At 60.3% G+C, this 57,671-nt stretch carries 46 protein-coding genes, 1 other RNA gene and 1 CRISPR repeat array; of the genes, 30 read left to right on the top strand and 17 right to left on the bottom strand.

What is annotated here, in order from left to right; genetic code table 11:
* Positions 1-23: 23 nt before the first annotated feature.
* Both phoU and AC559A_RS10255 read right to left on the bottom strand, forming a co-directional pair.
* A complete protein-coding gene (gene phoU, locus AC559A_RS10260) occupies positions 24-683 on the bottom strand; it encodes a phosphate signaling complex protein PhoU (RefSeq protein ID WP_028571966.1) in 660 nt (219 codons plus the stop codon).
* Positions 684-703: 20 nt separating this feature from the next.
* On the bottom strand, positions 704-1,390 hold the full coding sequence (locus AC559A_RS10255; RefSeq protein ID WP_028571965.1) for a response regulator: 687 nt from the start codon (positions 1,388-1,390) through the stop codon (positions 704-706).
* A 527-nt stretch (positions 1,391-1,917) separates the two neighbouring features.
* Between AC559A_RS10255 and AC559A_RS10250 the strand changes: the two genes are divergently transcribed.
* The 5 genes from AC559A_RS10250 (at position 1,918) to metG (ending at position 10,479) form a co-directional block, all read left to right on the top strand.
* Positions 1,918-2,904 carry a Solitary outer membrane autotransporter beta-barrel domain gene (locus tag AC559A_RS10250; protein ID WP_498817849.1) on the top strand — a complete coding sequence of 329 codons (987 nt, stop codon included), beginning with the start codon at positions 1,918-1,920 and terminating at the stop codon, positions 2,902-2,904.
* 140 nt (positions 2,905-3,044) lie between these two features.
* Positions 3,045-4,115: a recombinase RecA gene (gene recA, locus AC559A_RS10245; RefSeq protein ID WP_498817848.1), complete on the top strand. Its 1,071-nt coding sequence runs from the start codon at positions 3,045-3,047 to the stop codon at positions 4,113-4,115.
* 191 nt (positions 4,116-4,306) lie between these two features.
* Entirely contained in the window at positions 4,307-6,946 is a 2,640-nt protein-coding gene (gene alaS / locus AC559A_RS10240) for an alanine--tRNA ligase (RefSeq protein ID WP_498817847.1), read from the top strand.
* A 12-nt stretch (positions 6,947-6,958) separates the two neighbouring features.
* Positions 6,959-8,395, top strand: a complete 1,437-nt coding sequence (locus AC559A_RS10235) for a PSP1 domain-containing protein (RefSeq protein ID WP_498817846.1) — start codon at positions 6,959-6,961, stop codon at positions 8,393-8,395.
* A 110-nt stretch (positions 8,396-8,505) separates the two neighbouring features.
* Entirely contained in the window at positions 8,506-10,479 is a 1,974-nt protein-coding gene (gene metG, locus AC559A_RS10230; protein WP_498817845.1) for a methionine--tRNA ligase, read from the top strand.
* Between the two features lie 23 nt (positions 10,480-10,502).
* Here the strand turns inward: metG and AC559A_RS10225 are convergent, their stop codons facing one another.
* Positions 10,503-11,351 (bottom strand): ribonuclease H-like domain-containing protein, encoded by an 849-nt coding sequence (locus AC559A_RS10225; RefSeq protein ID WP_498817844.1) that lies wholly within the window; start codon positions 11,349-11,351, stop codon positions 10,503-10,505.
* A gap of 116 nt (positions 11,352-11,467) precedes the next feature.
* The gene (gene htpX, locus AC559A_RS10220; RefSeq protein ID WP_028571959.1) at positions 11,468-12,358 is read right to left on the bottom strand and encodes a protease HtpX; all 891 of its coding nucleotides are present in this window, start codon (positions 12,356-12,358) and stop codon (positions 11,468-11,470) included.
* Positions 12,359-12,539: 181 nt separating this feature from the next.
* Here htpX and AC559A_RS10215 point away from each other — a divergent pair, with 181 nt between their 5' ends.
* Complete coding sequence (locus AC559A_RS10215) at positions 12,540-13,892, top strand: putative DNA modification/repair radical SAM protein (RefSeq protein ID WP_498817843.1); 1,353 nt, start codon at positions 12,540-12,542, stop codon at positions 13,890-13,892.
* Positions 13,893-13,914: 22 nt separating this feature from the next.
* Here AC559A_RS10215 and AC559A_RS10210 read toward each other — a convergent pair whose 3' ends face one another.
* Positions 13,915-14,127: a hypothetical protein gene (locus AC559A_RS10210; RefSeq protein ID WP_156932904.1), complete on the bottom strand. Its 213-nt coding sequence runs from the start codon at positions 14,125-14,127 to the stop codon at positions 13,915-13,917.
* Between the two features lie 47 nt (positions 14,128-14,174).
* Here AC559A_RS10210 and AC559A_RS10205 point away from each other — a divergent pair, with 47 nt between their 5' ends.
* From AC559A_RS10205 to cas2, 13 genes are all read left to right on the top strand, one after another.
* Positions 14,175-14,927 (top strand): TIGR03915 family putative DNA repair protein, encoded by a 753-nt coding sequence (locus tag AC559A_RS10205; protein WP_498817842.1) that lies wholly within the window; start codon positions 14,175-14,177, stop codon positions 14,925-14,927.
* Between the two features lie 174 nt (positions 14,928-15,101).
* On the top strand, positions 15,102-19,736 hold the full coding sequence (locus tag AC559A_RS10200) for a glutamate synthase-related protein (RefSeq protein WP_498817841.1): 4,635 nt from the start codon (positions 15,102-15,104) through the stop codon (positions 19,734-19,736).
* A gap of 171 nt (positions 19,737-19,907) precedes the next feature.
* A complete protein-coding gene (locus AC559A_RS10195; protein WP_028571957.1) occupies positions 19,908-20,210 on the top strand; it encodes a Dabb family protein in 303 nt (100 codons plus the stop codon).
* Positions 20,211-20,219: 9 nt separating this feature from the next.
* Positions 20,220-20,810 carry a cysteine hydrolase family protein gene (locus AC559A_RS10190; RefSeq protein ID WP_498817840.1) on the top strand — a complete coding sequence of 197 codons (591 nt, stop codon included), beginning with the start codon at positions 20,220-20,222 and terminating at the stop codon, positions 20,808-20,810.
* A gap of 2 nt (positions 20,811-20,812) precedes the next feature.
* Positions 20,813-21,574 carry a TIGR04219 family outer membrane beta-barrel protein gene (locus AC559A_RS10185; protein ID WP_498817907.1) on the top strand — a complete coding sequence of 254 codons (762 nt, stop codon included), beginning with the start codon at positions 20,813-20,815 and terminating at the stop codon, positions 21,572-21,574.
* A gap of 413 nt (positions 21,575-21,987) precedes the next feature.
* On the top strand, positions 21,988-24,231 hold the full coding sequence (locus AC559A_RS10180) for a CRISPR-associated endonuclease Cas3'' (protein ID WP_498817906.1): 2,244 nt from the start codon (positions 21,988-21,990) through the stop codon (positions 24,229-24,231).
* Positions 24,232-24,422: 191 nt separating this feature from the next.
* Entirely contained in the window at positions 24,423-25,088 is a 666-nt protein-coding gene (cas5c, locus tag AC559A_RS10175) for a type I-C CRISPR-associated protein Cas5c (protein WP_498817839.1), read from the top strand.
* On the top strand, positions 25,085-26,836 hold the full coding sequence (gene cas8c / locus AC559A_RS10170; RefSeq protein WP_498817838.1) for a type I-C CRISPR-associated protein Cas8c/Csd1: 1,752 nt from the start codon (positions 25,085-25,087) through the stop codon (positions 26,834-26,836). Before cas5c ends, cas8c begins: the two co-directional genes overlap by 4 nt.
* Positions 26,833-27,693: a type I-C CRISPR-associated protein Cas7/Csd2 gene (gene cas7c / locus AC559A_RS10165; RefSeq protein WP_028571951.1), complete on the top strand. Its 861-nt coding sequence runs from the start codon at positions 26,833-26,835 to the stop codon at positions 27,691-27,693. Before cas8c ends, cas7c begins: the two co-directional genes overlap by 4 nt.
* Positions 27,694-28,560 carry a HEAT repeat domain-containing protein gene (locus tag AC559A_RS10160; protein WP_498817837.1) on the top strand — a complete coding sequence of 289 codons (867 nt, stop codon included), beginning with the start codon at positions 27,694-27,696 and terminating at the stop codon, positions 28,558-28,560.
* A gap of 52 nt (positions 28,561-28,612) precedes the next feature.
* A complete protein-coding gene (gene cas4, locus AC559A_RS10155; RefSeq protein ID WP_498817836.1) occupies positions 28,613-29,248 on the top strand; it encodes a CRISPR-associated protein Cas4 in 636 nt (211 codons plus the stop codon).
* Positions 29,245-30,276: a type I-C CRISPR-associated endonuclease Cas1c gene (gene cas1c, locus AC559A_RS10150; RefSeq protein ID WP_498817835.1), complete on the top strand. Its 1,032-nt coding sequence runs from the start codon at positions 29,245-29,247 to the stop codon at positions 30,274-30,276. Before cas4 ends, cas1c begins: the two co-directional genes overlap by 4 nt.
* Before the next feature lie 9 nt (positions 30,277-30,285).
* Positions 30,286-30,576, top strand: a complete 291-nt coding sequence (gene cas2 / locus AC559A_RS10145) for a CRISPR-associated endonuclease Cas2 (protein ID WP_028571947.1) — start codon at positions 30,286-30,288, stop codon at positions 30,574-30,576.
* Positions 30,577-30,756: 180 nt separating this feature from the next.
* Positions 30,757-31,327: a CRISPR direct-repeat array (repeat unit 33 nt; unit sequence GTCGCCCCCCGCGCGGGGGGCGTGGATTGAAAC).
* 22 nt (positions 31,328-31,349) lie between these two features.
* Here the strand turns inward: cas2 and treY are convergent.
* The 4 genes from treY to AC559A_RS10125 form a co-directional block, all read right to left on the bottom strand.
* Entirely contained in the window at positions 31,350-34,265 is a 2,916-nt protein-coding gene (gene treY, locus AC559A_RS10140; RefSeq protein ID WP_498817834.1) for a malto-oligosyltrehalose synthase, read from the bottom strand.
* 50 nt (positions 34,266-34,315) lie between these two features.
* Complete coding sequence (gene glgX, locus AC559A_RS10135; RefSeq protein ID WP_051434476.1) at positions 34,316-36,496, bottom strand: glycogen debranching protein GlgX; 2,181 nt, start codon at positions 36,494-36,496, stop codon at positions 34,316-34,318.
* Between the two features lie 300 nt (positions 36,497-36,796).
* A complete protein-coding gene (locus tag AC559A_RS10130) occupies positions 36,797-37,600 on the bottom strand; it encodes a gamma-glutamyl-gamma-aminobutyrate hydrolase family protein (RefSeq protein ID WP_498817833.1) in 804 nt (267 codons plus the stop codon).
* Positions 37,597-38,595, bottom strand: coding sequence for an amidoligase family protein (locus AC559A_RS10125; protein ID WP_051434475.1), 999 nt, complete (start codon positions 38,593-38,595; stop codon positions 37,597-37,599). Before AC559A_RS10125 ends, AC559A_RS10130 begins: the two co-directional genes overlap by 4 nt.
* Before the next feature lie 200 nt (positions 38,596-38,795).
* On the opposite strand from AC559A_RS10125, the gene AC559A_RS10120 reads away from it, so the two are divergent.
* Entirely contained in the window at positions 38,796-39,824 is a 1,029-nt protein-coding gene (locus AC559A_RS10120) for a DUF21 domain-containing protein (protein ID WP_498817832.1), read from the top strand.
* A gap of 121 nt (positions 39,825-39,945) precedes the next feature.
* Here the strand turns inward: AC559A_RS10120 and hflC are convergent, their stop codons facing one another.
* Together hflC and hflK are read right to left on the bottom strand one after the other, a co-directional pair.
* Entirely contained in the window at positions 39,946-40,809 is an 864-nt protein-coding gene (gene hflC / locus AC559A_RS10115) for a protease modulator HflC (protein ID WP_028571941.1), read from the bottom strand.
* Positions 40,806-41,951 (bottom strand): FtsH protease activity modulator HflK, encoded by a 1,146-nt coding sequence (gene hflK / locus AC559A_RS10110; protein ID WP_051434474.1) that lies wholly within the window; start codon positions 41,949-41,951, stop codon positions 40,806-40,808. The genes hflC and hflK overlap by 4 nt, the downstream gene beginning before the upstream one ends.
* Positions 41,952-42,128: 177 nt before the next feature.
* Between hflK and AC559A_RS10105 the strand changes: the two genes are divergently transcribed.
* From AC559A_RS10105 to rnhA, 3 genes are all read left to right on the top strand, one after another.
* A complete protein-coding gene (locus AC559A_RS10105) occupies positions 42,129-43,496 on the top strand; it encodes a phosphomannomutase/phosphoglucomutase (RefSeq protein WP_035261504.1) in 1,368 nt (455 codons plus the stop codon).
* A gap of 66 nt (positions 43,497-43,562) precedes the next feature.
* Positions 43,563-44,141: a TPM domain-containing protein gene (locus AC559A_RS10100; RefSeq protein ID WP_498817831.1), complete on the top strand. Its 579-nt coding sequence runs from the start codon at positions 43,563-43,565 to the stop codon at positions 44,139-44,141.
* Positions 44,138-44,611 carry a ribonuclease HI gene (gene rnhA, locus AC559A_RS10095; RefSeq protein WP_028571939.1) on the top strand — a complete coding sequence of 158 codons (474 nt, stop codon included), beginning with the start codon at positions 44,138-44,140 and terminating at the stop codon, positions 44,609-44,611. The genes AC559A_RS10100 and rnhA overlap by 4 nt, the downstream gene beginning before the upstream one ends.
* A 72-nt stretch (positions 44,612-44,683) precedes the next feature.
* Here the strand turns inward: rnhA and AC559A_RS10090 are convergent, their stop codons facing one another.
* Positions 44,684-45,748 (bottom strand): phosphotransacetylase family protein, encoded by a 1,065-nt coding sequence (locus tag AC559A_RS10090; RefSeq protein WP_028571938.1) that lies wholly within the window; start codon positions 45,746-45,748, stop codon positions 44,684-44,686.
* Positions 45,749-46,180: 432 nt separating this feature from the next.
* On the opposite strand from AC559A_RS10090, the gene rnc reads away from it, so the two are divergent.
* Positions 46,181-46,882: a ribonuclease III gene (rnc, locus tag AC559A_RS10085; RefSeq protein WP_498817830.1), complete on the top strand. Its 702-nt coding sequence runs from the start codon at positions 46,181-46,183 to the stop codon at positions 46,880-46,882.
* Positions 46,883-46,991: 109 nt separating this feature from the next.
* Here the strand turns inward: rnc and AC559A_RS10080 are convergent, their stop codons facing one another.
* On the bottom strand, positions 46,992-47,939 hold the full coding sequence (locus tag AC559A_RS10080) for a flagellin N-terminal helical domain-containing protein (protein WP_498817829.1): 948 nt from the start codon (positions 47,937-47,939) through the stop codon (positions 46,992-46,994).
* A gap of 535 nt (positions 47,940-48,474) precedes the next feature.
* On the opposite strand from AC559A_RS10080, the gene AC559A_RS10075 reads away from it, so the two are divergent.
* From AC559A_RS10075 to AC559A_RS10065, 3 genes are all read left to right on the top strand, one after another.
* Positions 48,475-48,789 (top strand): flagellar protein FlaG, encoded by a 315-nt coding sequence (locus AC559A_RS10075; RefSeq protein ID WP_169732606.1) that lies wholly within the window; start codon positions 48,475-48,477, stop codon positions 48,787-48,789.
* 120 nt (positions 48,790-48,909) lie between these two features.
* Positions 48,910-49,770, top strand: coding sequence for a PHP domain-containing protein (locus tag AC559A_RS10070; protein WP_028571934.1), 861 nt, complete (start codon positions 48,910-48,912; stop codon positions 49,768-49,770).
* A gap of 115 nt (positions 49,771-49,885) precedes the next feature.
* Positions 49,886-51,178, top strand: a complete 1,293-nt coding sequence (locus AC559A_RS10065) for a peptidase U32 family protein (protein WP_498817828.1) — start codon at positions 49,886-49,888, stop codon at positions 51,176-51,178.
* Positions 51,179-51,231: 53 nt separating this feature from the next.
* Here the strand turns inward: AC559A_RS10065 and AC559A_RS10060 are convergent, their stop codons facing one another.
* The 3 genes from AC559A_RS10060 to AC559A_RS10050 form a co-directional block, all read right to left on the bottom strand.
* Positions 51,232-51,909: a Crp/Fnr family transcriptional regulator gene (locus AC559A_RS10060; protein ID WP_498817827.1), complete on the bottom strand. Its 678-nt coding sequence runs from the start codon at positions 51,907-51,909 to the stop codon at positions 51,232-51,234.
* A gap of 20 nt (positions 51,910-51,929) precedes the next feature.
* A complete protein-coding gene (locus tag AC559A_RS10055; protein WP_028571931.1) occupies positions 51,930-52,826 on the bottom strand; it encodes a DUF2156 domain-containing protein in 897 nt (298 codons plus the stop codon).
* A gap of 108 nt (positions 52,827-52,934) precedes the next feature.
* Positions 52,935-55,193, bottom strand: a complete 2,259-nt coding sequence (locus tag AC559A_RS10050) for an SLC26A/SulP transporter family protein (protein WP_498817826.1) — start codon at positions 55,191-55,193, stop codon at positions 52,935-52,937.
* A gap of 202 nt (positions 55,194-55,395) precedes the next feature.
* On the opposite strand from AC559A_RS10050, the gene ssrA reads away from it, so the two are divergent.
* Positions 55,396-55,755: a transfer-messenger RNA gene (gene ssrA, locus AC559A_RS10045) on the top strand.
* 292 nt (positions 55,756-56,047) lie between these two features.
* On the opposite strand, the gene AC559A_RS10040 is transcribed toward ssrA, so the two are convergent.
* The gene (locus AC559A_RS10040; RefSeq protein WP_498817825.1) at positions 56,048-56,479 is read right to left on the bottom strand and encodes an Lcl C-terminal domain-containing protein; all 432 of its coding nucleotides are present in this window, start codon (positions 56,477-56,479) and stop codon (positions 56,048-56,050) included.
* Positions 56,480-56,686: 207 nt separating this feature from the next.
* On the opposite strand from AC559A_RS10040, the gene AC559A_RS10035 reads away from it, so the two are divergent.
* Complete coding sequence (locus AC559A_RS10035) at positions 56,687-57,217, top strand: putative toxin-antitoxin system toxin component, PIN family (protein ID WP_498817824.1); 531 nt, start codon at positions 56,687-56,689, stop codon at positions 57,215-57,217.
* Entirely contained in the window at positions 57,214-57,447 is a 234-nt protein-coding gene (locus AC559A_RS10030; protein WP_211239042.1) for a ribbon-helix-helix protein, CopG family, read from the top strand. Before AC559A_RS10035 ends, AC559A_RS10030 begins: the two co-directional genes overlap by 4 nt.
* The last annotated feature ends 224 nt before the right edge of the window (positions 57,448-57,671 follow it).

Here is a 57,671-nt window from a genome sequence, read left to right as displayed (position 1 = left end):
GGATAGCTGGGGCTCGTCGCGGTTCAGCGCTGGCAGCTGGCCTTGATGTTGACGCCTTGGGTGATGAAGATGACGGATTCGGCGATGTTCGTGGACAGGTCGGCGATGCGTTTCAAGGAACGGGCGATGAAGATGGAGTGGACGCAGCGTTCGATGGTAGGGGCTTCGTGGACCATGTAGTCGATCAGGGCCTTGATGGCTTTGACGCTGTCGGTGGAGGCCTTTTCGTCCATCCGGCAGATTTCCACGGCCAGATCGGGATTGTCGTTCAGATAGGCGGAAATGGCTCCGGAAAGCATCTCCATGGCCGTACGGCCGAGGTTTTCCATGGCTGGAAAATAGGGCAGGGGAGGGCGACTGCTCAAAAAGAGCGAGCGTCTGGCGATGTTGTAGGATTCGTCTCCAACCCGTTCCAGGTCGAGCCCGATGTTCAAGGTCCCGACGATGTATCGCAGGTCTTTGGCCATGGGGTGGTCCAGGGCCAGCAGCCTCAGGGCGCTCTGATCCACTTCCAATTCCAGCAGGTTGATCTGCTCGTCCCCGGCCATGATTTCCTTGGCCAAGCCGGTGTCGCGTTCGAAATATCCGCGCTGGGCCTTTTCCAGGGCCTTTTCGCAAAGGGCCGCCATGTTCGTGGCCGAGGTCTTGAGTTCATCAAGACGTTTGAGGAAAAAACTGGTCATGAATGTCTCCGAAATACGGTTTATCGCTGAAAACGGTAGCCAACCCCGCGAATGGTTTCCACCCACTCGGCGTAGGGACCGAGTTTTTGCCGCAGTCGGCGGATGTGGGTGTCCACGGTTCTGGAATAGCCGCTGAACTGGTAGCCCCAGACATTGTTCAGGAGCTGATCGCGGTTGAGCACCTTGCCTTCGTTGTGGATCAGCTCCGCGAGCAGTTTGAACTCCGTGGCGGTGAGATCCGTGTCCGTGCCGTCCACGTAAACGCGGTGCCCGTCTTCCTCGATGCGCAACCCTTCGCGCTCCCAAAGCCCCCCGTTCGGCGCGGCGTCGTGCCTTCCTCGCCGTAGCACGGCCTTGACCCGCAGGACGAGCTCCCTCGGGCTGAACGGCTTGGTGACGTAATCGTCGGCCCCCAGTTCCAACCCCACGACTTTGTCCACTTCCTCGCCCTTGGCCGTGAGCATGATCACGGCCACCCCGCTGGTGGAGCGGTCCCGCTTCAGTTCCCTGCAGACCTCGAAGCCGTCCAGGCCGGGCAGCATCAGGTCGAGCAAGACCAGGTCCGGCTGGTGGTGGCGGGCCATTTGCAGAGCCTCCGTGCCGCTGGCCGTCGAGAAAATGTCATATCCCGCGGACCGAAGGTGGTATTCCAACAGGTTGAGGATATCCGCTTCATCTTCGACAATGAGGATTTTTTCCTGGCTCATGTGCATGGTCCTTGACTTCGGGCGACAGTGAATTGAGGGATTCTAGCGGACCTCGGTGACGAGAGTGTTGAGGTTTTGTTACAATTGGGTGAAGCATGCAGCCATGCCGGACCTTTTTTTATTTTTGACGGGTTCGGAGAAAGGAGTCAACTCGCGCCCCACCTATTCGTGATTTGGTCACGAAGGGCGAAAGCATGAGAAATTGTTGCGAAATGCTCCGCCGGGAGGTAGTGTTGCATCAGCAAGTCGTCTTGGTTTTTACTTGAAATCCGCTGCTCCGAATCTGAAAAAGGGCCCGCTCGGGCTCATATGGTATAACGATGGTAACTACTCAGCACAGAGTAATTCTGTTGCCGGGGTCGGAATCGGAATCGGGATCGGGATCGAAAACGCTGGGATGTGTTCTAAATTCTTCCTGTTTCGATTCCGACTCCGATACCGACCCCGATACCGATTGCCGGAGCAAGAGCGGACTCTAAATGTACTGAGTAGTTACTAACGATGAACATAACTGGAGGGGAGGCTTCATGAAACACCTTTTTTCCCTCACCGCCCTGGTGGTGTTGCTCCTGATGGTCCCCAGGGTTGGCATGGCTGAAGAGCTTCCTCCGGATCTGGAAGCGTATATCCGCGGCTTTAGTCAGGATTACTTTAAGATCACCAGCTCGATATTCGTCTCTTTCACTTCGCAAACCGGCGTCACCCAGGGCGGGTTCGTCTTTGTCGACGAAGCCGGAGACGACTTCAAGATGGATGTGGTCAAGGCGCCGCTGCGATACTACTTTTCGCCGCCGGAAAGCCGGACTCGACCTTTCCTGAAATTCTCCTACGGCTACGCGCGAACGTCCACCTCCTATCCATCGTCGTCCTTATATCCTGAAGACCGGGACATCAGGGATCGTGATCGCAGCCGAACCCACAGCATCAGTCTGACTCCGGGCGTGAAATGGGAATACATGCCGGGTTTCTTCATCGAACCCACCATCGGTTTCGCGTACAGTCACATCGAATACAAGTACGACTACAATACCCGCTTCATGCGGGAACTGGTAACGCATTATCCCTCTCTGGACCGCGACCTTTTCAACACGACCGTTGATCTGTACTCCGTCAGCCCCGGTCTTCGCCACGAAATCGAATACCCTCTGGGGCCGGGGATTTTGGGGTTTGATCTGCAGTACGCCTACTCGTACTCCAAGCCCTGGCGGTCAAAGAGCAGGTTTGCCGACTTTACCGTCCACAGCGGCTTTCTGGGAACCACTCTCGATTATGAGCTTCCCACCGGCCTGACCCTTTGGGACAAGGATTTGGCGGTCAAACCGTTTCTGGCTCGGACGGATTTATTCGCGGACTTCAGGGAAGGGATGGAGATGAACCATTTTTACGAATTCGGCCTGGGGTTTATCCTCGACGTGGGCGGTTTCGGCAATCTGTTTTCCCGCATATCCCTGAGCGGATCGTATATCAACGGAGAGGGCCTGCGCGGTTGGAAGTTCGGCCTTAATTTTATTTGACCCACCGAGCTTGCTGGTCCTGAGAAGCTGGGTGGGGGGGCGAATGCGCCGCGGCGCGCTTGGTTGCTCATGGGGTGGACTTTTGCTATTCTTATCGACTTTTAGTTTGTTCAATCTTACGGCACGTCAAGGAGATGATCATGGCCCGCAAACCCGCTGTTGAGCCGCAGGACGCCCGCCGGGAGGCGTTGCAGACCGCGCTGACGACGATAGAACGCAAATACGGCCAGGGCTCGGTAATGCGTCTGTCCGACGACGCCCATCAGGCCATTGAGGCCATTCCCTCCGGCTCCATCGGCCTGGATTTGGCTCTGGGCATCGGCGGGATTCCCCGTGGCCGGGTGACTGAAATTTACGGACCCGAATCCTCGGGCAAGACCACCCTGGCTCTGCACATGATCGCCGAGGCCCAGAAGCTGGGCGGGGTGTGCGCGTTCATCGACGCGGAGCACGCCCTGGACGTAACCTATGCCCGGCGGTTGGGGGTCAAGACCGACGAACTGCTGATATCCCAGCCGGACTACGGCGAACAGGCCCTGGACATCGCGGACATGCTGGTCCGCTCCGGCGGAGTGGATTTGATCGTCATCGACTCCGTGGCGGCGTTGATTCCTCAGTCCGAGCTGGAAGGCAACATGGGCGAGACCCAGGTCGGCTCCCAGGCCCGGCTGATGTCCCATGCCCTGCGCAAGCTCACCGCGACCATCCACAAGTCCAAGACCTCGGTTCTGTTCATCAACCAGATCCGGATGAAGATCGGGGTGGTGGGCTACGGCAGCCCGGAAACCACTCCCGGCGGCAACGCCTTGAAGTTTTACGCCTCGATCCGCCTGGACATCCGCCGCATCCAGACCATCAAGGACAAGGACGAGTCCGTGGGCATCAAGGCCCGGGTCAAGGTGGTCAAGAACAAGGTGGCTCCGCCGTTTCGGGAGGCCGTGTTCGACATCATGTACGGCACGGGCATTTCCCGGGAAGGGGAGATCCTGGAGTTGGGCGTGGAGCACAAGATCGTGGACAAGAGCGGGTCCTGGTTCTCCTTCGGCTCGGAGCGTCTGGGGCAGGGCTACGAGAACGTCCGGGCCTTCCTGCAGGAAAATCAGGATTTGCGCCAATCCATTGAAGACCAGCTTTTGCGTCATCTGGGCATGACCGAGGGGACCGACACGCCGGATATTCCGGCAGAGCAGGACGCCCCGGAAGCCGCTTAACAGTCCGTTGAAAAATTCCCAATTGCTGCGTCACTGCAAAAAGTTCAAACTCTCACGTATCAATAACTACGCTTCGACCTTGAACTTTTCTTGTTCCTTGCACTTGGGATTTTTGAACGGACTGCCGAATAAGGACTTTTTCAAGCTAAGAATCTCATATCACGGCATCACCATCTCAGGAGCACCCAAACGTGATCACCGCTGAATCCATCCGTCAACGTTTTTTGGACTTTTTCGCCCGCAACGGTCACGAGGTCGTGGCCAGTTCCTCCTTGGTGCCTCGGGAAGACCCTTCGCTGCTGTTCACCAACGCGGGCATGGTCCAGTTCAAGAAGGCCTTTCTGGGTCAGGAGAAGCGCGATTCCAATCGGGCGGTCAGTTCCCAGAAATGCCTGCGCGTGGGCGGCAAGCACAACGATCTGGAAAACGTCGGGCGCACGGCCCGGCACCATACGTTTTTCGAAATGCTCGGCAATTTTTCCTTCGGCGACTACTTCAAGGCCGAAGCCGTGGATTTTGCCTGGCGGTTTTTGACCGAGGACCTGGGGCTGCCCAAGGAGCGGCTGTACGTCACGGTGTTTCGGGAGGATGACGAGGCCGAGGAGATCTGGAAACGGGTGGCCAAGGTCCCCGGGGAGCGGATTTTCCGGTTGGATGAAAAGGACAATTTCTGGTCCATGGGCGACACCGGCCCCTGCGGGCCGTGTTCCGAAATCCTCATCGACCAGGGCGAGTCCATGTCCTGCGGACCGGACTGCGGCATCGGGCGGTGCGACTGCGACCGGTATTTGGAGATCTGGAACCTGGTCTTCATGCAGTTTGAGCGCGATGCCTCCGGGACCATGCACCCCCTGCCCAAGCCGAGTATCGACACCGGCATGGGCCTGGAGCGGATCAGCGCGGTCTGCCAGGGCGTGTTCTCCAATTTCGATTCCGACCTGTTCACCCCGCTGATCGCCCAGATTTCCGAGCTGTCCGGGCAGGCCTACGGCGCGACGGACGACGGGGACACGGCCATGCGCGTGATCGCGGACCATGGCCGGTCCGTGGCCTTTCTGGTTGCCGACGGGATCGTGCCTTCCAACGAGGGGCGCGGCTACGTCCTGCGCCGCCTGATCCGTCGGGCCTTTCGCTTCGGGCGGCTGTTGGGTCTGGAGGGACCGTTTCTGCATAAGGTCTGCGACCACGTCTGCGTCATGATGGGCGAGACCTTTCCCGAACTTCCGGAGAACCGGACCTTCATGGGTCGGGTGGTGAAGCAGGAAGAAGAACGGTTCGGACAAACCCTGGACAAGGGCCTGAAGCTGCTGGCCGAAGAGCTGGATGCCCTGACGGCCCGGGGCGAGCGCCGGGTTTTGGGCGAGACCATCTTCAAGCTCTACGACACGTTCGGTTTTCCCCTGGACATTGTCCACGACGTGGCCGGGAAGCAGGGCTACGAGGTGGATGAGGCGGGCTTCCGGGAGTGCATGGCCGAACAGAAGCAACGGGCCAAAAAGGCCTGGAAGGGCAGCGGGGATGCCGATCCCTCCGTGCTGTTCGGCCATTTGCTGGAAGCCGGACTGGCAACCCGGTTCGTGGGCTACGACGACGTGACGGCCCGCAGCCGGGTCACGGCCCTGACCGACGTCGGCGGCGAGAGCGTGGAAAAGCTGACGGCCGGGCAGGACGGTTGGCTGGTGGCCGCGGCGACACCCTTTTACGCGGCTTCCGGCGGTCAGGTGGGAGACCAGGGCCGGGTCCGCTCCACCAGCGGCATGGCCGAGGTTACGGACGTGGTCAAGGTCGGTCAGGATCTGGCCGTGCAGCGCATCGCCGTGCGCGAAGGCGAACTCTTCCTGGATCAGGAGGTGGATTTGCTGGTCGCTGAAACGACCCGCCTGGACACCGCCCGGCACCACACCTGCACCCACTTGCTCCAGGCCGCTCTGCGCAAGGTCCTGGGCGAGCATGTCCGCCAGGCCGGTTCCTACGTTTCCCCGGAAGTGCTGCGGTTCGACTTCACCCATACCATGGCCCTGACCCCCGAGGAATTGCGGGCCGTGGAGGACGAGGTGAACCAGGCCATCCTCGGCGACATCCCTCTGGACGTGGTTGTGACCACGCCGGAGGAAGCCCAGCAACGCGGGGCGTTGGCCTTTTTTGGTGAAAAATACGGCAAGGAGGTCCGGCTGGTCAGCGTGCCCGGAGTCTCCACGGAACTCTGCGGCGGAACCCATCTGCGCTCCACGGGTCAGGCCGGCAGCTTCGTGATCCTCTCCGAATCCGGGATCGCCGCCGGTGTGCGCCGGATTGAAGCCCTGGCCGGGACCAAGGCCCTGGAGCACTGGCGCGGCCAATCCGCGCTGCTTCGGGAAGCCGCGGGCCTGCTCAAGGCCGCTCCGTCGGACATCTCCGGAAAGATCCAGAACCTGCTGGCCCAACACCGGGAGTTGGTCAAACAAAAAGAAGCCCTGGAAGGGCAACTGCGCTCCGGTCAGGGCGCGGACCTGGCGGCCCAGGTCGACGACGTGTCCGGGGTCGCGCTTTTGGCCGCGGCCGTGGAGGTCAAGGACGTTAAGGCCATGCGGGAGACAATGGACGACTTGCGCTCCAAGATCGCTTCCGGGGTCATTGTCCTGGCGGCCCAGGCCGACGGCAAGGCCATGCTCATCGTGGCGGTGAGCAAGGATCTGCACTCCCGATTCACGGCCTCCAGCCTGGTCAAGGAACTGGCGCCCCTGGTGGGCGGCAGCGGAGGCGGTCGACCGGACATGGCCCAGGCCGGCGGCAGTGATCCCAGCGGCATCCCCCTGGTTCTAGAACGAGTCCGACACTTGGTCGCCGGTTGATCTGGACATCCTATGAGTAACATTCTTTCCGTCCGCGTCACCTCCGGAAACCGCCTGCTTCAGTTCCGCTCCGAGCCCTACGTGGTCTCCCAGGGCGACCATGTCCTGGTCCAGGTGCAGGGCGAGCTGCATATGGGCAAGGTTGAACGGATCACGCCTCTGGCCGGGTGCGAAGGCGGAACGCGATGGGTCGAACCGGAGGATGTCGAGGCCCGCGAGGATTTGAGCGACCAAAATGATGAAGTGGGCGGCGAGTCTGAAGCTGACGTGGAAAGTGCCTCGGAAAGGGTTTCTGACAGTGCCGCCGACAGTGTTTTGGGCGGTGCTTCAGATAAGGACGCCGAGTGCGATCGGGGTGCGGGTTCCGCCGAGAACAACGGCATGCCGTCCATTTTTCGTCCGGCCACGGAAGAGGATTTGATCCGGGATCGGGAAAACCGGGAATTGGCTCGGAACGCCTTTGCCTACTGCCGGGAGTGCATCACGGAGCGCGCTCTGGATATGAAGTTGGTGGACGTGGAAGTGCTGTTCGACGGCAGCAAGATGGTCTTCTACTTCACCGCGCCCAACCGGATCGACTTTCGGGAGCTGGTCAAGGATCTGGTCCGCTCCTACCGTACCCGGATTGAGCTGCGCCAGATCGGGGCCCGCCATGAAACCCAGATGCTCGGCGGCCTGGGCAATTGCGGGCAGTTGGTCTGTTGCCAACGCTTCTTGCGTCAGTTCGCCCCCTCGACCATCAAAATGGCCAAGGAACAGAATCTGTTTCTGAACCCGGCCAAGATTTCCGGGGTCTGCAACCGCTTGTTGTGCTGCCTGAGCTATGAACAGCCCAATTACGATGAATTTTTGAATCAATGTCCGAAAGTGGGCAAGCGTTTCCCCACTTCTCTTGGAACGGCCAAGGTGATCCGGGCCAATTATTTCCGCCGCACCGTGTCCGTTTTCATGGAGCCCGGTGGAGAAAAGGAAGTGGATCTGGAAGAATGGAAACGTCTGGTTTCCCCGCCCAGGGAGAGAGGGGAACCGGAGCGCCGCGAGCCCGGACCTCGGTCCGGAAGGCCGGAGGGGGCCGACGTTGAGCCGCCGCGAGTGGTTTCCCGGCCCGTACCGGCTTCTGAGTCCGTAACGGCGGACGCCCCCGGTCGCCAAGTCGAAGCTCCCCGGGCGAGTTCGGAAGCGGATCGTCCGTCCCCGTCCCCGTCTCGAAAAAAGAACAAACGCTCCGGGCGCAAAGGAAAGCCTCGCCCCGAGAAGGCATCTCCCACTGATTCGAAGGCCGAACAGGGCAACCCTCCGGCTACCGGTTCCGGCGCGGCTCGTGATTCTTCGAGTGGTTCTCCATCCGGCAAGACCGACCCCGCCACGCCGGGCAAGTCCAAACGTCGTTCGCGGTCGTCGCGTCGCAAGCCCAAGAAACAGTCCGGCCCTCCCAAGGAACAAAGCTGAGGCCGCCGGGTCAACCGCAAGAAATCCTCGCGCCCTTCAAAGACGCTTCTGACTCCTGAATACTGAATTTTGACTCCTGACTCCTGACATCCGCCCTCGGAGGTACCCCCTTGCAATCGTTCTTCCTGTCCACGCCCATTTACTACGTCAACGCCAAGCCGCATCTGGGACACGCCTATACCACGGCCGTGGCCGACTCCATGATCCGTTTCCAGAAATTGATGGGGCGCAGGACGTTTTTTTTGACCGGCACGGACGAGCACGGCGACAAAATCGTCCGGGCCGCGGAGGCACGGGGTGTGTCCCCGCGGGAGTACGTGGACACGGTCAGCGCCCAGTTTCAGGGACTGTGGGACGCACTGGGCTACGGCTACGACGACTTCATCCGGACCACCCAGCCCCGGCATGTTGAACGGGTACAGCTGTTTTTGCAGCGTATTTACGACCGGGGAGACATCTATCACGGCGAATACGGCGGGCATTACTGCTTTGGCTGTGAGCGGTTCTATACGGAGAAGGAACTGCGTGACGGACTTTGTCCGGATCACCTCACCGCGCCGGAGTATATTCAGGAAAAGAACTATTTTTTTCGGATGTCCAAGTATCTCGGACCGCTGCGCGAACATATCGAAGCCAATCCGGACTTCATCCGGCCGGAACGCTACCGCAACGAAGTCTTGGGGCTGCTTCGGGAGGACCTGGGGGATCTGTGCATCTCCCGGCCCAAGAGCCGACTGTCCTGGGGCATCGAGCTGCCCTTTGACCCGGAATACGTGACCTACGTCTGGTTCGACGCCCTGCTGAACTACATTACGGCCCTGGAATGGCCGGACGGGGAGCGGTTTGCCACTTTCTGGCCCCAGGCCCAACATCTGGTGGCCAAGGACATCCTCAAGCCCCACGCCGTGTTCTGGCCCTGCATGCTGTTGTCCGCTGGCCTGCCGCTGTATCGTCATTTGAACGTTCACGGCTACTGGCTGGTCCAGGACACCAAGATGAGCAAGAGCCTGGGCAACGTGGTGGAACCGTTGGATTTCGCGGAAAAGTACGGACGCGGTCCGTTTCGCTATTTCCTGCTCCGGGAGATGCAGTTCGGCCAGGACGCCAATGTTTCGGAAGATGCGTTGCGCACGCGCTTCAACGCGGACCTGGCCAACGACCTGGGCAACCTGTTCAGCCGGGTCCTGAGCATGACCCACAAGTATTTCCAGGGCCGGGTACCCGCGCCCGGAAAGATCCGTCCGGAAGAGGAGGATCTGCACGTTCTGGCCTCCGAATGCCTGGAGAACTTCCAGGCCCAGTTTCACCGTTTCCAGTTTTCCATGGGTCTGGAGTCCTTGTGGGTGCTGGTCCGGGCGCTGAACAAGTATGTGGACGCGTCCCAGCCCTGGGCCCTGTTCAAGCAGGAGCAGACCGATCTGTTGGGCACGGTGATGTACACCCTGCTGGAAGGCATGCGCAAGGTGGCCGTGCATCTGTGGCCGGTGATGCCCGAGCAAAGCGAGACCATGCTGGGCCAACTTGGCCAACATGGCGACCCGGAACGCTGGCCGCATCTGGCCGACGAGGTCTTGCGGTGGGGCGGTTTGGAGCCTGGAACCGAGGTGGCCGCGTCTTCCAGTCTTTTCCCCCGCCTGGAAATGACGAAGCCCGAGAAGCATGAAGACAAGCAGACCAAGCCTGCTCCACGAGGGCAAACTGAAAAGGGCGACGGCGGAAAAAAAGACGCGAAAACAGCTCAACAAGGCGACGCCGCGGAGTTGTTGGAGTTCGCCGATTTTCAGCGCCTGGATCTGCGCGTGGGCTCGGTTGTCTCGGCAGAACCGGTGCAGGGGGCGGACAAGCTGCTCCACTTGCACGTGGATATCGGGGAAGACGAGCCGCGGAGCATCGTGGCCGGTATCGCCCAGCACTGGTCCCCGGACAACCTTGTCGGTCGCCAGGTCGTGGTGGTGGCCAACCTCAAACCCCGCAAACTGCGCGGCGCCTTGTCTCAGGGCATGGTCCTGGCCGTCCATGCCCCCGAGGGGCTGCGCCTGCTGGCGCCGTCGGACACCGTGCCGCCGGGCAGCAAGGTTTCGTAGCAGTCCGTTGATCGGAAGCCCTGCTAGCGCATTTTCGGCAGAAACCGCAGGCCGAAGCGTTTGCGGATGCGGTGGATGATTTCCGGGCAGGCTTGGTGCGGGTTTTCGGGGATTTCCGGGCGAGGAGGCTGGGCGGTGAAGAACGGGGTTTCCCGGAGCTTGGCCTCGTAGGCATGGGCCAGCAGGACCGGCATGGAGAGCACGTCCGCCGCGTTGTAGGCCAGCAGGGTTTCCAGTGCCCGTTCATCGCCGGTGGTCTGGTATTCGTCCCAGAGCAGCACGGCAAAGTATCCGTCCAGTCCTTCCAGGTCGTTCCGATCCAATCCCATCTGTTTTTCACAGGACTTTAGTCCGCCTTTCATCCCCAGGGAACGCAACACGAAGCGCAGGTCCACATGAGCCTCGGGCAGCGGGGCCCGGAGTTCACGCTGGATGATCGGGGCGTCGAAACACCGGCCGTTGAAGGTCACCAGCAGGGAGTATTCCCGGATATCGTCGCCAAACGCTTCCAGGTTCCGGCCGTGAACGTAGGTGCGTAGGCGTTCGCCGTCGTACAGGGCGATGGTGGTGATGTGCACCGGGCCCGGTCCGCTGGTGGTCTCGATGTCCACGAAGGCCGCGCGGTCCGCGAAATGAGAGCAGAGCCGCCAGGTTTCGTTTCGGGGCAGATGTTCGGCGAACCAGGCTGCTTCCCCATTGTCCAGGCGGTCCTCCGATTCTTCCAGGGTTTCCAGCGCGGCCTTGGAGAAGAGCTTCGGGTACCGTCCTCCGTTGTTCCGGGCTTCTTTCCAGGACGGAATGCCGGCCTCCCAGATTTTTCGTTCCGTGACGTTGCCGATGCGGGGCAGATGGCAGAAGGAATGGGTGAGCATGTGGGCCTTTGCGGTGTCGCGACAGGAGGGCAAGGGTGAACAAAACAAGGCCGTCATTCCTACGCGAATGACGGCCTTGCTCTTGGTACGTTCCGACTCGGCTCTCGTGGCCGGATCTACTGGATGTTCTGCCGTTTCAGGGCGGCGATGCGATCATCCAGCGGCGGGTGGGTCATGAACAGCAGCTTCAGGCCGTGGCCTTCGGGCTTGCCGTTGATGCCAAAGGCGGACATCTGTTCCGGAAGGGGCTCCTGAACGCCTCGTTTCAGTTTTTCCAGGGCCGCGACCATCTTTTCCCGTCCGGCCAGCTTGGCTCCACCTGCGTCGGCCCGGTATTCCCGTTCACGGCTGAAGTAGAGGACCACGACGCTGGCCAGGATGCCGAAAACGATCTGGGCCACGATGCTGGTAATGAAAAAGCCCAGGCCCAGGCCTTCCTCGTTCTTGAGGATGACCCGGTCCACAAAATAGCCCACCACCCGGGAGATGAAGATCACGAAGGTGTTCACCACGCCCTGGATCAGGGTCAGGGTGACCATGTCCCCGTTGGCCACGTGGCTGACTTCGTGGGCCAGAACCGCCTCCACCTCGTCCTGGGTCATGGAGCGCATCAGTCCTGTGCTCACCGCCACCAGGGCGTTGTTTTTGCTCATTCCCGTGGCAAAGGCATTGGGGGCGTCGGAGTCGTAGACGGCCACCTCGGGCATGCCGATCCCAGCGCGGGCCGCCTGATTTTTCACGGTTTCCACGAGCCAAGCCTCGGCCTGGTTGCGCGGCGAGGTGATGACTTTGGCCCCGGTCAGGCGCTTGGCCATCCATTTGGATATGGCCAGTGAGATGAACGAACCGCCAAAGCCGAAAACAGCGGCGAAGACCAGCAAGCTGCCATAGTCCAGACCCCTGCCCGTTTCATCGAGAATGCCCGTGAAGCCCAACAGGGAAAGGACGATGCTCAAAACCACGAGGATGGCGATGTTTGTTAGTAAAAACAATCCAATCCGTTTCATTTTCCGATAGACCTCCTGAATGAGAAGATATGTGTCAACAAGCAAAGCTGCCGTATGCCTTAACTGTTGTATATAATCAATCTTGTTTCACGAGGCAAGATTGGTCAGAATGCGATTGTCGGTAGGCGGGAACGTCCCGTATGGACGGCCGCGATAAGAGTATCCGGGCAAGAGGATGGATATGGTTTTAAACTCAGTGGCAAAAGTGCCTCTCTCTTTAAGCCCGGGCCTTGATTTCGGCACCGAGCCCCGCCTCGGCACCCCCGCGCTGATCCGTCGGCCGGATCTGGTCCGCAAGGTGGCCATTCTGGCCGAGTCGGCCCGCTACGACGTGTCCTGCTCCTCCAGCGGTTCCACGGCGGCTCGTCCCGGAGCCGTGTTGGGCGCTCCGGCTCATTCCGGAATCTGTCACAGTTGGGCCGCGGATGGGCGGTGCATTTCCCTGCTCAAGATTTTGTATACCAACGTCTGCGAGTACAATTGCGCGTACTGCGTCAATCGCGGCGACAACGACCTGCCCCGGACCACCTTCACGGTCGGCCAGCTCGTGGACCTGACCTTGAACTTCTATCGGCGCAATTACATCGAAGGACTGTTTCTGAGTTCCGCGGTCTGCCGCAATCCGGATTGGACCATGGAGCGGATGGTCCGGGTGGCCGAAGAGCTGCGTCGCGTCCATGGCTTCGGCGGCTACATCCATTTGAAGGTCATCCCCGGCTCGGCTCCGGAACTGATCCAGCGGGCCGGTCTGGCCGCGGACCGGCTGAGCGTGAATATCGAGCTGCCCTCCGAGACCTCCCTGCGCAGCCTTGCGCCCCAAAAGACCCGGGACGGGGTGCTGTTGCCCATGCTCCGGATCAGCGAGCTGGTCGGCGAGGCGGCCCAAGCTCGGCGCGGACTCCCGGTACGAACCGCGAAAGCCCCGATGTTCGCCCCGGCGGGACAGAGCACGCAGTTGATCGTGGGGGCCAGTCCGGAGCCGGATCGGCAGATTCTGCGGCTTGCCGAGGCGCTGTACGGGCGGTTCGGGCTGAAGCGGGTCTACTACAGCGGCTACGTGCCGGTCAGCCGAGACAACCGCCTGCCGGCCCTGAATGCGCCGCCGTTGCTGCGGGAGCATCGCCTGTACCAGGCGGACTGGCTGCTGCGGTATTACGGCTTCCAGAGCGCGGAACTGTTCGACGACCAACACGAGTGGCTTGACGAGCAGCTCGACCCCAAGGCCGCCTGGGCTCTGCGTCACCCGGACCTGTTTCCCGTGGAGGTCAACCGGGCCCCCCTGGACCAACTCCTGCGCATCCCCGGCATCGGGATCCGCTCGTCCCGACGGATCATCGCGGCCCGCCGCTTCGGGCCCCTGCACCCCGAAGACCTGAAGAAACTCGGCGTGGTCATGAAACGCGCCCGCTTCTTCGTCACGGCCAGCGGCAAGTTCTGGAACAACGAAGCCTGGAACCCGGCCCAGGCCGAAACCGTGCTCCGCGGTCTGGAAAAGACCAGAGCGCCAAGGATGAAGCAGTTGTCGCTTTGGTGAAACGAAGCGTCGGGGGGAGCAATTAGGACATGCTTTTCTCAGGAGGCTTGTCTATGACCGTGCAAGTCGCAAGATAGTCTTCGACCGCTTCTGCAAAGGCCACGAACAGCTCTTCAATGGTGGGCGCATGGAAACTCACCATGTCGTTGATATCGATGATGTGGCCAACCAGAATGTTGTCGCGAGCGTCGAAATCGACTCGCGCCCTATAGCTTCCGTATGCAAGCGTTTTCATGCCAGGAATGTAGGGAACGTTAAACCCTCTGACAAGAGGTACTCGCAATGGATCAGATACCGCGTATTTTTTCCTACGACGGAAGCTTCGACGGACTGCTGTGCGCCTTTGCCGCGGCGGATGGAGAAGGGCTGGAGCGGTGCGGGTTTGTGGTCGAGGGTGAGGGGCGGCCCGGGTTGTGGCCGCCGACGCGGGTAGCGGTCCATGCCGAGACGGCGGCTCGTTTTTTGGAGCGTTTGCGCCGGTCAGGCGGGGAGGGGGCTGTTCAGCATCTGGTTTATGTGTTTTTGGCCGAAGTTCAGGGGGCTGAGCCGGAGCTGTACGAATTCGCGCGCCTCACGCTGCAAGCAGGGACAAGCGTCCTGGGGATGAGGACCAACGCCGCGGTGCGCCGGGTGATGGACTGGAAGGCCAAGGTCGGCAAGGAGGCGCATCGCTGTACCGGCCTGCTGCGTTTCATGGAATTGCGGGACGCAACCCTGTACGCCCGCTTTGAGCCGGACCACAATGTGTTGCCGCTCGTGGCCCCCCATTTTCAGCGCCGTTTTCCCCAGGACAACTGGGTGATCCACGACCTGCGTCGCGGGCTGGCCCTGGCCTGGGACGGCCAGGAGTTGCATCCGGTGGTCGGGGTCCCCGAAAACGTGGACGCCCTGCTCAGCCGACGTGAAACCACGTTCCAGGAACTCTGGCGAGAGTATGTCCAGGCCCTGGCCGTGCCCGAGCGCCGCAATCCGGCCTTGCAGCGCCGGTTCATGCCCCGGCGGTATTGGAAGCATCTGGTGGAGCGGCCGACCTGAACATTCGGATTGAGCGGCTGAATAAAGCGGTTGAACCGACCGATTCAGCGCGTGAAGCTTTTGATTTCTTTCACCCGGTCAGCTAATGATGCCGAGGGGGACGCCATCGCTTCGCCGACGGACGTCGATGCTTCGCCCACCCATTATTTCCGCTATTTCAAGACGGAGGACTTCGTGTCAAAGCTCATCCCATCCCACAGTCCCACTTCCAGCCGACCAATTTGCGAAGAGCGCGACGCCTGCGCGATTATCGCCTTCGTGGACAAGCGCGGCCGCGTGACCCATGCCAACATTGTCCGGACCATCGAGGCCCTGAAAAAGATGGCCCATCGTTCCGGGGACATCAACGATGAGGGTGACGGATGCGGGATCATGACCGACGTGCCGCGGGAACTGTGGAGCCGTCGGCTCCAGGAAGCCGGTTTGTCGCCGCATCTGGCCGAATCCAGCGGGTTTTTCGTGGGTCATCTTCTCCTGCCCCGGCGGATCCGCGAGCGGGCCGACGACGTTCTGGACACGGTCCGCAAGACCTTTGCCCTGCGGGGGCTGGACATCGTCCTGGAATTGCAAGGCCGGACCAACGATGACGAGCTGGGGCCCATGGCCCGGGCCGAGACGCCGCTGTTCTGGCAGGTGGCCGGGCTGGTCCGCCAGGACGTGCGCATTGACTCCGGTCGACTGCTGTTCAAGGTGCTTGTGGAGCTTGAGGATCTGGAGCCGGATCTCCATGTCGCCTCCCTGTCCCAGCACAGCGTGGTCTACAAGGTCCGGGGCGGGCCGGATCTGCTGCAGCGGGTCTATCCGGAGCTGCGCGATCCGGCCACCCGGTCCAAGATCTGTCTGGGCCACAGTCGCTATTCCACCAACACCCTGCCCACGGTGGAGCGCACCCAGCCGTTTTCCATCCTGGCCCACAACGGCGAGATCAATACCATCGAGCGGCTGCGCGGGGCGTCGCGCAATCTGGGCATCGAGCCCGTGCCCGGAGGCAGTGATTCCCAGGACCTGAACCGGGCCGTCGAAGGATTGATCCACCGCTACGGGCTGGAACCCGCCGAAGCCTTCGCCATGGTCTTCCCGGCGGTGCACAGCGAGGTGGAGCACTATCCCGAGGATCTGCGCAAGGTTTATCAATCCTACCGCTGGTTCTTTCCGCCATCAGCCCAGGGACCGGCCGCGGTCATCGCCCGGCACGGGGACGTCTGCATCGGCAGCGTGGACGCCCTGGGGCTGCGTCCGTTGTGGTTCGGCGAAAGCGACTACAACTATTATCTGTCCTCGGAAAAGGGCGTGGTGGATTTGGAGGACACGGCCACGGACCCCGTGCCCCTGGCTCCCGGGGAGAAAATGGCCATCCTGTCCCTGACCGGTCGGCGGGCCGTGGTGTTCAACTACCGGGCCTTTCAGCGCCAACTGGTCCGGCTGATGCAGGGCCGCAGCGGTCTGCGGGAGCGGATCGGCACGTTGTATCACGTTGTTCCGGAGCAGCCGGAGGAAGCCTTTGGCTTGGAAAGCCTGCTCGACGACGGCCGGTCGCGGTTGTCGCCGGGCGACATGGTGCGGGAAAACGTGCTGGCCGCCCTGGGGTGGCACAAGTACGACGTGGAGATGCGCAAGAAAACGGCGACCATTATCGGCGGGGCGCTGATCGGCTCCATGGGCTACCAGGGGCCGCTGGCCTGCCTGAGCCCGGAAGGGTTGCCCAACATCTCCGAGTTTTTCAAGGAAAACGTGGCCGTGGTCACCAATCCGGCCATTGACCGGGAGCGGGAGGCCGATCATTTCACCACCCGCTGCATGCTCGGCGACCGACCGGAGATCGACAACCGGGAGCGCTCCGGGGCCGTGGGGCTGGAACTGCGCACGCCGCTGCTGCTGGGCGGTTGCCTGGATGGCCGGGTCTGCGGGTCGGCCCTGTCCCAGTTGGCCGCGGAGTTCGGCACCCAGACCCTGGACTCCGTGCTTTCGTTTTTTACGGGTCAGGGTCGGGACCCGAACCGGGTGGCCGTCCTGGATGCGGTGTTCGAGGCCAGGACTGAAGGCCCGGACAGTGGCCCAGGCAACGGCCAAGGCTGCCTGGAGCAACGCCTTTCCGAACTGTGCCTGGAGGCTCGGGCTGCCATCGACGCCGGTGCCGTGCTGTTGGTTCTGGACGATTCACGGACGTTTTCCGACGGGCTGGTCTATGTCGATCCAGGCCTGGCCCTGGCCGTGATCGGCAATTATCTGGAAGAACACCGTTTGCGGCGGCGCTGTTCACTGGTCGTGCGCAGCGCCGCGGTGCGCAATCTGCACGATGTGATGTTTCTGCTCGGACTGGGCGCGGATGCGATCAATCCGTACATGATCTGGCGCATGGCCCGGGAGCACGCCACGGAAAGCCGGTCGGCCGAGACCGTGATCCGGACCACCATGGATGTGCTTCAGAAGGGCATGGAAAAGGTCATGTCCACCATGGGCATCCATGAACTGTGCGGTTATGGCCGGATTTTTTCCTCCATCGGCTTGGCCGGGGATTTGGCGAAAATCTTCAAGTGCGCCAACTTCTGCCAGTCCCCGGATGTCGGCCTGTCCCTGGCCCGACTGGAAGAGATCGCCCGGCGTCGTCTGGACAAGGCCGTCCGGGAGACCTCGGCCCAGCTCTGGAGCACCCCGGCCCGGAACACCAAGGTCGGGCGGGTGATGCGCCGGGCCGCCACCGGGGTGGCCGGATTCCGGGAGATGGCCCAGGAACTGGCCGCTTTGGAACAGGAGAATCCAGTGGCCTTGCGGCACGTCCTGGGCTTTACGCGGCCCGGCAAGGCCGTGCCCCTGGCCATGAGCGAAGTGGATATCTCCATTGCCGGTCATGCCATGCCCCTGGTCATCCCGGCCATGAGCTTCGGCTCCCAGGGAGAGAACTCCTTCCGGAGCTACGCCGAGGCCGCGCGGATTCTGAACATCGTGTGCATGAACGGGGAGGGTGGGGAAATTCCGGACATGCTCGGTAAATACCGCCACAACCGGGGCCAGCAGATCGCCTCGGGCCGCTTCGGCGTGCACATGGCTTTTCTCAACTCCGTGGACTTCCTGGAAATCAAGATCGGCCAGGGAGCCAAACCCGGGGAGGGCGGCCATCTGCCCGGCCAGAAGGTCACGGCCATGGTGGCCCAGGCCCGGCATTGCAAGCCGGGCATCGCCCTGATCTCCCCCTCCAATCATCACGACATCTATTCCATCGAGGACCTGGCCCAGATCATCACCGAGCTGAAGACCGCCAACCCCATGGCCAGGGTTTCGGTGAAGATCCCGGTGACCAGCGGGGTGGGCACCATTGCCGTGGGCGTGGCCAAGGCCGGGGCGGACATCGTCGCGGTCTCCGGGTTCGACGGCGGCACGGGCGCGGCCCGGGAGCACAGCAAGAAGTATGTCGGCCTGCCCGCGGAGATCGGGGTCAGCCAGGCCCACCGGGCCCTGGTGGAGTCCGGCCTGCGGGACGGCGTGGAACTGTGGGCCGACGGCGGGCTGCGCAGCGGCGCGGATGCCCTGAAGATGATCTTCCTCGGCGCGGACCGGGTAGGCATGGGCACCGCGGCCCTGATGGGCGTGGGCTGCATCAGTTGCCGGCGCTGCCATTTGGACACCTGCCCCCGGGGCATCTCCACCCAGCTGCGGACCAAGGCCGACGCGGAAAAGCGCGGCGTGAGGGGATTTACTCCGCTGCAAGCGGCCGCGGAAACCGGCAACCTGGTGCGGCTGTTCACCTGTATCGGCGAGGAAATGCGGGCCATTCTGGCGGATCTGGGCGTCAGCCGGGTTCGGGACGTGGTCGGGCGTACGGATTTTCTGGCCCAGATATCCCATCACAACGTCGTGGCCATGACGGACATTCTGGCCCGCCCGGCCATGGACGGCGCCGCCGGACCGGCCGGAGCCCTGCGCATGGTGCGCAAGCCGCTGAACGTCCTGACCAAGCTGGTGGCGGACATCTCCCTGGCCGAGTTTGCCGACGAACAGACCCGCGAGGTCCGGTACACGGATCAGCACGTGCGCAGCGTGGACCGGGCCATGGGCACCTACCTGGCCGGGGCCGTTGTCCGTCGGTTCGGCGATTCCGGAGAGCGCCGGGCCAGATTGCGTCTGGATTCCTCCGTACCCGGCAACGGTCTGTGCGCCTTCAACATTCCGGGCATTGACGTGATGGTGGACGGCGGGGCCCAGGACGGCACGGCCAAGAGCAGCTTCGGCGGGGCCTGCGGCGTGTTCAAGGGCGCGAACCTGATGGGCCGCAGGGTGGACGGCTCCACGGGCAAGAGCTTTGCCTACGGAGCCATCAACGGGATGCTGATGGTCCAGAACTACGCCGATTCCCGGGCCTGCATCCGGATGTCCGGGGCGGACGCGGTGTTCGGAGCCCGGATTACGTCCAAGGTCCGGGACGAGGAAGGCAACCTGGCGGTGCGCGCCCACCTCAAGGGCTTTGCCTTCGAGTACATGACCGGCGGACGGGTCGTGGTCCTGGGAGATCCCGGACCATGGATCTGCTCCGGGATGACCGGCGGGGTGGTCTATCCATGCCTCTACCCGGAATTCGGATTCGACAAGGCCGCGATCCGGCGGCGTCTGGCCAGCGGCGCGGACGTGGCCGTCCGGGACGTCACCGAACAGGGCCTCGCGGATATCCGCGAGCTGGTCAGCCGCTACATAGCCGAGCTGCGGGCCACCTTCCAGGAGGAGGAAGCCCAGGCCGTGGAACGACTCATGGCCGAGGCCGAAACCCGTTTCGTGATGATCGTCCCGGCGGATAAGAACCCGCCCAAGGCGGAGTGAGGGGGGGAGGGTAGAAGTCAGGAGTCAGGAGGATCTTTCGTGCTTTGCGATGCGGTGCTCGAAATCGAAATCGAAATCGCAATCGAAACTGTAATCCAACGCCGCGAGGATCTCCGTAAGAACAATCCGACCTTTCATCGCAACAAACCATAACATCCAAGGAGGAAGACAATGATCAAGCATATCGTGATGTGGACGTTGAAGGACCAGGCCGAAGGGGGGAGCGCTGAGGAGAACGGGAAGAAGATGAAGCAGATGCTGGAGGCGTTGAACGGCAAGGTTCCCGGTCTGCTCCACCTGGAGGTCGGACTGGATGTTTTTCAGGCCTCTCCAACGTGGCAGGTGGTGCTCTACTCCGAGCTGGAATCCCGCGAAGCCCTGCAAGGCTACCAGCAGCACCCGGAACACCAGCGCTGCGTGGAGTTCGTGAAAAAGGTGGTGGTTGATCGGGGCGTGGTGGATTACGAGATATAGGAGGACGCGGTGGCCGAACTTTCTCATCCCGCCTTGCTGATCGTGGACATGCAGAACGATTTCGTCCTGCCCGAAGCCCCGACCGCCGTGGCCGGGGCCGGGGCGACGATTCCGGTTGTCGCCGCGCTGGCTGAGCATGCCCGGGAGCGATCCTGGCCGGTGATCCACGTGGTTCGCGAGCACCGGCCCGACGGCAGCGACGTGGAATATACCCGGCAGGAGCTGTTTCAGAACGGCGCGGGCATCTGCGTGGCCGGGACGCCCGGGGCGCGGATCGTGGTGGAACTGACGCCGCGCTCCGGCGACTACGTGTTGACCAAGCAGCGGTTCAGCGCGTTTTTGGGCACGGAACTGGATTTTCTGTTGCGTCGGCTGCGAGTCGGGACGCTGGTCATGGCCGGAACCCAGTATCCCAATTGCATCCGGGCCACGGCCGTGGACGCTTTGGGCCGGGACTACCGGGTGATCGTGGTCTCGGACGCCTGTTCCGCTCAGACCGAGCGGGTCGCGGCGAACAATATCGAGGACATGCGCAATATGGGCATCGCGTGTATGGCGTTCCAGGAGTTGAGCAACCTTTCAGAGGAGAAACCACAGTGAAGATGTTTTGGACTGTTTTGACGACGTGCATCATGCTGATTCTTCCCGGATGGGCCGGGGCCACGGGGTTCGAGGCGGCGGTGGGCGTCTGGCATCAGTCCCCGTCCGGGGACGTGTCCTACAAAGGCCAGACGGGCCATGATCGGCTTGATCTGGAAAGCACTCTGGGACTGGACGATGAGACCGGGCTGCTCTTTCGCGCTCGCCTGGAAACCCCGCTGATCCTGCCCAATATCGGATTCATGGCCACGCCGACGACCTTTTCGGGCAAGGGGACGGCCAAAGGGAGCTTTACCTTCGGGAACCAGACCTTTTCAGCGGATGCGCCCATCGACGGCAAGCTGCGGTTGAATCAGTACGACGTGAGTCTGTTCTACGGCATTCCGGGGCTGAAGATGGCGACCATGGGCATGTTCAACGTGGATCTGGGGCTGAACCTGCGGCTGATGGACGTGGATTTCGAGGTCCGTCAGGAGCAGACCGGGCTTTCCGAGTCCGAGAGCATGCTTTTGCCCGTGCCCACGCTCTACGCCGGAGCCAGCCTGCGACCAGTGGACTTCTTCGCCCTGGAAGCCGAGGCCCGCGGCGTGACCTACGCCGGAAACCACTTCTACAGCCTCATCGGCCGGGTGCGCTTCGATCCCCTGGACCACCTCTTTCTTGCCGGCGGCTATCGCTACGACTCCGTCTCCATCGACGAAAAGGGCCTCAAGGCCGACGTGGATATCAGCGGCCCGTTCGCCGAGATCGGGATCAGCTTTTGATTCGTTGCTTCATTTTTCCCCTCGACCCATCAGAGAAAGGCATGGGCGTCCAGAAGGACGCCCATGCCGCTGTCTTCTGACAATCCTCCACCGGAGCGCCGCAATCCTCGGCCATGAACAGCGGTTCACCCCCTCCTGAACCCCGGTCCACGCTCTCCCTCCCATCACACCTGCGCCACAAGCCGGACAAACGGCTGATGAACTCCGGCAACGACCCTCTCTTCTCCCAACGGACTTTTCTGAATCAATTCGGAAAAATGGCCCTTGGCCTCTGCGAAAAGTTGTTTTTGACAGGGTCAGGTTTTGAGCCTGTGGTCATGGTAGAGGTCAACCTCGGTCGAGCAGTATCCCGTTATTCTTTCGAGGGGTGCCAAGAAATCTGAACCGTCAAGGATGGAGGTGAGGAAGTGACCATGCCATTTTACGCCCATTCGACGCCCAATCCGGACAAGTCGGACTGGCAGCTTCTTGAAGACCATCTGGAGAACGTGGCCCGACTTGCCGCGGAATTCGCCGCGGCTTTCGGCGCTTCCGACTGGGGGCGGACCGTCGGTTTGCTGCACGACGCGGGCAAGGCGACTGCGGAGTTCATCGCGAGATTGGAAGGGCGACCAATCCGGGTCAACCATTCCATTTTTGGAGCCCGCCTGGGCGCGGAGCGATGCGGGCGGCTCGGGCTTTTGCTGTCCTACATCGTGGCCGGCCATCACGGCGGCCTGCCGGATGGAGGGGTGCAGGAAGGGCAGCTTCACTTTCGCCTGAAGCAGGAACGCCTTCCGGATTACGTCGAAGTGTTGCCCGTGGTCGCCTGTCCAGCCGACCTGAAACCGCCGTTCACTTTGTCCCGCAACCAGGTTGGCTTCACCTTGTCCTTCTTCACCCGCATGCTCTTTTCCTGCCTCACGGACGCGGATTTCCTGGACACGGAGGCCTTTTGCTCGCCGGAAAAGGCCGGACTGCGCAACTCGCTGACGTGCACGAAGATTCAGGCCCAAACCGACCAGATCCCGACATTGCAAACCAACCTGGACATGCACCTGGATCGCCTGCTGCAAAAGGCCGATCCCACTCCTGTGAACATCCTGCGCAGCAGGATCCTGGAAGACTGCCGTCGCATGGCCGCGTCGCCGCCGGGTTTCTTCTCCCTGACCGTGCCCACAGGCGGCGGGAAGACCTTGTCTTCCCTGGCCTTTGCCTTGGACCACGCCGTGATCCACGGACTGCGCCGGATCATCTACGCCATCCCCTTCACATCCATCATTGAGCAGAACGCCAAGGTATTCAGCGACATTCTCGGACGGGCCAACGTGCTGGAGCATCATTGCAACTATCGGGACAAGGATGACCCGGAGGACCGGGAATATGACACCCGGCGCGGTCTGGCCGCCGAAAATTGGGATGCTCCGGTGGTGGTCACCACCAACGTCCAGTTCTTCGAGTCCCTGTTCAGCAACAAGCCTTCGCGCTGCCGCAAGCTGCACAACATCGCCCGGAGCGTGATTATCCTGGACGAGGCCCAGGCCATTCCCACGGAGTACCTGGAACCCTGCCTGGCGGCGCTACGCGAACTGGTGGACCGTTACGGTTGCACTGTGGTGTTGTGCACAGCCACCCAGCCAGCCTTGGACGATCCCAAACTGCTCACTGCCTTGCGCGACGTGCGGGAAATCATTGTCCAACCGGACCAACTCTATGAACAACTCAAGCGCACCCATGTCCGGTTTGTCGGCAAGCTGTCCAACGCGGAACTGGCCGCGCGATTGGACGAACATGAACAGGTGCTGTGCATCGCGAGCACCAAGCCCCAGGCCAAGACGGTCTTTGAACAACTGGCCAACAGGGATGGCGCGTTTCATCTCTCCACCAACATGACCCCGATCCACCGTCGGCATGTGCTGGCCGTGGTCCGTGGGCGGCTCCAGGACAGGTTGCCGTGCAGGGTGATTTCCACATCCCTGATCGAGGCAGGCGTGGATGTCGATTTTCCCGTGGTCTATCGGGCCATGGCCGGGCTGGACTCCATTGCCCAGGCCGCCGGGCGGTGCAACCGGGAAGGGAGGCTGCCCGTTGGACGGGGGGGCGGCGGTCAGGTCTTTGTCTTTGAACCTGAACAGCCACCGAAAATGCCCTGGCTGCAACGCTGCGCGTCCCGTGCAGCCGAGACCTTGCGCACTATGCCGGACGCCGATCCTCTGGGACTTGAAGTCATGCGCAGCTACTTCGAACTCCTGTATCATGACCAGAACCTGGACGGAAAACAAATCTACAAACGCCTGAACGCTCCCCTCAACAAGGAACTGATTCTTCCGTTCAAGGAGGTGGCCCAGGATTTCCGCATTATTGAGGATGCAGGCACGGCCGTGATCATTCCCTTGATGCCGGAGGTGAATGGTCTCGACCTCAAGGAATCCGAAGAAGCCCAACTGTTGATCCGGGAGTTGCGGCACACCGAATTTCCTCGCTCCACACTGCGCAAGCTGCAACAGTATTCCATGACAGTTCGTTCCAAAGATCTGACTCGGCTGCACGCGGCCGGAGCCGTGGAGATGATCCATGACCAGTATCCTGTTCTGTGCAACCTGGCGGCCTACGACAGGAGCGTCGGTTTGCGCGTGGATGAAGGAGATGTTTGGGAGCCGTCGTCTTTGATAATCTAACTTTTAAGTCCAAGAAAATTTTTCTTGCCAAGAAATTTACTCTTGCGATATGGGGATTCAAAAACACAAGGAGGTGAAACAGACGTCGGCCAACATCGGTCCGTGGATTGAAACTTGGATTTAAACGTTTGTGTCTGTTAGCTTTCTGGCCGCGAGGCGCATGCCTCGCGGCCAACGTTCAGGAGGACGCCATGGCATTCGGCATCAAGCTGCGGGTCTGGGGCGACTATGCGTGCTGGACCAGACCCGAAATGAAGGTCGAGAGAGTTTCCTACGACGTGATGACCCCGTCCGCGGCTCGGGGGATTTTGGAGGCCATCCACTGGAAACCGGCCATCCGCTGGGTGGTGGACAAGATTCATGTGCTCAAGCCCATTATTTTCGACAACGTCCGTCGCAACGAGGTCAGTTCCAAGATTCCCAAACCCAATCCGGTCACGGCCATGCGGGACAAGAAACCGCTGTATTTCCTGGTGGACGACGGCAACAACCGCCAGCAACGCGCCGCCACGCTCCTGCGGCATGTGGACTACGTCATCGAAGCCCATTTCGTGCTCACGGACAAGGCCGGACCAGAGGACAACGCGGGCAAGCACCTGGACATTTTCAACCGCCGGGCCGGAGCAGGGCAGTTCTTCCACCAACCCTGCCTGGGCTGCCGGGAGTTCCCGGCCTCTTTTGAGCTGGTCAAAGGCGAGGTGCCGGTGTCTTTCTATGTCGGCCAGACCAAGGAGCTGGGCTACATGCTTCTGGACATCGACTTTTCCCAGGGCATGACACCGCTGTTTTTCAAGGCCAAAATGAAGGACGGCGTCATCGAGCCGCCCCCGCCTTGGTCAGCGGAGGTGCGAGCATGATTCTGCAAGCATTGCATGGCTACTACGAAAGGATGATCGCCGACCCCGACTCGGGCATGCCGCCCTACGGCACAAGCATTGAAAACATTTCCTTTGCCTTGATCCTGGACACGGAGGGTAATCTCCGTGGCGTGGAGGATCTGCGAGAAACGGACGGCAAAAAGCGCTTTCCCCGCAAAATGGCTGTTCCGGCGGCAGTGACCAGGACTTCGGGGGTCAAGGCGAACTTCCTCTGGGACAAGGCCGCCTATGTGCTGGGCGCGGACAAGAACGAAACAAAAACCAAAGTACCCCGGTTTGCCGCCTTCAAGGAACTGCTTCACGAGATTGGCGCTGACGTCTCCGATCCTGGTTTTGTTGCGATCCGGGGCTTCATGGAAAGTTGGGAGCCGGACGAGGCTGAGACGATCATCAATGCCTATACCCCCTGGGAGGAAGTCGCGGGGGCCAATCTCGTCTTTCGACTGGAAGGAGTGAGGGGTTTTCTTCACGACCATCCACCGCTGCAAAATGCATGGCGCACTCATTGCGCCAAGCTGGATGAGGCCCCCAAGGTCCAGTGCCTGATTACCGGCGAACAAGATGTCCCGTTGGCCCGAGTGCATACGCCCATCAAAGGCGTTGTAGGCGGGCAGACTTCCGGCGGGTACATCGTTTCCTTCAATGCTTCGGCCTTCGTCTCCTACGGACGGGACAAGGCCGATGTGGGCGAAACATCCGCCTTTGCCTACACCACAGCCCTCAATGCCCTTCTGACCAGGGGGAGCCGCCAGAAAATCACCATTGGCGACATGACCATTGTGTTCTGGGCCGAACGTTCCAATCTGATGGAAGATTTCCTGGCGGACCTGATTGACCCCGCCCCAGTGGACGCATTGCCTCAAATCCAGATTGATCATCAGACCACGGTCAAAATTCACGATCTGCTCCAGGCTATCCGCTCGGGACGGCGGGCCGTGGACATCGTGCCGGATCTGGACGAGTCCGTGCGCTTTTATCTGCTGGCCCTTGCGCCCAATGCGTCCCGGCTGTCCATTCGTTTCTGGGAAACCAGCACAGTGGGGGGCTTGTTGCAAAAGGTGGGCAAGCATTTTCAGCAAATGGAAATCGTCCGGCAATTCGACTCCGATCCGGAGTTTCCGCCGCTCTGGCGACTGCTCCGCCAGACCGCGCCGCTGGGCAAAAGCGAAAATATCCCGCCCGTTCTGGCCGGTGGCATAGCCAAAGCCATGCTGACAGGCTCGCCGTATCCGCAAAGCCTGCTGCCCACCGTGCTCGGCCGCATCCGGGCCGAGCATCAGGTGACGTATTTCCGAGCCGCTTTGATCAAGGCGTTTTTGATCCGCAACAAACAATGGGAGGTTCCCGTGTCATTCGATCCCGCTCGAACCGATCGCCCGTACTTGTTGGGCAGGCTGTTCGCGGTGCTGGAAAAAGCCCAGGAAGAGGCGGTTCCCGGCACCAATGCGACCATCAAGGACCGTTACCTCGGCTCGGCCTCGGCCAACCCCGGGCAGGTCTTCCACATGCTGCTCAAAAACGCGGCCAATCATACGGCCAAGTTGCGCAAGGAGCCTGAGAAAAAAGGTCTGGCATTCAGCTATGATAAAATGATCCAGGACATCATCGACGCCTTTGACGATTTTCCGGCCACCATGTCCTCCGAGGAACAGGGACTGTTCATGATCGGCTACTACCATCAGCGCAAGGATTTTTTCACCAAGAAAAATAAGGAGACTCAGTCATGACCGCCATTGCCAACCGCCATGAATTCGTCCTGCTTTTCGACGTGGTCAACGGAAATCCCAACGGCGATCCGGACGCCGGGAACATGCCCCGCATCGACCCGGAGACCGGACATGGGCTGGTCACGGACGTCTGCATCAAGCGCAAGATCCGCAATCATGTGGCTCTGGCCAAGGAAGGGGCCGAGGGCTTCAAAATATACATCCAGGAAAAGGCCGTGCTGAACAGGACGCATGAGCAGGCTTACATCGCTCATGACCTCAAGTTCGAAGCCAAGAAACTGCCAAAAAAAGTTGAAGACGCCCTGAAGGTTACGGGTTGGATGTGCGCCAACTTCTATGACATCCGGACCTTCGGCGCGGTTATGACCACGGATATCAACTGCGGACAGGTTCGCGGACCGGTGCAACTGGCCTTCGCCAAAAGCGTGGAACCCATCGTGCCCCAGGAGATCAGCATCACCCGCATGGCCGTGACCAATGAAAAGGATCTGGAAAAAGAGCGGACCATGGGCCGCAAGCATATCGTGCCCTACGGATTGTACGTGGCCCACGGTTTTGTCTCCGCGCCCCTGGCCGAAAAAACCGGCTTTTCCGAGGCGGATTTGGATCTGCTCTGGGATGCTTTGGTCAACATGTTCGAGCACGACCGCTCGGCCGCGCGCGGCCTGATGAGCAGCCGCAAGCTCTTTGTCTTCAAGCACCAGAACAAGCTCGGCAACGCTCCGGCCCACAAGCTCTTCGACCTGGTCCAGGTGAAGCGCCGGGACGACTCCACCGGCCCGGCCCGCTCCTTCAAGGACTATGCGGTCACCCTTGGCCAGCCTCCGGCGGGGGTTGAACTATTGGAAATGCTATAGATGGACAAAAAACTCGAACAGCAATTCCGGCAACGGGCGGTGGATCTCGGCAACTCCGGTGATCCGGCCGCCTTGCCGGAACTTGCGCAACTGGCTCGTTCGCCCGTGGCCAATGTGCGCCGTCTGGCCGCGTCGGCCATGGGCAAGTTGGCCGGGTTGGCCGATGCGGATGAGGCCGTTGCCGCGCTGCATCCCTTGCTGTCCGACACGCATCCCCAGGTCCGCCAGTATGCCATACGGGCGCTCAAGCTGTACGGCGTCGCAGCCAAGCCGGCCTTGCCGGACCTCCGCGACATGGCCGCGAACCCGGTGGAAAAGGACTACAATCAACGCGACGCGGCCCTGGCCGTTGAGTACATCACCGAGGCCGTGCGCATCGCCGAGGAACAGGTCGTTCATCTGTGCAAGCGGTGCGGCGTGCGCTTGGCTCCGGATGAGTACGTCCGCAGCCGCAAGGCCTTCCAGCGTCCGTTTTGCGACCACTGCTTCGACGAGGTGTTCCTGGAGCGCCGCAACTACGAGATCAAGGTGGAACTGCAGAAAAACATTCGAGCCAGGGACGGTACCTGGGTGCAATCCGAAGGCGAGCGGCTCATCTGTGAGGCCCTGAAGGCCGAGGACATCCGCTATCGCTACGACGAACGATTCCGCATCCTGGACGGGTACGCCATCCGGCCGGATTTTTATCTGCCGGAGTTCGACGTGTACATCGAATACTGGGGCATGGACACGGCGGACTATAAAATCGGCATGCTCAAGAAACAACAGCTCTATCAACAGCAGGGCAAGCGCCTCATCTCCCTGTATCCAGCCGACAAGCCGGTCCTGCGCGTTCGTCTGCTGGAGAAACTGCGTCAATATCGCTGACTTGCTTTTCTGGCGAGTCGCGACGTCGCACAGCGTAAGCGAAGATAGTCGTATGTACCTGGAAGCAGACCTCCTCCCTCTTTCCGCCTTGCAGCACCTGATATTCTGCCCCAGGCAGTGCGCGTTGATCCACATCGAGCAGGTCTGGACGGAAAACCGCTTCACGGCTGAAGGGCGGATCATGCATGAGCGGGTGGATTCAGGGCAGCGGCAGACCAGGGACACGGCGCGGATCGAAACGGGCGTGCCGTTACGGTCTTTGAACTTGGGCCTATCGGGAAGGGCCGACGTGGTGGAGTACCATTTCAAGGGAAACGACTGGGTGCCGTTTCCCGTGGAATACAAGCGGGGTCGCCCCAAGAAGGACAACTGCGACGAGGTGCAGCTCTGCGCCCAGGCCCTGTGCCTGGAAGAAATGCTGGGCCGCCATGTGCCCGGAGGGGCGCTGTTTTACGGCCAGAATCGCAGGCGCAAGGATGTGGCTTTTGATGCGGCACTGCGCCGGGAAACCATGGATACGGCTGCCAGGCTGCACGAGTTGATCCGTTCCGGAACGACCCCGCCAGCTCGGTACGAAAAAAAGTGCGACAGTTGTTCGCTGCTTGAACTTTGTCTGCCCAGGGTGGCCGGATCAGCGAAAAGCGCTCGGCGCTACCTCTCACGCATGCTTATGCAACCGACAACATGAAGAAACTTTTGAACACCCTCTATGTGACGACCCAGGGCGCGTATCTGTCCCGTGAGGGCGAGACCGTGCTGGTGCGCGTGGAAAAAGAGACGCGCCTGCAGGTCCCCATCCATACGCTGGCCGGCATCGTTTGCTTCGGACAGGTCTCGTGCAGTCCGTTTCTGTTGGGACTGTGCGCCGAGCGGGGCGTGGGGGTCAGTTTTCTGACTGAGTATGGCCGCTTTTTGGCCCGGGTCCAGGGACCGGTTGCGGGCAATGTGCTGTTGCGGCGGGAACAGTATCGGTGGGCTGATGATCAGGAAAAGTCCGCGAATATAGCTCGTGCGCTGCTTGCTGGGAAAATCAGCAACAGCCGCACGGTGCTCCAAAGGGCGTTCCGCGATCACGGCGACAAACCCGGCGCTGAGGCCCTGCGGGACGCCGCGCAACGGTTGCGCTTTTCCTTGGATCAACTCCAGGTTTCCACCTCCCTGGATGTCTTGCGAGGCATCGAAGGCGACGCGGCCGGAACGTATTTCAGTGTATTCAATTTCTTGATCACCTCGCAAAAAGAGGGGTTTTCGTTCCAGGATCGCAGCCGCCGCCCGCCGTTGGACAACGTCAATTGCCTGCTGTCATTCGCCTACACCCTGCTTATGCACGATGTCCGCAGCGCCTTGGAGTCCGTCGGCTTGGACCCCGCGGTCGGTTTTCTGCATCGGGATCGGCCAGGGCGAGCCAGCCTCGCCCTGGACATTATGGAGGAGTTTCGCTCCGTCGTCGCGGATCGGCTGGTGCTCTCCCAGATCAACCTCGGGGTCATCAAAAAGTCCGGATTCAACCAAGCCGAAACCGGCGGCGTATTGATGAAGGACGACACCCGCAAGGCGTTCCTCGTCGCCTACCAGAAACGCAAACAGGAAATGATCAACCATCCGTTCCTGAACGAAAAAGTGGAAATCGGCCTTTTGCCGTTCATCCAGGCCCTGCTTCTGGCTCGGCATATTCGCGGAGACCTGGACGGCTACCCGCCGTTCATCTGGAGGTGATGCAATTCCATGTTCGTCCTTGTCAGCTACGACGTGTCCACATCCGATCCCGGCGGTCCGGGACGTCTGCGCCGAGTGGCCAAAATTTGTAAGAACCATGGGCAGCGTGTTCAATTCTCTGTGTTCGAGTGCATTGTCGATCCTGCCCAGTGGACCAAGCTGAAACAGCAACTGCTCGACGAAATCAACCCGGAAAAGGACAGCCTGCGATTCTATTTTCTCGGTTCCAACTGGCGAAAACGGGTGGAGCACGCCGGAGCAAAAGAGCCTTTTGACCAGGAAGGCCCGTTGGTCATTTAGTGATTCGCGAACCTGAAGCTGCGGTAAAAATGACGGCAGGTTCGCGCGGAATACAATATTTTGATTTTTATTGATAAATATTCCTGTTTGATTTTTTTGACACTTCTTGCACGCTGCAAATTGGAGGTTCGCGATTATCTGGCTTTGAATCCTTGGGCGGCAAAGGAATGCAAGCCAACAGTCGCCCCCCGCGCGGGGGGCGTGGATTGAAACCTTCGTGTCGATAGCCCATGGTTCCAGTTCAGCAAGTCGCCCCCCGCGCGGGGGGCGTGGATTGAAACAGGAACAGCGCACGGTTGTCTAGTTCCGCAACCGGTCGCCCCCCGCGCGGGGGGCGTGGATTGAAACACCTCGCATCAGATGCTGATTGATCATGTCCAGGGGTCGCCCCCCGCGCGGGGGGCGTGGATTGAAACCCGGAGTGCCTAAGGAAAGCCCGCCTGTGCGGGCGTCGCCCCCCGCGCGGGGGGCGTGGATTGAAACTGCCTTCCTCGTTGGCCGCAGCCCGGAGCCGATTGTCGCCCCCCGCGCGGGGGGCGTGGATTGAAACATAATAAATTTGATTACTCACAATAGGAACGAATGTCGCCCCCCGCGCGGGGGGCGTGGATTGAAACATCGGGCTCCGAAATCGGCCCAAATTGCTTTACGTCGCCCCCCGCGCGGGGGGCGTGGATTGAAACCAGCCGTGCCCAGGTTGCTCCACATTTGCACCGTCGTCGCCCCCCGCGCGGGGGGCGTGGATTGAAACGCTTCGTAAGTTGATCTTGTTCTCAGCCTTTTCGCGTAAAGGTCAACACTGCCCAGGGCAGGTCGGTGAAGAGTTCGGCTGCGGTGAGTACGCCGTCCGTCGGCGATATGGAACGGTGGGTGAAGCGGTCTTGCCAGCGACCGTCCTTGCCGGCTTTGGGAAGGGTTGTGTTCAGGGCGATGGTTGTGGCCGACCAGGCTTCGCCGGTGGGAAATCCGCCGTCCGGTGGGCAAAGGTCCGCGACGAGGCGGGGCAGGGCTACGATGACCGCCTGTCGCCCATGGGTCCGATGGATACGGGCAAAGGCGAGGATGTTGTTCGCTCTGGTCCCGGAAATCTCCAGAGGGACGTAGTTCCCGTTCAGAAACAGCTCCGGATGGGCGCGGCGTAGCGTCAGCAGGCGCCATTGGACGTATTGCTTGATGCGCCCGTCGTGCCAGGTCCTCTGGAGCGACGCGACATAGTCTCTTTGATTTTCTCCGGCCTCCGCGGCTTGAAATTCCCGTAAACCATCCCATCTGTCCGTGAAGTTCACGGGACGGCGATTGTCCGGGTCCACCAGGGAGTCGTCCCAGAGTTCCGTGCCCTGGTAGGTGTCCGGCGCTCCGGGCATGGTCAGGCGCAGGATCGTCTGGGTCAGGGCGTTGCACGCACCGGGCACGGCCAGTTTGGTCACGAACTCCTGGACGTCGCGCAAAAACGGCGCGGCCGTCGGGCCCGGGTCCAGAACCTGGGTCGTGAAATCGGCCAGGGCCTGTTCGTATTCCTCGTCCGGGTTCAGCCAGGAGGTGCTGATCTTGGCTTCCCGGGCCGCCTTGATCATGTAGGCCCGCAGGCGGTCCTGCAACGCGGAAAGAGTCGTTGCTCCGGGAAGGTCCGGGCCGAGTCCTTCCGGAGGCCAGACACCGACCAGGGTCTGGTAGAACAGGTATTCGTCCCGGCTGGAGGGCAGAGGACCGAGGGCGGACTCGCGACGGGCCCGGCGGTTGAGGGTCTGCCAGCGTTCCACCCGTTCGGCCCAGGCCTTGGGCAGTTCCGAAAGCACCGCGATCCGGGACCGGACGTCTTCGCTGCGCTTGGTGTCGTGGGTGGCCGTGGTGACCATGGATCTGGGCCAGTCCGTTGCGCGGCGCTGCATCTGCTGATGGAAATCCCCCACCGTGCTGATCCGCCGGTCCGGCCCCATGCCCACCTCATTCATGGAGATCAGGGGCAAGACCCGGTAGAACGTGGTGTCCTCCATGCCCTTGGCCATGGCCGGTCCGGTGAACTGCTGGAATTTGCGGGCCAGGCGCAGGACGTCGGCCCGGGGGCGACCGTCGGCGCGTTTTTGCCAGGAGGCCTTGAGCAGGGATTCCAGCACGTCGAAGAGCCGGGGATGGCTCACGGCCCGTGCTCGCCGGGCCAGGCCCAGGGCCCAGTCCAGGTCCCGGACATCCTCCGCGGTGGGGCCTTTGGAGCCGACATAGGTCCGGTAGACCGGAAAACGGGACACGATCTCCCGCAGGGCCTGGCGGACTTCGCCCCGGGAAAAGTCCCGGGTCGCCGGATCGCGCTTGAGCAGGCGGGTGGTTTCCGTGGCCAGCACTTCCAGTTCCGAGGCCAGTTCCTGGTCCATGATCTGCCGTTTGGCCCGCACGCCCTCGGCATGGGCGTCCGCGCTTCCAGCGCCCTCGCGCATTTCGTACAGGGCGCGCAGCTCGGCCAAACCTCCGGAATCGATCTGCACGGCGTTGATTTCGCTCAGGGCGTCGTATCCCGTGGTTCCATGCACCGGCCAGCGGTTGCGCAGGGTTTCGTGCTCTTCCAGGATTTTTTCCACATAGACCGGAAAACGGCCGGGGACGAAGCCCAAACTTGCGGCCTGGGGCTTGAGCAGCTTTTGCAGCCGGTCCAGGTATCCGGCGGGATCATAGAGCCCGTCGATGTGGTCGATGCGCAGCCCGTGCACCTGCCCGGCGGCGACAAGTTCCCGGATCAGGCCGTGGGCCGCGGCAAAGACCTCGGGCTCCTCCACGCGCAATCCGGCCAGGTCGTTGATCTGGAAAAAGCGACGATAATTGATTTCGTATCCGGCCACCCGCCAGAACGCCGGGCGATAGTGCTGGCGTTCCAGCAGCTTGTGCAGTCGCTCCAAGCCCCGGCCGTCCGGGCTATCCGGGGCGAAGAGATGCTCGGCGTGTTCCAGGGCGCGGCGCAGGTCCGGCAGGTCCGTGGTCAACCGGGCCAGGGAGGCTTTGAAGGTCTCGCCCCGGGTCCGCAGGGCCTTGCGCCGGGTTCCGGAGCGGGGCGTGGTCCGCAGGCGCTTGGATTCGGTGAACGCGGCGCGGATTTCCGGGTGCGCGGCTGTTTCCTCTCCGGCATATTCCAGGCAGGGGGCCAGAATCCGGTGATAGGTGGACGGGCAGACGGGAAAGCGGTGCTCGTAGTACCAGACGCTGAAGGAGCCGGCCTGGGCGTCGAAGCGCAGGCGCAGTTCGCCGCGCTCCAGGACCGCGCCGTAAAGGTCGCCCAGCACGGGCAGCAGGACCTGATCGTGGATGCCCTGGGTCTGGGGAAACCATTCGATGTCGAAAAAATGGATGTAGCGACTGCTGCGCCCCCATTCCAACACGTCCAGCCACCACTGATTGTCGCTGCGTCCGATGCCCATGTGGTTGGGCACGATGTCCATGACCAGCCCCATTTCGGCTTCCAACAAGGCCGCGCTGAGGGCGTCGAAGCCCTTCCGTCCGCCGAGTTCCGGATTCAGGGACTGGTGGTCCACGATGTCGTAGCCGTGGGTGGAGCCGGGCCGGGCGGCCAGGACCGGAGACGTATAGACGTGGCTCACGCCCATGTCCCGCAAATAGGGCACGATTTCCAGGGCGTCGGCAAAGGTGAAGCCGGCGTGGAATTGCAGCCGGTAGAAGGATGTGGGGGCGTAGAGCGGATTCATGGGGTGATCCTGTCCTGTTTGGGCTGGTACAGCGTCATTTCCTCCATGGCTCACCCAGCCTCCGCCACTAGGCGCAGCAAACGCAGCGAGCGCCCTCCCAGGGTCAGTTTTACGCCCGGCGAGTGGGGGCCGACGTCGCCTTCGGGCTGGCCGTCCTCGGACACGGTGTCCATCAGGGACTCCCAGGCTCCGCTGTCTCCATTGGGCAGTACGAAGGCCACGTCTTCATGGCTGGCGTTGACCAGGAGCAGGAAGGTGTCGTCCGGTTCCTGCTCCCCGGTTTCCGTGAGGTGGACGATGCCGGCTTCGCCGCTCAGACGGATGGCCAGGGAGCGGGCCTCGTGGTCGTGCCAGTCGTTCCGGATCATCTCGCGGCCGTCGGGATGCAGCCAGATTACGTCCTTGACCCGCGTACCTGGGATGATGTCTCCGTGGAAGAAGCGGTTGCGGTGAAAGACGATGTGCTGGTGGCGCAGGGCGAGCAGCCGGGTGACGAAGTCGATCTGGGCCCGGCCGGCTTCGTCGATGGCCGTCCAATCCAGCCAACTGATTTCGTTGTCCTGGCAGTAGGCGTTGTTGTTGCCCTGCTGGGTGCGGGCGAATTCGTCCCCGGCGGTGAGCATGGGCGTTCCCTGGGACAAGAGCAGGGTGGCCAGGAAGTTGCGCATCTGGCGACGACGCAGGGCCAGGATTTCCGGGTCGTCCGTCTCGCCTTCCACGCCGCAGTTCCAGGAATTGTTGCTGTCCGAGCCGTCCCGGCCGTCCTCGCCGTTGGCCTCGTTGTGCTTGTGGTTGTAGCTGACCAGGTCGTGCAGGGTGAAGCCGTCGTGGGCCGTGATGAAGTTCACGCTGGCCCAGGTTCGTCGGCCGCGGCGGTTGAAGATGTCCGCGGAGCCCGAGAAGCGTCCCGCAAACTCGGGCAGCAGCCCCTCGTCCCCTTTCCAGAATTTGCGCATGGCATCCCGGTATTGGTCGTTCCACTCGGCCCAGCCGGGTGGGAAGTTGCCCACCTGATATCCGCCCAGGCCGGTATCCCAGGGCTCGGCGATCAGTTTGACCTGGCCCAGGACCGGATCCTGGGCCACGGCGTCCAGGAAACTGGCGTGCTCGTCGTAGGGGCCCTCCACCCGGGCCAGGGTGGTGGCCAGGTCGAAACGAAAGCCGTCCACGCCCATCACCTGGACCCAGTAACGCAGCGAATCCATGACCATGGACAGGACCTTGGGATGGCGCAGTTCCAGAGCGTTTCCCGTGCCCGTAAAGTCGTTGTAGAACCGCGGCTGGTCGCCCATCAGATAGTAGTAGGAGTAATTGTCGATGCCCCGGAAGGAGAGGGTCGGTCCAAGATGATTGCCTTCGGCGGTGTGATTGTAGACCACGTCCAGGATCACCTCGATACCGGCGTCGTGCATTTTTTGAACAAAGCTCTTAAAGGATGAAAGATCGTTTCTGGGGCGGAGGTAGTCCGGGTTGGGCGCGAAATAGGCGATGGAGTTGTAGCCCCAGTAGTTGCTCAGGTCGCGATCAATCAGGTGACGGTCCTGCAAAAAGGCGTGGATGGGCAGCAGCTCGATGGCCGTGACGCCGAGGTTCTTGAGATGGTCGACCACCGGCTGGGAAGCCAGGCCCTCGAAGGTCCCCCGGAACTCCTCGGGCACCTCGGGATGGAGGATGGTGTAGCCCCGGACGTGCATTTCATAGATCACGGTTTCGTGCCAGGGCCGAAAGTCCATGGGCCGGCCCCAGGTGAAGGCCGGGTCCACCACCTGGCACTTGGGCATGAAGGGCGCGGAATCCCGTTCGTCAAAGGACAGGTCTTCGTCCGGATGGCCCACTGTGTAGCCGAACAATGCGTCGTCCCATTTCAGATTCCCGACCAGGACCTTGGCGTAGGGGTCCAGCAACAGCTTGTTGGGATTGAAACGGTGTCCCGCCAAGGGCTCGTAGGGGCCGTGGACGCGGTAGCCGTATAGCTGTCCGGGCCGGGCGTCCGGCAGATAGCCGTGCCAGACTTCATGGGTATGTTCCGGCAGGGTTATCCGGGCGGTCTCCGTAACGCCGTCCCCGTCGAAGAGACACAGCTCGACCTTTTCGGCATGGGCCGAGAACAGGGCAAAATTTACACCCGACCCGTCCCAGGTGGCCCCCAGAGGATTGGGCGAACCGGGCCAGACCCGGGGGCCGTTGGGTTTTGAGGGCGTGCCGTTCAAGGCTGTTTCAGCCGCGTTCATGGTGTTGCTCCTGAAGAAGATTGTCAAAAATGGCTGATGGATGGCGACGGTTCTTGAAGCCGGGCCAACGAGAGGCTTCCACGTTGCATGACGGGGAAAGAGGATGGCCCGAGACGAGCCGTTACGGGCCGAAGCCGATTCGTCGCCCCAAAGCCGAACAGTCGTGAATGTATTGATTTGTTCACTCTTTTCGATTCCAGTCCTCCCAGAATAAGCCCATTGTCCGGTTCTTGCAAATGCGGAAAGTCGTGCCCCTGCTGGTACATGACACGTTCTTTTTCGGAAAGCGGTCGTCGCCTTTCAGACTGAGCGGCGTGGTTCTCGAGCAGTCTGGACCAGGGCGCGGAACAGGCGTTGTTGGCGGCGGTGGTGGGGGAGGTATTCGGGGTGCCATTGGACACCGAGGACGAAGGTTTTGCTCGTGGCTTCCACGGCCTGGATCACGCCGTTGGGCTCCCGGGCCGTGACGCGCACGGTCTGGCCGAGTTGGTCCACGGCCTGGTCGTGCAGCGCGTTGATGCCGCAGGTCGCGCAGCCGAGGATGCCGGCCAGGCGGGAGTCCGGCTCAACATGAATGGTCTTGCGGGGCAGCAGGCTGCGGATGTTGGGGGATTCCTGGTAAAAGCCGGTCAGGTGCTGGTGCAGGGTGCCGCCCAGGGTCACGTTGATCAGCTGCGCGCCGCGGCAGATGCCCAGGATGGGCAGGTCGCGTTCCAGGGCCGCGCGGAGCAGGTTCTGCTCCGGTTCGTCGCGGTCCGTGTTCCGGCCGGGGTTGCGGGTGGTCAGGATTCTCCGGATCAGGAGCATCAGGGGAAAGGCCAGCAAGGCCAGGCCGCGTCGAAACCAGCCCGTTTCTCCCCGAGTGATTTCCTCGGCCATTATTTCGGGAGGCCTCGTCGGCTCCGCGCCATATAAATCCGGTGCCACGTCCGCGCCGCCGCCGATGATCAGGCCGTCCAGTTCCTGAACGTGGCGGGGGCGCTGGGGCGTGATCCGCACCGCGCGGCCTCCGGCCCGCCAAACCGCCAAGCGGGTGAACCACCAGGCGGCCAGGCCGCCGTGGTCCGGCCCGGTGACGCCGATCACCGGCCTTTTCCAATTCATCGCTTCAGCCACGTTCCCAGCATTTCCATCCATTCGTCCACCATCCGGCCCACGACTTCTCCGGGTTTTTCCAGGTAGGCCCGGGCGTGCTCCCGCAAGCGGTCCTTGTCCGCGGCCAGTTTTTCCACCATGATCCAGTCGTTCCACGGCTTGGCCAGGGACCAGTCCGGTTCGTCGATCTGGGAGTTGGGCAGACGGTAGTGGAACGTGGGCCTGGGCTTGATCAGGTGGGTCTCCACCGGCGCCCTCATGACCATATCCCGTTCCAGGTGCGCGAACAGCGGGAGCATGTCCAGGGGGCGGTTGCGGGTGGGGTTGTGCAGGAGGTAGTCGCGGATCAGGCCCGTGAGGTCCGGCGTGTACGCCTCGTCCAGAAGCAGCCGGACGTATCCGCCGGGGAAGGCGCGGATGTACGGCGAGATCTTGCGGGAGACGTCCACGACGCCTCGCTCGGTCAGTCGGTCGTGGAGCAGCACGTAGGCGCGCAGGACGTCCCGCAGGTAAGCCGCGTCCAGATCTGCGACCTCCACGTTGAACTGGGCACCGAAGGCGTAGACCAGGGCCGCGCGGGTGCCTTTGGCTCCGTCCCGGCGCAGCCTGTCCCGCAAGGCGTCCATGTCCTCCAGGGCCGTGATCGGAATCGGCGGGGCCACCACTTCGCTGGGCACGACGTTGGCCGCCAGGCGAGCCAGTATGGCGTCGAAGGCCCGTTGGTCGTCCATGGCGTCCAGGTCGATGCCGACCTGGGCCAGATAGGGGCGGTATTCGTGATTCTTGAGCAGGCTGGCGTCCAGTTCCACGGCGAACGTTCCGTGGCGCGTCTCCAGGACGTGGATTTCAAAAGGACTTTTGGAATCAATGTGGCCGCCGAACAGGTCCTTGACCGCCTGGGCCATGACCGGCAGCTCCAGTCCGGCCATTTCCATCTCCACGCCCACGCGACGGACCTCTCCATCAGGGGTGCGTGTCTGGTCGGGCAGGATGAGTCGAGGCATATGCGCTCCGGTGTGTTGTCGGGAATGGCGTTTGGCCGGGGTGGCAGGCCCTGGAAGACCCGTGTGAAAGCGTGTAGACGGATCCGAGCGTAACGGCGCGGGCCGGGCAAGTCAAAATCGAGGCTCGGCAACGACGCCCACGTTTTTCGACAACGGCTGCGCCATCGGCAACTTTGCCGTCATCATCATCCCCCGCCCTCATGACCACCTTCATATGGATTGGAATCCTGATTTGTCTGACCCAGTCGGCCATGCTCTCCGGGCTGAATCTGGCCTATTTTTCCGTGAGCAAGCTTCATCTGGAGATGGAGTCCTCCCGGGGCAACGTGCATGCCCGGCGGGTGCTGACCCTGCGTCGGGACGCCAACTTGCTGTTGGTGACCATCCTCTGGTCCAACGTGGGAGTGAACGTCCTGTTAGCCCTGCTGTCCGGGTCCGTGCTCGCCGGAGTGGCCGCGTTTTTGTTTTCCACCGTGCTGATCACCATTTGCGGGGAGATCATGCCCCAGGCCTATTTTTCCCGGAACGCGCTGCGGATGGGGGCCCTGCTGGCCCCGGTGATCCGGATTTACCAGATCGTCCTCTACCCAGTGACCAAGCCCACGGCCGTGCTTCTGGACAAATGGCTGGGCCCCGAGGGGATCGGTTTCTTTCGGGAACGGGACCTGCGGGAACTGATCAAAATGCATATGGAGTCGCCTTCCACGGAGATCGACAAGGTGGAGGGCAAGGGCAGCCTGAACTTCCTGGCCCTGGACGACCTGCCCGTGGCCGCGGAGGGCGAGAGCGCGGACCCGCGAAGCATCCTGACCATGAAGTTCGAGCAGGACAGACCCGTCTTTCCCCTTATCAGGCCGTCCAGCACGGACCCGTTTCTCAATCTCGTGCAAAGCTCCGGAAAAACCTGGGTGATCCTCGTGGACCAGGAGGGAGAGCCGCGCTACGCCGTGAACGTGGCCTCCTTTTTGCGGGAGGCCTTTTTCGATCCGGACAATTTCAACCCCATGGCCCACTGCCACCGGCCGATCATCGTCCGCGACCCCATGACCAGCCTGGGGGCCGTGATTCCACGCCTGAAGGTCCTGCCGGAACGAACGGACGACGACGTAATCGACAACGACATCATCCTCTATTGGGGCGAGGAAAAGCACGTGATCACCGGCTCGGACATTCTCGGTCGGCTGCTGCGGGGGATCGTCCGGGAGGAGTCGAAGGTGGTGCAAGGGTAAAAGACGCGGGTACAGGGGGCGGTACCGCGGGAAGCGTTCGGTCTCCGGCGCAAAAAAAATGCGGGGATGAAACACCCCGCATTCTTTTATCAACTTCGTACGCTTTCGGTGCGGCTATTCTTTAGTTTTCCTGGAGCAATCGCAAGAAGGGGCTGGAAGGCGTCAGGATGACCTGGGTGTTTTCACCTATGGTCTTTTTATAGGCTTCCAGGGTGCGCAGGTACTCGTAGAAATCAGGGGCCTGATTCAGGGCTTCCCCGAAAACCTTGATGGCTTGGGCGTCGCCTTCACCACGAAGGTGCTGGGAAGTACGGTTGGCCTGGGCAATAAGGACGACCCGCTCCCGGTCGGCCAGAGAGCGGATGTTGGCCGCGGTTTCCTCGCCCTCGGCGCGGTAGGTCTTGGCCTCTCGTTCGCGTTCGGCGATCATTCGGTTGAACACCGCCCGTTGGGTTTCCGCCGGCAGGTCCGTGCGCTTGATCCGCACGTCAATGACCTCAATACCATATTCCTGGATCAACTCGTTGCTCTTGATGGTCAGCTCTTCCATGATCTGAGAACGTTTGGTGGTGACCACCTCGGTCAGGGTGTGCTGACCGAGCAGGACACGCAGTTCGGCGTAGACGACGTCATCCAGCCGGGCCTGGCCCATGGGCAGGGTGCGCAGGGTGGTGTAGAATCGCAAGGGATCGATGATCCGCCACTTGGTGTAGTTGTCCACCATCATGTTCTTTTTGTCCCTGGTCAGGATTTCCGCCGGGCGGGAATCATAATCCAGGATTCGGGAGTCGAAGAAAAGGACGTTTTGGACAAAGGGCAGTTTGAAGTGCAGCCCTGGTTCCTTGGTCTCACTCACGGGCTTTCCAAGCTGGAGCACGATAGCCCGTTCCGTTTCGTCTACGATGTAAGCACTTTGTGTGACCACCAGAAAGCCGATGAACAGGGCGACCAAAATCACCGGAAGGGTCAATGTGGGAGTTTTCATTGTGCTCGACCTCCTCGTACGGACGGCGCGGTTCCGGCTTGGGCCGGTTGTCTGGCCTGTTGCGAGGCGGCTTCCGGAGCGTCAAGCCGTTGCGCCCCGGGGGTCATGGCGCCGAGCGGTAGGTAAGGAAGTACTTGGCTCAGCGCGTTGTCCGAGATGAAGGTCTTCATAAGTTCGGGATTGCTTAAAACCTCTTCCATGGTTTCGAGATAGAGTCGGGTCCTGGTGACATCCGGGGCTTGATTGTATTCCGCGAGCATGGACAGGAAGCGTTGGGCCTCACCTTCCGCCCGTCGAACCACGGCTTCCTTGTGGGCTTCAGCCTGGTTGATGATCACGGCGGCTTCACCTCGGGCACGAGGGACGATGTCGTTGCGGTAGGCTTCGGCCTGGTTCTGGATGCGGACGGCGTCTTCCCTGGCGCGGACAACGTCGCGGAAGGAATCGATGACCGGTTCCGGCGGTTGGACGTCCTGGAGCTGGACGGCTAATATCTGGATTCCGGACTCGTAGCGGTCCATGATATTTTGCATCAAAGCCCGAGTTTCGTCCTGAATGGCCGGTTTGCCGTCAGTCAGGGCGGCATCCAGCTTATTGTAGCCGATGACCTCGCGCATGGCCGCCTCCGCGGCGCTTTTCACCGATGCGTCGGGCATTTGGATATTGAACAGGAATTTGACCGGATCATTGAGTTGATATTGGACGATGAATTGAACGTCCACGATGTTTTCATCACCGGTGAGCATGTGCGACTCTTCCGGGACGATCCGGTACTGAGGCTCCCCGCCCATTGCCGAAGGAGCCTGAATGGTGCGGTAGCCGATTTCAAAGCGCCGGACCTGCGTCACCTTGGGAGTCTGCACGGACTCGAAGGGGAAGGGGATGCGGAAGTGCGGCCCTGGATCGGTTATGCGGTTATAGGCACCGAATCGTTGGACGACACCCACTTCGTCGGGATTGACGATGTAGATCCCCGAGGCAAGCCACAGCAGAAGAAGCACTAACACGACGATCTTGCCGCCACCGGGCAGCTTGATGTTCTTCAGCTTGTTCAACTGCTCGTTGAGTTGCGCGAGATCCGGGGCCCCGGGAGGCCCGTTCCTTTTCCGTTTGTCTTGGAGTTTGTCCCAGTCCCAGTTCATGGTTGTCAACCTAAAGCAACCCTGATTTGAGGTCAAGGCGAGGTTTTTGAGGACCAAGTGGTCAAAGGCTCAGGCTGTCCGGACTTGGCTTGAAGCGAAAATCCGCCTAAAGGTCATTTGCTCCGGCAGTAATCCGTTGAACCGTGAACCATTGAACTTTTCCGAGGAGCTGAGGTGATGCTGATCAAACGGGAAATATTTCGAGCCTACGACATCCGTGGTGTCGTGGATCGTGATTTCGACGAGGCGTGGGTGGAAGTGTTGGGAAAGGCGTGCGGGACGTTTTTCCTCAGGAGAGGCCAGCATCAGGCCGTTGTCGGTCACGATTGCCGACACAGCTCTCCCGGTTATCAAACCGCGATGATTAAAGGACTCCTGTCTACGGGCGTGGACGTGCTGTTTATCAACATGGTTCCCACGCCGCTGTTTTACTACGCGGTAAAGAAGTTCAACCGCCAGGCAGGGGTGATGATCACGGCCAGCCATAATCCGCCTGAATTCAACGGGTTCAAAGTCTGGTCCGGAGCGGGAACGATTCATTCCGAGGATGTCCGGGAAGTTTATGAAATCATGGCTCGCGGCGAGTTCAGCTCCGGGCAGGGGATCGCTTCCGAGCATGATGTGGTTCCGGCGTACCTGGAGGAACTTTCCGCCCAGGTCCAACTCCCAGCCCCGGTCCGGGTCGTCGTGGACGGAGGCAACGGGGCCGGTGGGGAGATTTGCGCCGAACTGCTGCGCCGGATCGGCGCGGACGTGGTGGAATTGTACTGCGAGCCGGACGGGAATTTTCCGAATCATCATCCGGACCCGACCCGTGACGAAAACAACGATGATCTCAGGGCCAAGGTTCTGGAAGTCGGGGCCCAGGCGGGCATCGGGCTGGACGGTGACGCGGACCGGATCGGGGCCTTGGACGAACAGGGCCGGATGATTTACGGCGACCGTCTCCTGGCCGTCTTTGCCCGTCACGTGCTCCAGGATCGGCCCGGGGCTACCGTGATCGGCGAGGTAAAATGCTCGCACCTGATGTTTCAGGACATCGCCGATCATGGCGGCAAGCCGATTATGGGACAGACCGGCCATTCTCTGATCAAAGCCAAGATGCAGGAAACCGGGGCGGCTCTGGCCGGAGAGATGAGCGGGCATATGTTTTTCGCGGACAGATATTACGGGTTCGACGACGCGTTGTACGCCGCGATGCGTCTGGTGGAGATCATCGGCCAAAATCCGGCCAAGCCGCTGAGCACCTATCTCGATGAATGGCCGCCCATCTTCTCCACTCCTGAAATCCGTATGGATTGTCCCGAAGAAATCAAGTTTCAAATCGTGGAGCGGGCCCAGGCCTTTTTCCGGGATCGTTTCGACGTGGTGGACGTGGACGGCGCGCGCATCGTATTTCCCGACGGCTGGGGGCTGCTGCGCGCTTCCAACACCCAACCCATCCTGGTCTTGCGTTTCGAGGCTGAATCCGAGGCTCGCTTGAAGGAAATCCGCGCTCTGGTGGAAGAGCCCCTGGAGCGATGGATCGCCGAGTTGGGCGGGTGAGGCCAGCGTGAGCCGCTTGGGTTCACTGCTTCTTGAACTTCAAGATTTCAGCCGCGAGGTCCTGAGATGCCGTTCGGAGTAAAACGAAATGCCGCGCCCTGGGAGGGGCTGTTGCGGGCTTTAGGCATGATCTTCGTGTTCATGGGCGTGATCTGGCTGTTCTGGAACCACAACCAGCGCACCATTGAGATGCTGGATGCACATCAAGTGGTCGTGGATCACGGCGGCATGCTGACCGATGCGCAAAAACAATCCGTTCGCGATTTGTCTCGGGCCCTGAAATCGTCATTCGGGCTGGATTTGCGGCTGGTGGTGTCCGCGGACGGGTTGACGCCGCCGTCGGTGGACGCCAAGACCATCCATATCGGCCTTGATCCCGAAGGCGAGACCTTTCAGGTGGTCTTGCCGCCCATTGTGGAACGAGCTCTGGGGCAGGGGTTTACCAGGTACTTGCGCGAGGAGCATTTCGTCCCATACTGGGCGAGCGGCAATTGGCAACGCGGGCTGGGAGAGGCGCTGAGCTTGATTTGGAACGCCCTGAACAGCCCGGAGGACGAATTGGGCGAATATCATCATGGCGCGGACGATCGCCCTCAGGGGAGCGGTTCGTACCGGGGCGTCGTGCGCGACGAGACCCTTCAATGAGTGAGGATAAAGTGACGAGAATATATACCGACGGCGCGTGCCTGGGAAATCCCGGACCGGGAGGATGGGGCGCGGTGGTGCTCGCTGACCGGGAACGCCGGGAGTTGTCGGGCGGCTACGGATTGACCACCAACAACCGGATGGAGATGCTGGCCGTGATTGAGGCCTTGAGCCTTCTGCGGGACCGGTCGGTGGTGGAACTCTATACGGATTCCAAATACATTCATGACGCCGTTGAAAAAGGGTGGTTGGCCAAGTGGAAACGCAACGGCTGGCGGACCGCGGACAAGAAGGCGGTCAAGAACCAGGACCTTTGGCTGCGTATGGATGCCTTGCTTCAGACGCATGACGTAAGTTTTCACTGGGTTCGCGGCCATTCTGGAAACCCGGAAAACGAGTGTTGCGATAGACTGGCCAGTGCCGCCGCGCAAGGGAAAAATCTGTCCAAGGACGCCGGGTACGTACGATAGCGTCGCGGCGCTGGGCAACAAAAAAGGCGTCCCGGTTCGGGACGCCTTTTTTGCGTGATTCGGTTCGGAAAACTATTTCAATCCGAGTTGTTCCTTGATGTAGGGGATGTCCACGTTGTTGCTGACCACCTGGGCGCCTTGCTGGATCTTGACCAAGTCGCGCAGTTTCAGGCGGGAGAGAATGGCGTCCATCTTCTTGGACATGGTGAAGGTGTCGTCGCGGACGATGATGATCGGGATTCCCTTGACCTCGGCCCGGGTCAGGATGATATCGTTGGGATAGATGTTTCCGGTCAGGATCAGACACGGGCATTCCCCTTCCAGGGCCACCAACTGAACGTCGGAGCGGTCGCCGCCCATGATGATGGCGGTGTTTTTGTTCTTGCGGAAGTGGGTCATGAAGTTTTCGACCTGCATACTGCCGATCAGGAAATTCTCCACGACGCGGTCGGCCTTGTCCTTGGCCGTGACCACTCGTCCACCGAGCCGTTGGGCCAGTTCGCCCACCTGGACCGCGCCGAGCAGCGGATCCCGGGGCAAAATGCCGAGGACCTTCACTCCGCTGCGCTCCAGGAAAGGCGTCAGCCGGTTTTTGACCTCGTCCATGTAGTCCGCGGGAATGTCGTTGAGAATCGTTCCGATAAATTGATCGCCCAGGGCGTCCTTGAGCACCACCAGGTAGTCGTAGTTCAGTTCCTTGGAGCAGCGGTCGATGACGATGGATTTGATGCCCAGGGTGCGTACGACTTCCACGGCGTCCACGTTGCAGTATTTGCCGGAATACATGCTCCCGGAGCCGGCGACGATGGTTACGTCCTTGCCCTTGCTGACGGCTTCGTAGCTGCGTTTGATGTCGCCCATCAGGTCGTGGGTCAGGCCGCCGAAGGCCTTGGTCTTGAACTCCTCGGTGACCAGTACGGGGGTGACGACTTCGGGGTCTTCCTTCAGTCCCAGCACGTCCTGAACAAAGAACGCGTCTTCGTCTCCCATTTTGCCGTCTTTTTCCACGGGTACGGCGCCCACAGGCTTGATGTAGCCGACGTTCAGGCCGTCTTTTTGAAATTTGAGACCAAGCCCCATGGCTATCAGGTTTTTTCCTGAATAGCCTGACGTCGAGCCCACATAAATACCGACCATAGGATGCCTCCTTGCGTACGTTCGTAATCGTGTAGGAAGATGATGCCTAGCGTGAAATGCCGAAAGATGTTTTTAGATGTTCGGCGAAGAAGGCGTACACTACGCCTGCCCACGAGCAATCGCAATATTTTTCGAGAAAGTCTCCTTCAACCTAGATAAAAGGCGCGTTCTTCTCGACGAAAGGTTTTGAAAGGCTCAATGAGCGGGCTTGAGGTGCAAGAGGGTGACGCGGTTCGAAGCTCTTGACCGGGCATTTTTTTCCTTGATAGCGGGAGTCAGGAGTCAGGAGTCAGGAGTCAGGAGTCAGGAGTCAGAAGGCGGAAGACAGGCTCTGAGCTGAACGCTGAAAAGGGGGGCAAAGGAGGTCGGGTGCGTTGATGGAAAGAGACGGTTGGGATTGCGACATTTTTCATTCACGACTGAGAGGTGAAAATGGATGACATTGAGCAGGTGCAGGCGCGTATTCGGTATGCGTTTGGTGATGTCAAATTATTGAACGAGGCCCTGACGCACAGTTCTTATGCAAACGAGTCGCCCGGAAGAGGCCAGAGCAACGAGCGTCTGGAGTTTCTGGGGGACGCGGTTCTGGAGCTGTGCATTACCGAGGAATTGTATGTTCGCTATCCGGAGGCCAACGAGGGCCAGTTGACTACGTTCCGGGCCATGCTGGTGAATGAAGGTGTTTTAGCGGGGTTGAGCCGGAAGCTGAAGATCGACCGAGTCCTTTTGCTGGGGCGTGGTGAAGAGAACCAGGGAGGGCGACAGCGTCAATCGCTGCTCAGCGACGCCTTTGAGGCGCTTCTTGGAGCGATTTTTCTGGATGGGGGATATGCGGTGGCCAAGCAGTGGGCTCTGGAGCGGTTCGTCGGACTGTGGCCCAGGCAGATGGAATTGCCCGTGGAAAAGGATCACAAGACAAAGCTCCAGGAGTTGACCCAGCAACATTGCCGGGACCGTCCGGTATATGTTTTGGAGGGAAGTTCAGGGCCGGAGCACGAGCGAACGTTTCATATCCTGCTTAAATTGCCCACTGGCGAGGAGTTTCGGGATTCGGGCAGCAGCGTCAAAAAGGCCGAGCAGAATGCCGCCCGCCAAGCCATGGTATTCCTCAAACAAGGTGACCCCGTGTCATGAGCGTCACTTCAGCCCCCGAGACGCACGTCTCGGGGGCTGAAGTTTTTCAGGAGGTCAGCGATGTCAAGGGATTCCAATTCGCCGATGCGGCTCAAGCGGTTGCTCGTGGTTAGCCGCTGATGAGCTGCATGGCCATCCGAGGCAGGGAGTTGGCCTGGGCCAGCATGGCCACCGCCGCCTGGGTGATGATCTGATTGCGGACGAACTCGGTCATCTCCAGGGCCACGTCCGCGTCGGAAATCCGGGATTCCGCGGCCTGCAGGTTTTCGGCCTGGATGGACAGGTTGGTGATGGTGTTGGCCAGGCGATTCTGCAAGGCACCAAGACTGGCGCGAATATTGTCCTTGGAAAGGATGGCGTTTTCCAGGGCGTCCAGGGCAAGCTGAGCTCCTTCTTGGGTGGAGATGGAGTATCCAGCCCTTCCTTCAAGGGTGGAAGAGCTTTGAAAATCTCGGTTTGCCGCATTGCCGACCCCGAGAGCTGATGCCGTGGAATTACCGATGGCAATGTAGTAGTAGTCCTCGGCGCTGTTGTTGGATGGCCCGAAGTGGATTTTCAAAGGACCACTGGAAATGAGTCCTCGTCCGTTATGGGTGTCACCCCACTCCGCCGGGTTTCCGGAGCCTGTGGAAAGATTGCCGTTCAACAGATAAATTCCATTGAACTTCGTGGCATTGGCGATTCGGGTGATTTCCGAGGCCATGGCCTGATATTCCGAGTCGATGATCAGACGCTGGTCGGAGTTGTAGGTGCCGGTGGCCGCCTGGGTGGCCAGTTCCTTCATCCTGATCAGCTTCTCGTCGATGACGGCCAGGGCGCCGTCCGCGGTCTGGATCATGGAAATGGCGTCGTTGGCGTTGCGAATGCCTTGGCGCATGGAGGAAATCTCCGCTCGCATCAGTTCACGGATGGCCAGCCCGGCGGCGTCGTCCGCGGCGCTGTTGATGCGCAATCCCGAAGAAAGCCGCTCCGTGGACGTCCCGAGTCTGCCGTAGGCTGCGGACAGATTCCTGGCGGCGTTCTGTGCCATTAAATTGTTGTTGATTGTCAGAGACATAGCTGAACCTCCTAAAAGGGTGACATCGTGATGTCTAGCTTTTAGCAAGGGGAGTGCCAACTATGTTTAGTTGTTTTTTTTCTGAGTGTTATATTTTTATGTTGTGAGCTAAGAGCTCTTCTTGCGACATGTTTGCGCTAACGGTTTGTTTTTCTTGCCAGCGCTCATGATAAAGGTGGGAGTTGTAATTTTTACTGTTTTATTTTAGATTGTTAGGTTGTTTTTTGTGCTTCCGGCGGTTATCACTTCCTAGGGGTCTTCCCGTGTCATTGTCATGACAATAGGCTGAAAATCTTGCATGCCGGGAAGAACTCTCTTGATCCCATGTCGCTTTTGAGTCTTGTCGAGAGCCCGCTAAAGATTTTCGGGCAATGGCCGATAAGAAAGGTAAAGGGAAGATGGTGTTTTTGGCGCCCCGGTTGACTGGACAGCCTCTTTCCGACCTTTGAGGATATAATGTGAGGATACAGCCATGCGTGTGGATAATACTCTTGAGACTCGGTCATATGTGCCGGGCGACCTTGGCGTTGCACATGTGTTGAACGTGCCTGAAAGCGACAAGCTCGGCGCACTCAACCATGACAAGGGTCGCGATGAGCAGAAGGGCGATGATGCTCGCCGGAAAGGAAGAAGCGCCTTGATGGAGGCCATGGATGTGGCTGAAGAGCATCTGAAGGGAACCGGACTGAATGTTCGCCTGAAGGTCGCGGACAAGAGCGAGCGGCTTCAGGTGGAGGTGTTTGATCCGAAAACCAAGGAAGTCCTGCGGCGTTTTCCTCCGGATGAAATTATTCGGCTGGCCGAGTCCATTGAGGAAATGGCCGGCTTGATCGTGGACAGATCGCTTTAGGGCGTCCATTTGAAACTTGGTGCCGGTGAAGGCTCGAACGTCGATTTCGTGTTGCTTCGACCTTTCGGACTGGACGGTTCTTCCTTGTAGGGACTCCGGGAATAGGATAAGGAAAAATCCATGCCCGGAATCGACCTGCATACTCATTCAACGGCCTCGGACGGCACCCTGTCGCCCACGGAATTGATTCAGGCGGCAAAGAACGCTGATCTGGAAGCCATTGCCCTGACCGACCACGACACCACCGGCGGTCTCAAGGAGGCCGCCGCCGCGGCCGAAGCCGTGGGAGTGGAATTTATTCCCGGGTGCGAGTTGAGCGTGGTTTCCCAGAACGGCAACATGCATATCCTGGGCTACTGGATCCCCGTCGGACCCAGCAAGCTGAGCGAGACGTTGCGCTTTTTGCGGGACCGTCGGCATGAGCGCAACCATCTGATCATGGCCAAGCTTAAGGCCCTGGGCATGGATATTTCCTACGACGACGTTCTGGCCGTATCCGGCGGGGATGCCGTGGGCCGTCCGCACATTGCCCAGGTTATGCATGCCAAGGGCTACGTTCGAGAGCTGAGCGACGCCTTCAAGGACTACCTCGGCTCCGAGGGCAAAGCCTACGTTCCCAAGGAAAAACTTGGTCCCCGCCGGGCCATCGAACTCTTGAAATCCGTGGGCGCGACCGTGGTGCTGGCCCATCCGTTCCTGCTCGGGCTGAAGGGGGCGGATCTGCGCGGCGTGTTGAAGCAGCTCAAGGAATTTGGACTGGACGGCATTGAGGCCATCTATACGCTGCACCGGCCGGATCAGACACGGCTTTATCTCGATATTGCGCGGGACATGGACTTTCTGGTCACCGGCGGTTCCGACTTCCATGGCGCGGTCAAGCCGAATGTTCGGCTGGGCACTGGTTTCGGCGAGTTGTGTGTCCCCGCTTCCCTGCTGGCGACCATGAAGGAACACCGAGTCAAGCTGGGTCTGCCCGTTTAGCGGTCGTTCAGTTCCCGTCCTCTGTCCGGTCATCACCCCGTCTGCATTTGGGCACGGAAACTTTTTCCGGTACATTGTTCTTGCGGCTTCCTGACAATCCTTCCTCCTAGCATCCATGTCATCATCCCCGTTCCGTCCGGAACTGTTGGCCCCCGCGGGGAACCTCTCCAAGCTAAAGGTCGCGCTGCGTTACGGCGCGGACGCCGTTTACCTGGGCGGTCCGACCCTGAACCTCCGGGCCGGTGCCGGAGGCTTTGGCCAAGAGGTCTTGGCCCAGGCAGTGGAACTTGCCCGGATCGCAGACGTTCGGGTTTATTATTGTCTGAACGCTTTTCCTCTGGAGGCCGACCTGGATTCGGTCCGGAACACTCTGGAAATGCTTGGCTGTATGCCCCACGACAGCCGCGTTGACGGACTGATCGTGGCCGACCCCGGGGTTTTCGCCCTGGCCCGGAAGTTTTTGCCGGACATGCCCCTGCACGTCAGCACCCAGGCCAATACCGGCAACAGTGCGGCTGTAGGGTTCTGGCGGGATTTGGGGGCCAAGCGCGTCAATCTGGCCAGGGAGCTGACCCTGAAGGATATTCGCGGTGTACGGCGGGCCGTGTCCGAGAGAGCACCGGGCATGGAGCTGGAAATGTTCGTGCACGGAGCCATGTGTCTGGCCCTGTCCGGACGCTGCTCCCTCAGCGCCCACCTGAACGCCCGTTCGGCGAACAAGGGCGGCTGCACCCAGCCCTGCCGTTTCGCTTACAGGCCGCGCGCACTGGCTTTGACCGTGGAAGAGCAGCTTCGGCCCGGAGATGTCTTGTGGGAAGTGCTGGAGGGGGAGGACTTCACGGCTTTTTTCAGCCCCCGTGATCTGTGTCTGGTCAAATATTTGCCCTGGCTCCAACGCAACGGCGTCAATGCCCTGAAGATCGAGGGCCGGATGCGTTCCGCGGCGTATGTTGCGCTGACCTGCGACGTGTACCGTACGGCTTTGGAGGATTTGGGCCGAGGGAGTTATAGCCCGGACCGTTACCTGCGAGAACTCGGGGCCGCGTTGCACCGGCCCATGGATTCGGGCTTTTTCCTGCCCGGCGCTCCGGCCATGACGGCCAAGCGTTGGGAGTGCGGCGGCGACATGACCATGGTCGGACATTTGCTACGGCAGGATGGACCCGGACGCTGGACGACGCAGGTTCTGGATCGTTGGGAAGCGACCGGCCCCGTGGAACTGGTGCTGCCGGGCCTGCGCCGACCGGTGCTGCGGTCCGGAGAGTATGGTCTGGAGAATGAGCGGGGGGAAACGATGCGCTTGGCACATCCCGGACAACGGGTGGTGCTGCGCTGTGAGCATCCGGAATGCGGTTCGGATATCTTTCTGCGCCAGACCCAGAATCAACCCAGAAAACAGCCGCGATGACGTTTGAGCCTGCGGATTCGGACTTTATCAACACGCAGGTATAATGGTCGCGATCAACTTGTGGCCATCTGCTCCAGACCTGTTTTATTCAACAACTTGATGGTCCGGCCCTGAACCGCGATCAATCCGGTTTCCGACATTTTTTTCAGGGTCCGGGAAAGGGTTTCGGGAGTGGTGCCCAGCAAGGTGGCCAACTGGCCTTTGGTCACGTCCAACTCCACCTGGTCCGCGTGCGTCAGTTCCTCGCCGGCATGCAGCAGGTAGGCGGCCAGTCTGGCGGGACTTTCCTTGAGGGACAAACTTTCCACCAGCTTGGTCAACTGTCGCAGCCGCCTGGACAGATCGGCCAGCATGATCATGGCCAGGTTCGGGTCGTTGGCCAGGAGGCGGCGGATGGCCCGTCTCGGGAAAAAAAGCGTGCGGGTTTCCCGCAGAGCGTCCGCGTTGGCCGGGTAGGCGCCGCCGGAATAGACCGGCACTTCGGCAAAAATTTCACCCGGTCCGACAAAGTGGAGCACCTGCTCCTTGCCCTCGAAGGACATTTTATAGATCTTCACCTGTCCGGAAACGACGAGAAAAAAGCCCGCGGCGTCATCGCCTTCCGAAAAGATCAGATCACCGGGACGATAGGTTATGGGCTCGGCAATTCTGGCCAAAGCCTGAATCTGGCTCTCGGGAAGTCCTTGGAAAACCGGGCTTTGGCTGAGCAATGAGGCGGTGTCGTCAGGCATGGCGCTTATCCCCTTGATGTTCATGAAGCCGACTGTTCCGCGCCGACGAAGCGGACTCCGTATTTTTTCAGAAAGCGGATTGGATTGTAGGAGAGTTTGGCTTTGCGCAGGCCCTCGTCGTCCAGGTCCTGCTCCCTGTTGACATATTCGAATCCGCTCGCCGCGTCGGCCAGGAACAGGTTGTTGATGGCCTGGTAGACGCCCTTGAACCTCGTATTGCCCTTTTCGAAGTGAATGACCACGGTGTCGGCGGTCAACGCTTCGGCTACGGTATACGCGACGATCTCGCCTTCCACCTCCAAAGCCCCGCCCATTAGTCCCGGAATCCGGTCCCACTCCTTGAGCACGCGCTCGATGGCCGTGTTTTCGGCTTCCAAAGCGTCGGAATCGACGCATTCCTTCCAGGTGCACCAGTTGGACTGCATCTCCAGCACCCGTTCCACGCAGTCCATGTCCAGGGGATGGTAGACGGCTCGGTAGTTGCGCTGAAACTGGTGGAGCAGATTTTTTTTCTTGTGAAAGCGATTGCCCTTGAGCTCAATCAGTTCCGGGATGGAATAGACATAGTCCCACTGCCCTCGTGCCTCGCTCGAAATCATCTTTTCATCGAACGTCTTGCGCCATATTTCCGTCAGTTCCTCGGGAACGCGATGAAAAGAGGCGTTGGCCAGACGCGGCCAGAGGGCGGCCCAGTCCACGTCGTTCCAGGGTCCCACGGGGGCCCAGAGCAACGGCTCCGGGTTTTGTTGGCGCAGCCAGACGAGATTTTCGTCAAACCACCATTCCAGGCCGTATTCCTCGGCCCATCCGAAAATATTGGCAAAACTGAGGTCCGACGTTTTTTGCGGACAGCGGTCCAGGAGAGCCAGGTAGCGCTCCTGGGCTTGCAATGTGATCTGCTGAAATTCAAGCGGCATGGTGGACTCGGGTTTTTGTTTCGTCATGAGCATGTTGGCGGTTATGGTTTGGAGCGGTCGGCTGAAAGAGCGATAACGTCGAAGTTGGGCGCGTTGCGGTTTCGCGTGTCAGGGTGTCCATTCCTGGGGCCGGATATCCGTGCCGAGGGTGGCGACCAGAGCGGCGACCACCAGGCGATGGATTGTCCGGGCCGCTTCGGGAGCGATTGTTTCCAGTTCCAGAAACGCCTTCGGGGTAAGCAGAGCGATTTGTGCGGCGGACTCGGCTTGGTAGCCGTGGGGAGAACGCCAGGGGCCGTAGGCGGCGGGTTCGCTGAAAAAGGTGCCCGGTCCCAGAGTCCGCAACGTGCTGCTGCTTCCCGAAGCGTCCGTAATTCGCTCCAGGACCGCGCCTTGGCGCACGAACATCATTCCCGGACCAAGATCGCCTTGGTTGAGGAGCGTTTGGCCCGGCGCGAAGTTTCGAGATTCGAGGTATGGGCCGATCGTGTCGAGCAGGTTTTCGATTCGTTCCTGACGGTCCAATTCAGACAACAGATCGTCCGCCACGGTGTCGAAGAGTTCGTCCCGGTCGCGCTTGGCCTGATCCGATTGTTCGGTCATGGCGGCGTGAGCGGAGTGGATGATGTCGTCCTCGCACCATTCCAACGCCGCGTTGGCGTCGGGAAAGATTCTGTATGACCGGGTCAGTTCCTCCCCGCCGATTTGCCTGAGCAGGTCCGTGAACAGGTCCGGCGGGGCGGCGAGAAGGAAGGCGACGTTCCGGGAGGACATTCGTTGAGCCAAGCGGACGAAATTGTTGACAGCGGAGACGTCGAACCCGGAAACATCCCGGAAATCAACGAGAATGGAGTGCGTGGCGTCATCGTGCAATGCTTGCATGACGGACGTGGTCAAGGAGTTTACCGAGCCGAAAAAGAGAAAACCGTTGAGTTTGAACAGGCGAGCGCCGTGCCCATGAACGCTCAACAGGTGCTGGTGAGGAATCGGCCGGGACTTGCGGCTGCGGGTCCGGGCGACCGTGGAGTCGGCCGTGATGGCCGGGATGCGGCTGATTTTTGCCGTGAACAGGGCCACCGTGGCCAAAAGGCCCAGCAAGACGCCATGGAGGTAGCCGAAAACGCCGATGGACGCGAAGACGGCGAGCACCACGGCGTAGTCCGCCCGCGGCATCCGCTTTCGGGTATCCACGATCCAGTCGGATATAAAGAACAATCCGATCAGGAGCAGGAAGCCGCCCAGAAGAGCTTTGGGAAAAATGGTCAGGACCTGCCCGCCGAAGAGCAGCGTCCCGGTCAGGACCAGCGCTGCGGTCAGTCCGACGATGCGTGTATCCGCGCCGGTTTTGAAACCGAGCATGGACAGGCTTAACGCGCTGTACCCGGCATGGGATCCCGTCAGGGCGGCCAGGGCGTTGCCCCCGCTGCTGACCAGCAGCTCCCGATTCAGGTCTAGATCGCGACGGGCGGCCAACTCGATGCCTCCGGTGTTCAACAACAGACCGAGTAAGGCGATGAACGGGATGACGGCCAAGGTGGGAATTTCCCGGACAAGCGCGGCCCACTGGACATGTTGCAGATCCATCGGGGCGAATGGAGGCCAGATATTGGTCGAGGAGAAGGACGCGAACAACAGTCCGAGTTCCCGGGCTTGGGCCATGTCCAGGCCGAGGAGCGGGAGGGCCGCATGGTAGAGAACCAAGGCGACGACCATGGAGCCGGGGAGGATCAGAAAGTGAGACCAGCGGCGCAGGCCAAAGAACAGCAGCCCGGCGTAGACGATCCCAGGCGTCCAGAACGGGAGGATGTCTCGGGACAACAAGGACGGCAGGGCATTCCACGACAGGGAGATTCCGGTCATTACCTCCAGGCTGCCCTTGGTCAGCAGCCATCCGGTCCCGGCGAGAAAGCCGGCCACCACCGGGTAAGGGATGAACCGAACGTAGTCGGCCAGCCTTTTTTTCGCGGCCAGGAAGAAAAAGGCGGCCGTGGCCAGGGTGGAAAGCATCAGGGCCGCCACCACGGTGATGAAGGCCTCTTCCGTGTGTCCCGCGCCCAAGGTGGCGGCGATCCCCGCCGCCGCTCCGGTAAATATGGCCACCGGAGCATCTTGCGGCAGGTTGACGTTGGGACGAAAACCGCTGAACAGGGCCGTTACCGTGAGCAGCACCGCGCCCCCGGCCAGAGTCAACCCCATGCCGCGCTGGGCGTGGGATTCCAATGGGCCGGAAAAGATCATCGCGGCCAAGGAAATTTGGATCACGATCGCCATCAGGCTGATGACCAGCCCGATGCTGATGCCGGCCAGGGCCTTGGGCGATCCCAGGTCAGTTAGAATATCCCTTGGTAAGAACGATGGTTTGGCCATTGGATGCGACGTAAAGAGGTTGTGGGCTGAGGAGTGCGGTCTTTGGCTTGAAAAACTCGTTAGAGCCGCATGAACGTGTAATTAGGCCCGAATCACGGATTGCGCAAGGCTGCGCCTGGTGGATCATCACGGCGTGGTTTTCGAGTCTCCATTCTTCCCCTTGCTAAATCCACGGCGATCACTATAGTATTGTTTCCCTTTCGGGGGCGCCCTGGTTTCGACGGGGATGATGAAACCACGGCTGCAGGCCGAGGTGCTGCGAGGCCTCGTAAAACACGCAGCAGGCATTCAACTGCCAACGATCACGAATACGCCCTGGCTGCTTAAGACAGCCAGCGTTTCTCCGGCCCATCGCCTGGTAAGCCGATAGAAGCGACGACACTTCAGGCTGGCGTTGATTCCTTTGTTCGTCGGGAGTCAAAGCGAGACACAGACGAACTGGCCGCGGGGGCCGCCCGGACAGGGGCACTCCCCAAGGCGAGAACTTAAACCTGTCCTAAGCCTGTAGACGTCGCTGGCGGACCGTTCTCGGACGGGGGTTCGATTCCCCCCGCCTCCACCATCTCACCAAAAGCCAACCCATCACTCCGCGTCATGCGGGGGGATGGGTTTTCTTTTTTCCGTGAAATTACCAGCTGGTTAGCAGTCCGTTGAAAATCCCAAGTGCTGCGTCGCTGCAAAAGTTCAAATTAATAAATTACAAAATTTCTGTTCCTGCGTTTGTTGAAATTTGGATGACAAAAAGCCTGTCTGTTATTCGACAGGCTTTTTTATGGAGAATTGTGTTTGTTTACATGAGTATCAGTTGTCTTCGTGGAAAAATGCGTATGTTGAGCATATTAATATTTGATGAGTTAGCGTGCATTACGAACATATCGTATAAAATGATATTTATAAGCCATTTCATGGCGCATACTGCCATTGCTGAAATCAACGACCCATGCAGAACCATTTTTATATGGCGCAGATGACCAATAACCTTCATTTCTTACAACCATCATGGATTTACAAGCTGAATTGTAAAGATTGATTAATTCTCCTTTGCTTGGCAGTCTCCAGTCAGAATGACCACCAATTTTAATATCAGCAGTATGCATTGCACGAGTCCATTCACCAGCAGATAGACCTTGTTGCCACATAAGCCCTATATTGTTGTCCGTCACGGTTCCATCTCCGTTGTCCACGCACTGCTCGGCAAAAGATGTGGAAGCGATAAACAGCATTGCCAGACAGAAAGTGAGCGTTACTGCCGCTGTTCCAAAGATATTCCTGGACATTGTTTTCATAATAATTCCCTTTTATTGGTTAATAGATTTTTCGTACACTATTTGAGTATTCCAAAAAATCCGAAATAAAAAAATTCTCAACAACTCACCACCTTTCGTTCTACATTTTTTCTCAGAACTTCCCCCCTTATTCGTTTAGTTGTGATTGCTTTAAAAGCATCTCTAGCACATTTTATGCCATAATAGAAACAATATAATTTCAATGTTTTGTCGAAAACACCAATTCGCTTCGACAACATTGGTTGCGCAAGATTTGTTGGCAGTGACAACTTCTCCGATCTTCTTGCAATACAAATTGATGGCATATATGCTGTCACCATGATTTCCATGGTGATTGACACGAATGTTTTCGTGGCGGGTTTGCGTTCGGCACGGGGCGCTTCGCGTGAGGTGTTGCGACGTGCGTTGACGGGGCGTTATGAGCCTTTGTTCGGCAACGCGCTGTGGCTTGAGTATCGCGTTTTGCTGGATCGCCCGGTGCGGGGCGACGCAATTTCGGCGACGGAGCGTCTTGAAGTTTTGGCGGCTCTGGCGCAACGCGGCCGTTGGGTCACAATTTATTACGGCTGGCGGCCAAGCTTGCCGGACGAGGCCGACAATCACCTGATCGAGTTGGCCTTGGCGGCTAATGCCGAGGCGATTGTTACGCATAATATGCGGGATGTTGGCTGTGCCGAGTTGCACCTCGGCTCGCCGCGCATCCTGGCGCCCGCGCAATGTTTGGAGGAATGGCCATGAGCAGTACATTGACGATCCGTTTGCCCGACGATACGGCGCAGCGCCTGAAGGCGCTTGCCAAGAGCCGTGGCTTGAGCACGAACAAGCTGATTGAGGAGTTGAGCGCGCATGCGCTGGCGGCCTGGGATACGGAAAACCATTTTCGGGCCTTGGCGGCGACGGGTGATGTGAACCGGGCGCTGGAGATTCTGGAGCGGCTGGACGCCGAGGATAATCAGGCGGGTGCATAGCGCGCCTGCCTCGCCGGCCCGCCCGCCGCGACTTGCCTGCCGACAAGCACCAACGCGCCTCGTGTTGTCAAAATATTAAATTACAAGACCTGACCCCGAACATGCCCGCGGACGCCAACAAGAAACGCAGGCTCTTCGACGTTGGACGTGGAATTGGCAATTCTCCCCTGTGGTACTATCTGTATTCGGAGTGAGTGGTTTTCGATCCCTGTTTTCCAGGAGAT

It is taken from the genome of Desulfonatronum zhilinae, from assembly GCF_900182865.1.
Lineage (GTDB): Bacteria > Desulfobacterota > Desulfovibrionia > Desulfovibrionales > Desulfonatronaceae > Desulfonatronum > Desulfonatronum lacustre.
Note: the sequence above shows the minus strand (reverse complement) of the source record. Positions and strands in the feature narration are given on the sequence as shown.

Excerpts from the sequence above, each read along its gene's own strand:
- phoU (WP_028571966.1), bottom strand. The coding sequence starts at position 683 with ATGACCAGTTTTTTCCTCAAACGTCTTGATGAACTCAAGACCTCGGCC.
- AC559A_RS10255 (WP_028571965.1), bottom strand. The coding sequence starts at position 1,390 with ATGAGCCAGGAAAAAATCCTCATTGTCGAAGATGAAGCGGATATCCTC.
- AC559A_RS10250 (WP_498817849.1), top strand. The coding sequence starts at position 1,918 with ATGAAACACCTTTTTTCCCTCACCGCCCTGGTGGTGTTGCTCCTGATG.
- recA (WP_498817848.1), top strand. The coding sequence starts at position 3,045 with ATGGCCCGCAAACCCGCTGTTGAGCCGCAGGACGCCCGCCGGGAGGCG.
- AC559A_RS10235 (WP_498817846.1), top strand. The coding sequence starts at position 6,959 with ATGAGTAACATTCTTTCCGTCCGCGTCACCTCCGGAAACCGCCTGCTT.
- AC559A_RS10225 (WP_498817844.1), bottom strand. The coding sequence starts at position 11,351 with ATGCTCACCCATTCCTTCTGCCATCTGCCCCGCATCGGCAACGTCACG.
- htpX (WP_028571959.1), bottom strand. The coding sequence starts at position 12,358 with ATGAAACGGATTGGATTGTTTTTACTAACAAACATCGCCATCCTCGTG.
- AC559A_RS10215 (WP_498817843.1), top strand. The coding sequence starts at position 12,540 with ATGGTTTTAAACTCAGTGGCAAAAGTGCCTCTCTCTTTAAGCCCGGGC.
- AC559A_RS10210 (WP_156932904.1), bottom strand. The coding sequence starts at position 14,127 with ATGAAAACGCTTGCATACGGAAGCTATAGGGCGCGAGTCGATTTCGAC.
- AC559A_RS10205 (WP_498817842.1), top strand. The coding sequence starts at position 14,175 with ATGGATCAGATACCGCGTATTTTTTCCTACGACGGAAGCTTCGACGGA.
- AC559A_RS10195 (WP_028571957.1), top strand. The coding sequence starts at position 19,908 with ATGATCAAGCATATCGTGATGTGGACGTTGAAGGACCAGGCCGAAGGG.
- AC559A_RS10185 (WP_498817907.1), top strand. The coding sequence starts at position 20,813 with ATGTTTTGGACTGTTTTGACGACGTGCATCATGCTGATTCTTCCCGGA.
- AC559A_RS10180 (WP_498817906.1), top strand. The coding sequence starts at position 21,988 with ATGCCATTTTACGCCCATTCGACGCCCAATCCGGACAAGTCGGACTGG.
- cas5c (WP_498817839.1), top strand. The coding sequence starts at position 24,423 with ATGGCATTCGGCATCAAGCTGCGGGTCTGGGGCGACTATGCGTGCTGG.
- cas8c (WP_498817838.1), top strand. The coding sequence starts at position 25,085 with ATGATTCTGCAAGCATTGCATGGCTACTACGAAAGGATGATCGCCGAC.
- cas7c (WP_028571951.1), top strand. The coding sequence starts at position 26,833 with ATGACCGCCATTGCCAACCGCCATGAATTCGTCCTGCTTTTCGACGTG.
- AC559A_RS10160 (WP_498817837.1), top strand. The coding sequence starts at position 27,694 with ATGGACAAAAAACTCGAACAGCAATTCCGGCAACGGGCGGTGGATCTC.
- cas4 (WP_498817836.1), top strand. The coding sequence starts at position 28,613 with ATGTACCTGGAAGCAGACCTCCTCCCTCTTTCCGCCTTGCAGCACCTG.
- cas1c (WP_498817835.1), top strand. The coding sequence starts at position 29,245 with ATGAAGAAACTTTTGAACACCCTCTATGTGACGACCCAGGGCGCGTAT.
- cas2 (WP_028571947.1), top strand. The coding sequence starts at position 30,286 with ATGTTCGTCCTTGTCAGCTACGACGTGTCCACATCCGATCCCGGCGGT.
- treY (WP_498817834.1), bottom strand. The coding sequence starts at position 34,265 with ATGAATCCGCTCTACGCCCCCACATCCTTCTACCGGCTGCAATTCCAC.
- glgX (WP_051434476.1), bottom strand. The coding sequence starts at position 36,496 with ATGAACGCGGCTGAAACAGCCTTGAACGGCACGCCCTCAAAACCCAAC.
- AC559A_RS10130 (WP_498817833.1), bottom strand. The coding sequence starts at position 37,600 with ATGAATTGGAAAAGGCCGGTGATCGGCGTCACCGGGCCGGACCACGGC.
- AC559A_RS10125 (WP_051434475.1), bottom strand. The coding sequence starts at position 38,595 with ATGCCTCGACTCATCCTGCCCGACCAGACACGCACCCCTGATGGAGAG.
- AC559A_RS10120 (WP_498817832.1), top strand. The coding sequence starts at position 38,796 with ATGACCACCTTCATATGGATTGGAATCCTGATTTGTCTGACCCAGTCG.
- hflC (WP_028571941.1), bottom strand. The coding sequence starts at position 40,809 with ATGAAAACTCCCACATTGACCCTTCCGGTGATTTTGGTCGCCCTGTTC.
- hflK (WP_051434474.1), bottom strand. The coding sequence starts at position 41,951 with ATGAACTGGGACTGGGACAAACTCCAAGACAAACGGAAAAGGAACGGG.
- AC559A_RS10105 (WP_035261504.1), top strand. The coding sequence starts at position 42,129 with ATGCTGATCAAACGGGAAATATTTCGAGCCTACGACATCCGTGGTGTC.
- AC559A_RS10100 (WP_498817831.1), top strand. The coding sequence starts at position 43,563 with ATGCCGTTCGGAGTAAAACGAAATGCCGCGCCCTGGGAGGGGCTGTTG.
- rnhA (WP_028571939.1), top strand. The coding sequence starts at position 44,138 with ATGAGTGAGGATAAAGTGACGAGAATATATACCGACGGCGCGTGCCTG.
- AC559A_RS10090 (WP_028571938.1), bottom strand. The coding sequence starts at position 45,748 with ATGGTCGGTATTTATGTGGGCTCGACGTCAGGCTATTCAGGAAAAAAC.
- rnc (WP_498817830.1), top strand. The coding sequence starts at position 46,181 with ATGGATGACATTGAGCAGGTGCAGGCGCGTATTCGGTATGCGTTTGGT.
- AC559A_RS10080 (WP_498817829.1), bottom strand. The coding sequence starts at position 47,939 with ATGTCTCTGACAATCAACAACAATTTAATGGCACAGAACGCCGCCAGG.
- AC559A_RS10070 (WP_028571934.1), top strand. The coding sequence starts at position 48,910 with ATGCCCGGAATCGACCTGCATACTCATTCAACGGCCTCGGACGGCACC.
- AC559A_RS10065 (WP_498817828.1), top strand. The coding sequence starts at position 49,886 with ATGTCATCATCCCCGTTCCGTCCGGAACTGTTGGCCCCCGCGGGGAAC.
- AC559A_RS10060 (WP_498817827.1), bottom strand. The coding sequence starts at position 51,909 with ATGCCTGACGACACCGCCTCATTGCTCAGCCAAAGCCCGGTTTTCCAA.
- AC559A_RS10055 (WP_028571931.1), bottom strand. The coding sequence starts at position 52,826 with ATGCCGCTTGAATTTCAGCAGATCACATTGCAAGCCCAGGAGCGCTAC.
- AC559A_RS10050 (WP_498817826.1), bottom strand. The coding sequence starts at position 55,193 with ATGGCCAAACCATCGTTCTTACCAAGGGATATTCTAACTGACCTGGGA.
- AC559A_RS10040 (WP_498817825.1), bottom strand. The coding sequence starts at position 56,479 with ATGAAAACAATGTCCAGGAATATCTTTGGAACAGCGGCAGTAACGCTC.
- AC559A_RS10030 (WP_211239042.1), top strand. The coding sequence starts at position 57,214 with ATGAGCAGTACATTGACGATCCGTTTGCCCGACGATACGGCGCAGCGC.